Annotated in this window: 49 protein-coding genes and 1 pseudogene (1 of these 50 running past the window's edge); 27 read left to right on the top strand and 23 right to left on the bottom strand. The window is 38.6% G+C overall.

Annotation, left to right across the window (positions count from 1 at the left end; all coding sequences use genetic code 11):
* Positions 1-687 precede the first annotated feature (687 nt).
* Entirely contained in the window at positions 688-1,326 is a 639-nt protein-coding gene (locus tag I3259_RS08225) for a MarC family protein (protein WP_238029176.1), read from the top strand.
* A gap of 283 nt (positions 1,327-1,609) precedes the next feature.
* Here I3259_RS08225 and I3259_RS08230 read toward each other — a convergent pair whose 3' ends face one another.
* Complete coding sequence (locus I3259_RS08230; protein ID WP_238029177.1) at positions 1,610-2,254, bottom strand: murein L,D-transpeptidase catalytic domain family protein; 645 nt, start codon at positions 2,252-2,254, stop codon at positions 1,610-1,612.
* 230 nt (positions 2,255-2,484) lie between these two features.
* Positions 2,485-3,099, bottom strand: coding sequence for a murein L,D-transpeptidase catalytic domain family protein (locus tag I3259_RS08235; protein WP_238029178.1), 615 nt, complete (start codon positions 3,097-3,099; stop codon positions 2,485-2,487).
* A 293-nt stretch (positions 3,100-3,392) separates the two neighbouring features.
* On the opposite strand from I3259_RS08235, the gene fabV reads away from it, so the two are divergent.
* The 3 genes from fabV (at position 3,393) to I3259_RS08250 (ending at position 7,166) form a co-directional block, all read left to right on the top strand.
* Positions 3,393-4,622 (top strand): enoyl-ACP reductase FabV, encoded by a 1,230-nt coding sequence (fabV, locus tag I3259_RS08240; RefSeq protein ID WP_238029179.1) that lies wholly within the window; start codon positions 3,393-3,395, stop codon positions 4,620-4,622.
* 42 nt (positions 4,623-4,664) lie between these two features.
* Positions 4,665-5,591 (top strand): alpha/beta hydrolase, encoded by a 927-nt coding sequence (locus I3259_RS08245; RefSeq protein WP_238029180.1) that lies wholly within the window; start codon positions 4,665-4,667, stop codon positions 5,589-5,591.
* Positions 5,592-5,945: 354 nt separating this feature from the next.
* Positions 5,946-7,166 (top strand): hypothetical protein, encoded by a 1,221-nt coding sequence (locus I3259_RS08250; protein ID WP_238029181.1) that lies wholly within the window; start codon positions 5,946-5,948, stop codon positions 7,164-7,166.
* A 114-nt stretch (positions 7,167-7,280) separates the two neighbouring features.
* Here I3259_RS08250 and I3259_RS08255 read toward each other — a convergent pair whose 3' ends face one another.
* From I3259_RS08255 to I3259_RS08275, 5 genes are all read right to left on the bottom strand, one after another.
* Positions 7,281-7,799 carry a YbaK/EbsC family protein gene (locus I3259_RS08255; protein ID WP_238029182.1) on the bottom strand — a complete coding sequence of 173 codons (519 nt, stop codon included), beginning with the start codon at positions 7,797-7,799 and terminating at the stop codon, positions 7,281-7,283.
* A 161-nt stretch (positions 7,800-7,960) separates the two neighbouring features.
* Positions 7,961-8,440 (bottom strand): methylated-DNA--[protein]-cysteine S-methyltransferase, encoded by a 480-nt coding sequence (locus tag I3259_RS08260; protein ID WP_238029183.1) that lies wholly within the window; start codon positions 8,438-8,440, stop codon positions 7,961-7,963.
* A gap of 142 nt (positions 8,441-8,582) precedes the next feature.
* Positions 8,583-9,506: a M14 family metallocarboxypeptidase gene (locus tag I3259_RS08265; protein WP_238029184.1), complete on the bottom strand. Its 924-nt coding sequence runs from the start codon at positions 9,504-9,506 to the stop codon at positions 8,583-8,585.
* Between the two features lie 141 nt (positions 9,507-9,647).
* Complete coding sequence (locus I3259_RS08270) at positions 9,648-11,498, bottom strand: phospholipase (RefSeq protein WP_238029185.1); 1,851 nt, start codon at positions 11,496-11,498, stop codon at positions 9,648-9,650.
* A 52-nt stretch (positions 11,499-11,550) separates the two neighbouring features.
* Positions 11,551-12,879, bottom strand: a complete 1,329-nt coding sequence (locus I3259_RS08275) for a Tat pathway signal protein (RefSeq protein WP_238029186.1) — start codon at positions 12,877-12,879, stop codon at positions 11,551-11,553.
* 449 nt (positions 12,880-13,328) lie between these two features.
* Between I3259_RS08275 and I3259_RS08280 the strand changes: the two genes are divergently transcribed.
* The 3 genes from I3259_RS08280 to I3259_RS08290 all read left to right on the top strand — a co-directional run bounded on the left by I3259_RS08280 (position 13,329) and on the right by I3259_RS08290 (position 16,360).
* Positions 13,329-13,862 carry a DNA starvation/stationary phase protection protein gene (locus I3259_RS08280; RefSeq protein ID WP_045150005.1) on the top strand — a complete coding sequence of 178 codons (534 nt, stop codon included), beginning with the start codon at positions 13,329-13,331 and terminating at the stop codon, positions 13,860-13,862.
* A 201-nt stretch (positions 13,863-14,063) separates the two neighbouring features.
* Positions 14,064-15,752: an asparagine synthase-related protein gene (locus tag I3259_RS08285; RefSeq protein ID WP_238029187.1), complete on the top strand. Its 1,689-nt coding sequence runs from the start codon at positions 14,064-14,066 to the stop codon at positions 15,750-15,752.
* 65 nt (positions 15,753-15,817) lie between these two features.
* Positions 15,818-16,360: an NUDIX hydrolase gene (locus I3259_RS08290; protein WP_238029188.1), complete on the top strand. Its 543-nt coding sequence runs from the start codon at positions 15,818-15,820 to the stop codon at positions 16,358-16,360.
* A 248-nt stretch (positions 16,361-16,608) separates the two neighbouring features.
* On the opposite strand, the gene I3259_RS08295 is transcribed toward I3259_RS08290, so the two are convergent.
* The gene (locus I3259_RS08295; RefSeq protein ID WP_238029189.1) at positions 16,609-17,331 is read right to left on the bottom strand and encodes a YebC/PmpR family DNA-binding transcriptional regulator; all 723 of its coding nucleotides are present in this window, start codon (positions 17,329-17,331) and stop codon (positions 16,609-16,611) included.
* A gap of 421 nt (positions 17,332-17,752) precedes the next feature.
* On the opposite strand from I3259_RS08295, the gene I3259_RS08300 reads away from it, so the two are divergent.
* The 5 genes and pseudogenes from I3259_RS08300 (at position 17,753) to I3259_RS08320 (ending at position 22,343) form a co-directional block, all read left to right on the top strand.
* Complete coding sequence (locus I3259_RS08300; RefSeq protein ID WP_238029190.1) at positions 17,753-18,481, top strand: IclR family transcriptional regulator; 729 nt, start codon at positions 17,753-17,755, stop codon at positions 18,479-18,481.
* Between the two features lie 34 nt (positions 18,482-18,515).
* Positions 18,516-19,562 carry a formimidoylglutamase gene (locus tag I3259_RS08305; RefSeq protein WP_238029191.1) on the top strand — a complete coding sequence of 349 codons (1,047 nt, stop codon included), beginning with the start codon at positions 18,516-18,518 and terminating at the stop codon, positions 19,560-19,562.
* Between the two features lie 185 nt (positions 19,563-19,747).
* Positions 19,748-20,590, top strand: a complete 843-nt coding sequence (locus I3259_RS08310; protein WP_238029192.1) for a hypothetical protein — start codon at positions 19,748-19,750, stop codon at positions 20,588-20,590.
* Between the two features lie 441 nt (positions 20,591-21,031).
* Positions 21,032-22,064 (top strand): annotated as a pseudogene (locus I3259_RS08315) (ISAs1 family transposase).
* 69 nt (positions 22,065-22,133) lie between these two features.
* Complete coding sequence (locus I3259_RS08320; RefSeq protein ID WP_238029193.1) at positions 22,134-22,343, top strand: hypothetical protein; 210 nt, start codon at positions 22,134-22,136, stop codon at positions 22,341-22,343.
* Between the two features lie 63 nt (positions 22,344-22,406).
* Here I3259_RS08320 and I3259_RS08325 read toward each other — a convergent pair whose 3' ends face one another.
* On the bottom strand, positions 22,407-23,441 hold the full coding sequence (locus I3259_RS08325; protein WP_238029194.1) for a spermidine/putrescine ABC transporter substrate-binding protein: 1,035 nt from the start codon (positions 23,439-23,441) through the stop codon (positions 22,407-22,409).
* A 184-nt stretch (positions 23,442-23,625) separates the two neighbouring features.
* Here I3259_RS08325 and I3259_RS08330 point away from each other — a divergent pair, with 184 nt between their 5' ends.
* On the top strand, positions 23,626-24,906 hold the full coding sequence (locus I3259_RS08330; protein ID WP_238029195.1) for an FAD-binding oxidoreductase: 1,281 nt from the start codon (positions 23,626-23,628) through the stop codon (positions 24,904-24,906).
* A gap of 122 nt (positions 24,907-25,028) precedes the next feature.
* Positions 25,029-25,376, top strand: coding sequence for a RidA family protein (locus tag I3259_RS08335; protein WP_238029196.1), 348 nt, complete (start codon positions 25,029-25,031; stop codon positions 25,374-25,376).
* Positions 25,377-25,475: 99 nt separating this feature from the next.
* Here the strand turns inward: I3259_RS08335 and I3259_RS08340 are convergent, their stop codons facing one another.
* Together I3259_RS08340 and deoD are read right to left on the bottom strand one after the other, a co-directional pair.
* Positions 25,476-26,966, bottom strand: a complete 1,491-nt coding sequence (locus I3259_RS08340; protein WP_238029197.1) for a lactate dehydrogenase — start codon at positions 26,964-26,966, stop codon at positions 25,476-25,478.
* Between the two features lie 298 nt (positions 26,967-27,264).
* Positions 27,265-27,975 (bottom strand): purine-nucleoside phosphorylase, encoded by a 711-nt coding sequence (gene deoD / locus I3259_RS08345; protein ID WP_238029198.1) that lies wholly within the window; start codon positions 27,973-27,975, stop codon positions 27,265-27,267.
* Between the two features lie 294 nt (positions 27,976-28,269).
* Here deoD and I3259_RS08350 point away from each other — a divergent pair, with 294 nt between their 5' ends.
* From I3259_RS08350 to I3259_RS08370, 5 genes are all read left to right on the top strand, one after another.
* The gene (locus I3259_RS08350) at positions 28,270-28,476 is read left to right on the top strand and encodes a DUF3283 family protein (RefSeq protein WP_238029199.1); all 207 of its coding nucleotides are present in this window, start codon (positions 28,270-28,272) and stop codon (positions 28,474-28,476) included.
* 142 nt (positions 28,477-28,618) lie between these two features.
* On the top strand, positions 28,619-29,662 hold the full coding sequence (locus tag I3259_RS08355) for a glycosyltransferase family 4 protein (RefSeq protein WP_238029200.1): 1,044 nt from the start codon (positions 28,619-28,621) through the stop codon (positions 29,660-29,662).
* A 34-nt stretch (positions 29,663-29,696) separates the two neighbouring features.
* The gene (locus I3259_RS08360; protein ID WP_238029201.1) at positions 29,697-30,392 is read left to right on the top strand and encodes an acyltransferase; all 696 of its coding nucleotides are present in this window, start codon (positions 29,697-29,699) and stop codon (positions 30,390-30,392) included.
* Positions 30,389-31,663 carry a glycosyltransferase gene (locus I3259_RS08365; protein ID WP_238029202.1) on the top strand — a complete coding sequence of 425 codons (1,275 nt, stop codon included), beginning with the start codon at positions 30,389-30,391 and terminating at the stop codon, positions 31,661-31,663. The genes I3259_RS08360 and I3259_RS08365 overlap by 4 nt, the downstream gene beginning before the upstream one ends.
* Positions 31,623-32,507, top strand: coding sequence for a phytanoyl-CoA dioxygenase family protein (locus I3259_RS08370; RefSeq protein WP_238029203.1), 885 nt, complete (start codon positions 31,623-31,625; stop codon positions 32,505-32,507). The genes I3259_RS08365 and I3259_RS08370 overlap by 41 nt, the downstream gene beginning before the upstream one ends.
* 3 nt (positions 32,508-32,510) lie before the next feature.
* Here I3259_RS08370 and I3259_RS08375 read toward each other — a convergent pair whose 3' ends face one another.
* Complete coding sequence (locus tag I3259_RS08375; protein ID WP_238029204.1) at positions 32,511-33,005, bottom strand: copper chaperone PCu(A)C; 495 nt, start codon at positions 33,003-33,005, stop codon at positions 32,511-32,513.
* 331 nt (positions 33,006-33,336) lie between these two features.
* On the opposite strand from I3259_RS08375, the gene I3259_RS08380 reads away from it, so the two are divergent.
* On the top strand, positions 33,337-33,681 hold the full coding sequence (locus tag I3259_RS08380) for a hypothetical protein (protein ID WP_238029205.1): 345 nt from the start codon (positions 33,337-33,339) through the stop codon (positions 33,679-33,681).
* Positions 33,682-33,772: 91 nt separating this feature from the next.
* Here the strand turns inward: I3259_RS08380 and I3259_RS08385 are convergent, their stop codons facing one another.
* From I3259_RS08385 to I3259_RS08395, 3 genes are all read right to left on the bottom strand, one after another.
* Positions 33,773-35,167 (bottom strand): YadA-like family protein, encoded by a 1,395-nt coding sequence (locus tag I3259_RS08385; protein WP_238029206.1) that lies wholly within the window; start codon positions 35,165-35,167, stop codon positions 33,773-33,775.
* Between the two features lie 167 nt (positions 35,168-35,334).
* Positions 35,335-35,574: a hypothetical protein gene (locus I3259_RS08390; RefSeq protein ID WP_346015693.1), complete on the bottom strand. Its 240-nt coding sequence runs from the start codon at positions 35,572-35,574 to the stop codon at positions 35,335-35,337.
* Positions 35,575-35,607: 33 nt separating this feature from the next.
* Positions 35,608-35,937, bottom strand: a complete 330-nt coding sequence (locus I3259_RS08395; protein WP_005366349.1) for a multidrug efflux SMR transporter — start codon at positions 35,935-35,937, stop codon at positions 35,608-35,610.
* 186 nt (positions 35,938-36,123) lie between these two features.
* Between I3259_RS08395 and I3259_RS08400 the strand changes: the two genes are divergently transcribed.
* From I3259_RS08400 to I3259_RS08420, 5 genes are all read left to right on the top strand, one after another.
* On the top strand, positions 36,124-37,062 hold the full coding sequence (locus I3259_RS08400; RefSeq protein WP_238029208.1) for a LysR family transcriptional regulator: 939 nt from the start codon (positions 36,124-36,126) through the stop codon (positions 37,060-37,062).
* A 106-nt stretch (positions 37,063-37,168) separates the two neighbouring features.
* Positions 37,169-37,549: an STAS/SEC14 domain-containing protein gene (locus tag I3259_RS08405; RefSeq protein WP_238029209.1), complete on the top strand. Its 381-nt coding sequence runs from the start codon at positions 37,169-37,171 to the stop codon at positions 37,547-37,549.
* A 189-nt stretch (positions 37,550-37,738) separates the two neighbouring features.
* A complete protein-coding gene (locus I3259_RS08410; protein WP_238029210.1) occupies positions 37,739-38,497 on the top strand; it encodes an outer membrane beta-barrel protein in 759 nt (252 codons plus the stop codon).
* Between the two features lie 157 nt (positions 38,498-38,654).
* Positions 38,655-39,533 carry a 6-carboxytetrahydropterin synthase gene (locus I3259_RS08415; RefSeq protein ID WP_238029211.1) on the top strand — a complete coding sequence of 293 codons (879 nt, stop codon included), beginning with the start codon at positions 38,655-38,657 and terminating at the stop codon, positions 39,531-39,533.
* 213 nt (positions 39,534-39,746) lie between these two features.
* A complete protein-coding gene (locus tag I3259_RS08420) occupies positions 39,747-42,122 on the top strand; it encodes an ATP-binding protein (protein WP_238029212.1) in 2,376 nt (791 codons plus the stop codon).
* Positions 42,123-42,229: 107 nt separating this feature from the next.
* On the opposite strand, the gene putP is transcribed toward I3259_RS08420, so the two are convergent.
* From putP to I3259_RS08450, 6 genes are all read right to left on the bottom strand, one after another.
* Entirely contained in the window at positions 42,230-43,717 is a 1,488-nt protein-coding gene (putP, locus tag I3259_RS08425) for a sodium/proline symporter PutP (RefSeq protein WP_238029213.1), read from the bottom strand.
* A gap of 524 nt (positions 43,718-44,241) precedes the next feature.
* Positions 44,242-45,288, bottom strand: coding sequence for a hybrid-cluster NAD(P)-dependent oxidoreductase (locus I3259_RS08430; RefSeq protein WP_238029214.1), 1,047 nt, complete (start codon positions 45,286-45,288; stop codon positions 44,242-44,244).
* A gap of 68 nt (positions 45,289-45,356) precedes the next feature.
* Positions 45,357-47,018: a hydroxylamine reductase gene (gene hcp / locus I3259_RS08435; RefSeq protein ID WP_238029215.1), complete on the bottom strand. Its 1,662-nt coding sequence runs from the start codon at positions 47,016-47,018 to the stop codon at positions 45,357-45,359.
* Positions 47,019-47,207: 189 nt separating this feature from the next.
* Positions 47,208-48,734: a nitric oxide reductase transcriptional regulator NorR gene (gene norR / locus I3259_RS08440; RefSeq protein ID WP_238029216.1), complete on the bottom strand. Its 1,527-nt coding sequence runs from the start codon at positions 48,732-48,734 to the stop codon at positions 47,208-47,210.
* A gap of 599 nt (positions 48,735-49,333) precedes the next feature.
* A complete protein-coding gene (locus tag I3259_RS08445) occupies positions 49,334-53,302 on the bottom strand; it encodes an AsmA family protein (RefSeq protein WP_238029217.1) in 3,969 nt (1,322 codons plus the stop codon).
* Between the two features lie 190 nt (positions 53,303-53,492).
* Positions 53,493-54,302, bottom strand: a complete 810-nt coding sequence (locus I3259_RS08450) for a MurR/RpiR family transcriptional regulator (protein WP_238029218.1) — start codon at positions 54,300-54,302, stop codon at positions 53,493-53,495.
* A gap of 151 nt (positions 54,303-54,453) precedes the next feature.
* On the opposite strand from I3259_RS08450, the gene murQ reads away from it, so the two are divergent.
* Positions 54,454-55,353: an N-acetylmuramic acid 6-phosphate etherase gene (gene murQ / locus I3259_RS08455; RefSeq protein ID WP_238029219.1), complete on the top strand. Its 900-nt coding sequence runs from the start codon at positions 54,454-54,456 to the stop codon at positions 55,351-55,353.
* A gap of 80 nt (positions 55,354-55,433) precedes the next feature.
* Here murQ and mltC read toward each other — a convergent pair whose 3' ends face one another.
* Both mltC and I3259_RS08465 read right to left on the bottom strand, forming a co-directional pair.
* Complete coding sequence (gene mltC, locus I3259_RS08460; RefSeq protein WP_238029220.1) at positions 55,434-56,567, bottom strand: membrane-bound lytic murein transglycosylase MltC; 1,134 nt, start codon at positions 56,565-56,567, stop codon at positions 55,434-55,436.
* A gap of 27 nt (positions 56,568-56,594) precedes the next feature.
* Complete coding sequence (locus I3259_RS08465; RefSeq protein ID WP_238029221.1) at positions 56,595-56,948, bottom strand: hypothetical protein; 354 nt, start codon at positions 56,946-56,948, stop codon at positions 56,595-56,597.
* A gap of 279 nt (positions 56,949-57,227) precedes the next feature.
* Between I3259_RS08465 and I3259_RS08470 the strand changes: the two genes are divergently transcribed.
* Positions 57,228-57,671, top strand: the 5' portion of a protein-coding gene (locus I3259_RS08470; RefSeq protein ID WP_105061512.1) for a TerC family protein. The gene runs 321 nt beyond the window's last position; only the first 444 of its 765 coding nucleotides appear in the window; the start codon lies at positions 57,228-57,230; its stop codon lies beyond the right edge, outside the window.

A 57,671-nucleotide genomic window follows, 5' to 3' on the forward strand; every position in this document is an offset into this window, starting at 1 on the left:
ACGGCGGACTGTTAATCCGTATGTCGCTGGTTCAAGTCCAGCAGGAGGAGCCAAAGAAGAAAGCCCGCAAATAATTGCGGGCTTTTTTGTATCTGCAATTTCAAACAAATCTATAAAGGAATAAGATTATGCTATCACCCAAGGTATGGGCTTAATTCCTATAGGGGGAATAATACGGTCGGCTCTTCCTGAGCAAATCCTTTCAACAACCTACTGAAGCTGTGCCATCCATAGATATGTGGCTACCATCCCTATATCAGCCTACTGAGGTTGTCCCCTCCATGGGGAATTCCGTTGTCTTCAACCGTATAAACATAATAACTATTGCGTGTGATATTTACAGCAGAGAAAAAGCAAAATTTTGAGGGTACACAATATCTTCATCACTGCTTTATATGCAATGAGTTGTTTTTGTCTGCTTTCTACTTCTCTAACCACTAAAAGCTATATAAACGTGATTTAAATCATGTGGTTATATTTATGTTGAGAAGTCTTCTATTAGTTGTTAGTTGTGTTTTTAATTGTGAATTTGAATCATTATTGTTTTGGGTGTGAGTGTGGAATGACTTATTGGTTGATGAATTGTTTATTTTTGTTGCCACTTTGTTTTGCTATTTTATTTATATTAAATATGCTTTACGCATAAATGTATCATTTAATAAAAATTATTATTTATAGAGAGGTAGCATGCATGACTTAATCACAGTCGCCATTACTGTATTTATGGGTTTCTTTGCGATGATGAACCCCTTTGCGAATACGGCAGTATTTGTGGGAATGACCGGTGGAATGTCAGCAAAAAAAACAAGGGCGATAGCATTTAAAGCTCTGGTTACGGCTTTTTGTATCATCACAACGTTTTGTTTTTTAGGTAAAGGGATCTTTAGTGTATTTGGTATTACGCTACCTGCACTGCGTTTGGCAGGGGGGATTTTAGTCTTTCTTGTTGGTTATCACATGCTGCAAGGTAATACATCAGGTATGCATGCAGCAAAGGAAGAAGAAACATCCGATAGTGATGCTGATATTACGATTTCTCCATTGGCTCTACCGTTACTTGCAGGCCCTGGCACGATTGCGACGGCGATGAACTACTCTGCTGCTGGGGGGATGTTTCATATTCTTGTGACGGTTTGTGCCTTTGCTTTACTGTGTGTGATCACGTTTTTTTGCTTTATTTATGGCCCTAAACTAATAGAAAAAATTGGTCAAAGTGGGATCAGTATTATTACGCGCTTAATGGGATTAATTTTAACCGTGATTGGTATGCAGATGGGGATTCAAGGGGTTCATGATGCAATCGTGTTATTCTCTGGCGCTAAGTAAGATTCAGTTATATTTATAAACGAATGTGATGATTTATTAGATTAAGTCCATATATATATTCATATGTATGGACTTGGTTTTATTTAACGAGGTATTGACCTTCCCTTTACTGGAACGTTTATGCTCATTACTCTTATTATTTAACGAATGGATAATGTATGAGTTGTTGTAACAAAGCCCCTAAAGGTGGTGCTTCCTTAGGTTTATTACTGAAATTTATTGGCGTTATTTTCTTATTGCTGCTGGTGGTTGCGTTTTTCAGTAACTAGTACGATAGCGTCGTTTATTTATTATGCCTGTGATTATGGGCGTGAGCATAAATAGAGCCCCCTTCCTTAAGTAGATTGACGATTTCTGGCGTGATCTCTCGTGATATCGCCGGACATCCCCAACTTCGACCTAGCATTCCAATCGCATGAATAACATTAGGCTCTGCATAGCTTGCACCGTGTAATACAATCGCACGTTTTCGCGCATTTGAGTTACTAGGGCTCATTCCATCCAATCGTAAAGAAATACCATACTTACCATAATAAGCTTCACCAACACGGTAAGTACCTAAACTAGTTTGTCTGCTATTTACGGTGTTTGAAAATTGTGTGGCATACAGTTTGCCGCTGTTGATACCGTGAGTGACAAAAGTTCGATGGAGTAGGGCTCTTTTCTCGATATCTATGATTAAAAATCTTTTAGAGTCAGAGGGTTGAGAGTAATCAATGATCGACATTATGGGCTTGTTGGCAACACGTAAATGCTCACGATAAGCATTGAGAAATATATCAAACTCAACGTAATTTTGGAGCTGAGCATGATCGTAAACCTTCCAGGCGTGCGTTGCTCTCATTGCGTTAGCGTAATGACTGCTAAAAATTAAAGCTGCGATAATGAGATATTTGAGTTTTAGACGGAAAAAAAGTGAAAGCATCATAACCCCCTCCCATATTGAACGTGTTTATTTACTCAGTAATGGTATATAGGAAGAGATGTATGAATATTCTGTGCCAATTATCTAAAAGACAAGGCATTGTTTACGTTATTTGGCGTGGGCTTGATTATGGTATGCGATGTTCGAAAATAAGAGATGTCTTAGAAGTTAAAAAAAGAAAACTCGTACTAAAACGAGTTTTCTAAATAGCATTTTGCAAACAATAAAGCGAATTATGATCGCGCATGAGCGTAGATTGAACCGCCTTCTTTTAATAAGTTGACAACTTTTTGGGTTAACTTCATTGGTATTGCTGGACACCCCCAACTGCGTCCGAGCATGCCTAATTTTTTAATAATACTCGGCTCTGCGTATTTTGCGCCATGTAGCACAATAGCGCGTTTTCTGGCATTAGAATTTGATGGACTCATCCCATCAAGGCGTAAAGAAAGCCCATATTTGCCATGATACGCTTCTGCAACACGATAGGTGCCTAAGCTGGTTTGTTTACTGTCAACAATATTAGAAAATTGCGTAGCATAAAGATTGCCGCTATTGATACCGTGTGAAACAAAAGTACGATAAAGCAGCTTTTTTTTATCAGTATCAATAATAAAAAAACGACGATTATTTGAGGGTTGACTGTAATCAATAATAGACATAATCGGTTTATCTGCAACACGAATATGTTCTTTATAGGCCATCATAAAAACATTAAAGTCTAAGTGTTTTTTAAGTTTTGTTTTTTCATAAATTACTTTAGCTTGTTGTTGTAACGAGGTGTCTGCGTGCCCGTTATAACTAAAACTGAGTAGTATGATCATAAAAAAAGTTGTCCATACCTTCATCGTTGCTTCCTGCAAAAATTTTAAGTGTGATTGCCAGTCTGGTATTTGATGGTATTTAAAATAAACTCACGACTATTGATTTTTGGCTCAATAAGGTAATAAAACACTTTTCCTAATAAGTTTTGATGCAAAAGTGAATCATTTTAAGTAATGAAACGTGTAAACTGATTAAATTTTGACTTATTTGTGGTGTAAATATGACGTTATCAGTGAATCATCAGGTTTTATTAATAGCGTGTATGTCATGCTGATCAGTAAACGATGATGTATGAGTTTATAAGAGGAATCGTTCAATGGTGATTCAACCTGAAATTCAAGGCGTTGTGGCACGAACAGCGCACCCTTATGGTTGCCAGCAAGCAGTACAACAGCAGATTGATTATGTTCAGTCTGTTACTCCGATCATACAAGGTCCTCTTCGCGTATTAATTTTAGGAGCGTCATCTGGATTTGGGTTGGCGTCTCGTATTGCGTTAACCTTTGGTGGCGCACAAGCAGAAACTTTAGGTGTCTCTTATGAACGAGGTCCTAGTGAGAAGGGAATAGGCTCTGCGGGTTGGTATAACAATATTTTCTTTAAACAAGCGGCTGAGCAACAAGGCTACCTAGCCAAAAATATTGTGGGTGATGCATTTTCAGATGAAGTGCGTCAGCACGTAGCGCAAACAATACGTGATGAGTTTGGCGGACACATTGATTTAGTGATTTATAGCCTAGCAACAGGTATTCGTCCCGATCCTGAAACGGGTGAGGTGTGGCGTTCATGTTTAAAAACCGTGGGTGAAAACTTTTCTGGTTATAGTGTTGATTTAGAAAACGATGCATTAGTCCCTGCGGAATTAATAGCAGCCAATGACGAGGAAATTTTCGCTACAACAAAAGTGATGGGTGGTGAAGATTGGCAACAATGGATAAACTTTCTGTTATCTGAAAACCTGTTAGCCCCAAAAGCTAAAACTTTGTCTTACTCATATATTGGTCCTGAGTCGACATATCCTATTTATCATCACGGGACGCTTGGTATTGCCAAGCAACATTTACATCAAACCGCGCACGAAATTAATCAACAATTAGCTCAGATGATCAATGGTCAAGCTAACGTAGTGGTGTGCAAAGCATTAGTGACAAAAGCCAGTGTCTTTATACCGACATTTTCGCCCTATATATTGGCGTTATTTAAAGTGATGAAGCAAATGGGAAATCACGAAGGGTGTATTGAACAAATGCAGCGACTTTTTGCACAAAAAATTTATTCAGCGGCTGATACTGAAACAAAACTTCGCAATGATTTAGACGAGCAATCAGATCTGGCTCTGATCAGAATGGATGATTGGGAACTAAAACCTGAAGTACAGTTGCAAGTAGACAAATTAATGGCAGAAATGAATGCTGATAACTTTAGACAGGTTGGCGACTATGCTGGATACAAGTCAGCTTTTTTAGCCCTTAATGGCTTTGGTTTATCATCTGTTGATTATACACAGCCCGTTGATATTGAAGAGTTATTAAAATTAGCGCCCTAATTATTGTAGGGTAACGGTTAATGCCTATATTCAAGGATAAATATGCGCCAATTAACGACTTTATTAGATCAATGGCTTAATAGCTTTAATAAAGTGATAGATGAAACCATTTCCAGTGGTATTCCATTTACTGTACCAACGGTGAGAGAAGGTCTCGCTGCCATTACTCGTGAGCTAGTTACAGAGATTCCCGATATTGCGTTAATTGAAAACCTAACGATTAAAGATAAAGTGCCTATTCGCATTTATCATCCTCAACCAGAGAAGGCACTCCCCGTATTAGTTTTTTTTCATGGTGGTGGGCATATGTCGGGTAGTGTCGAGGTTTACGATCCTATTTGTCGGAAATTAGCACAACATAGTCAGTTTATTGTTGTATCGGTTGAATATCCTCTTGCTCCAGAACACCCTTATCCAGCAGCGATTGATGATGGTTATTTGGTTTTACAATCGCTGTTTCAAACGTTGATCCGTGCTGAGTTAAATTTTGTACCGCAACTTTCTATTGCTGGAGATTCAGCGGGTGGTGCTATTTGTGCCACGTTAGCACGAATGGCACAATTTGATGATGAGGTTGAAATTACAAAGCAAGTACTCATTTACCCAAGCCTTGATTACACTTTAAGTTTTTCATCTGTTAATCAAAACGGTATGGGGTATTTGCTCCAACAGTCTCGTATTGAATGGTATTTCTCAAATTATTTTCAGCATAATGAAGATAGACGTAAGGCATCACCCGTGTGGGGACCTTACAGTATGGCGCTGCCAGAAAGTTTAGTGATCACGGCCGAGTTTTGCCCACTAAAAGATGAAGGTATCGCGTATCTCGAAGCGCTAAAAAAGCAAGGTGTAGAAACGGAGCATATTCATTTTGAGCAAATGATCCATGCGTTCTTAAATATGGAAAACATAGTGAAGAAAGAGTGTGAACAGGCTTATCAAGTAATAGCTTTATTCCTTAATAATTAATTATGAATATATCTGAAAGAGAAAAGCCGTAATATTGAATTACGGCTTGATACTCGAGATAATTGTATTGCTTGCGTTATTCAAAGAACGATTCAAGTAGTGAATATAAGCCACGAAGTAAATCCATTTAATACCTTCCATTGTCAAAAATTATCAACAGCAATCTGTGCGACATGCATCTCTGTTGCTCTTTTCAAGAATAGATTTATTCGCTTTTTAGTCAATATTTGTTAGCGGGAATATCTCCGATAGTGAAGCTTGATCACGATATTTGAAACTTTGCATTAGTGGTAATACTTATCAGTATTTTCCTTCCGCTACACTTAGGAAAATAGTGGAATAAGGAGACGCTAAATGTGGTTGAGTTCGAACTGTAGATATCTGTCTTCTTTGCTTTTTATTGTGACTTTTACGCTATTACTTACCGCTTGTGATGATGATAGCCGCCAAGAGATAGCGCTAAATGCTAAAGGGTATCCTGATCTCAGTAGGGTTGTCGCATACTCTGATACAACACCAAAACAGTACCTTGAGTGCGCCAAAAATTATCGAAACAGCTGTTTAGTCAGCCAATTCCCAGCGATAGGGTTAACGTTCAACACAGCAGTGACATTGACGGATATTGAGCAACGAATCTTTGTTTCTCACCCTTGGATGGCTGAACGATTTTTATCAGCCTTAGCGTTGCTTCCTTCCGAAGTATTGTTTTTATTTCGCTCCGTCGGTGCTATCGTAATTGCTGATGATATTCGCCCTTCTTTTTATAGTGCTAATACCGCAACCATTTATATTGATCCTCGTTACTTATGGCGCAACGAGGAGGAGTGGCTAACTATTATTGCTAAACAAGACTTTCGTGATCAATTTCAGGCTAATGTACAGTTTCTTGCGGTAAGGCAAAGCGTCGATAGTGAGGGAAATTATGCGCCTTGGGTGAGCAATGAGTATGCAGAAAATAATACGATGCGTACTACCGAGCAGTTATTACCCGCTTTATTTAGGCTATTGGTGCATGAATTGGCGCATGCTGTGGATGCTATTCCACCTGCATCCTTAACATCGCTTGATCCTCGTCGGACTATTTATCAAAACATCAGCTCGATCTCCCCGTTAAATCAAGCTCTCTATGATCAGTTTCCACTGCAAGATGACCTTTTGTTTGATGCAGCCAATGTACTGTATGACGGTGCTACGCCAAGCTATGAGGTTAGTACACTCACCGCTTCACAAGTTGGAGCACACTTTGAGGTTGAAGGTGCGAGTGATTTATATGGTTACAGTCATCGAAAAGAAGATATGGCAATGTTATTTCAGTCTTACATGATGTACGAATATTTTGGGCTGCAGGATAGGTTTCTATTTCTTTCACAAAACGATGGTATAGCACTGGGTTGTGGTCGTTATACCGTGGAATGGGGACAAACAGGGCGTATGTTTGATCCTCTAGTCTATGAACGAATGATGTTAGCGGCTGAAGCAATATTGCAGCCAGATCTCCCCGCTAGATCTCCCCCAGAGCTAAAAGCCATGCAGATCCCCACAGGAACATCATGGTGTGAAATGATTAATGAATAGGTACGAAAACGCGAACACTGTTTGTATCTAACAGCATTCGCAAAAATGATTGCGGAAACTAAATGTGGCAGGATGCTTTATTGTATCTAGTTAAAGATTGCATGATGGATGGGGCTACTCCCAATCCCAATAACTACTTTCATGCTGTTGAGTAAATAACATTCTGTAGCCACTAATCGTATGGTGGCTGATGTTGGTCATGACTTTTTGAAATTGCTCTGTGGTGAGGTGAATAAGATTTTCATGATCGCCTGCTTCAAGATAAATGTCGTCGATATCAAACAACATGTCATCGACGATCATATCAAGATGATAAATCTGCCCTAGATTGGGGATCGCGCCGGGGCTACAGTCTTGGAATAGTGCTGACAGTTCATGTTCACCAACTAAACAGTACTGTTTACCCGTAATTTTACTTACCTCATCTAGCATGACACGACGATTTGCGGGTATCACAGCCATAAGGTAATTGTGTTGCTGATCTTTTAATATGACGGATTTAGCCACCTTCATTGTGGGAACATGTGCCGATATTGCAGAATTAAATGATGAGTCGGTAGGACGATGGTGGGTTAGCTTAAATTCAATATTATGATGTGATAAATATTGTTCGACAGAGATTGCTGTGGCCATAATTGCCTCCTAATATCTTCGCCTTGGTTTATTTTAAATATACCAAGATAACGTCGATTCTCTGTTGGTTATACGCTACACATAACAAGAAGTATGGCAGGTATTTACTGTCTTATACGAGTTTATCAATAGAAAAATATGCCCAAAGTGAGTTTGTTCTATTATTTAAACTGTTTTTCTAGTGTCAGTAACTGTTGCTTGATATGACACCCTCCAGCATATCCTCCTAAATTGCCACTTTTAGTGATAACTCGGTGGCAAGGTACAATAACGGATAAGGCATTTTTACCGTTGGCGCTACCGACAGCACGACACGCGTTTGGATTATCAATAGCATTGGCTAATTGTTGATAGTGCCATGTCTGACCATAGGGAATCGTCGTTAATGTTTGCCATACACGCTCTTGAAATTGCGTGCCTTCAAACGATAAAGGTACAGAGAATTGTTTTCTATTACCTGAAAAGTATTCAGCTAATTGGTCCTCACATTGCAGCAAGATAGCATGATCTGGTTTGAATATGGCGTGATGTAAAGAGGGGGTATTATGGCTTTCAAACCAAACTGAAAGCAGGGCATTATCATTTGCCGTGATAGTCATTTGTCCTAATGGGCTATCAATGTATTTGAAAAAGATATCCATATCGCCAGATCCAATAATGGTGTGGATGATGCCACCATTATGAGCAAGATTGGCAAGTTATTCAAATCAGCGAGAAAGTAAGAAAGGTAGGAGAAAACCGCTAACCTAACAGCGATGGCTGCAAGGTTAGCGGAGTAAAGAGTTACTTAGCGTGTTGCTTTAAGTAATCTAATGCGCCCTTAATCGCGGCAACTTGTGCCATGTTACATTCTTCTTCTGTAACACGTGGGCTATCTGGATAAACCTCTGTTGTCGACGTATAAGCAGCGTCTGTCACGCTAGCACATAATCCTAACGCTTTTAGAGGATAGTTAATGACGCCTTCTTGAGTGATTGGCTCACCGATGATATTACCATTGTGATCTGGCGGCGCAATGTGAGTCACATGACGTACTTCATCAATGATGGCTGTTTGGAATGCATCTTGTGGGTTTTCAGTATCACCCACAACGTAGAAACCGTCTGGTACACTGTCTTCAATGTATTCTTTTCCATCTCGTGCTGCTAATGCAGGACGGAACTCAGATTCGTCTGTGTCTGTGGTTTCATGTAAATCAATATGAGCTAAGAATGTTGTTTTCTGTTCTTGGACAAGTCGCATTAAAGCGGCTGATTCTTCGGCAGGACTATTAGGTACAAATGAGCGGTTTGGATCGACAGCATTTGGGTTCCAACGGTTGATGGTTTCATAACCCCAAGGGCTGACACAAGGCGCTACTAGAATATTAAAATCACTACTGTAGTTGCCAACTTCTAACGCCACAAAGGCGAGTGCGCCATGAACACCACTGGTTTCGTAGCCGTGAATACCACCAGTGATTAATACCGTTGGTTTATTCTCATCCCAGTTTCGAGTTTTGATTGAAAAAAGCGGGTATTTATCAGGTTCGTAAGACAACGCACCGTATTGAGTGATATCGAATTTATCTTTTAAGGCATCGATTTTAGTAACGACTTGCTCAAGGTAAGAACGCTTAATGGTTGTTTCTGCTAACCATTGTGCTTTTTCTTCGCTTCCCCACGGTGTTCCAGCTTTACCTATATGGTAGGTAGATGAATTATTCATGGCGGTACCTATTTATAAATTTATTATGAGTATAGGTAGAGAGTATCAGGTGGGGAAATTAAGGTAAATGCTCGTGGGTTATATAAACCTTAGCCATAACGACGGGTTATGGCTAAGTAAATATGCGTATTATGCTACGGGTTAAGGCTGAACTCCGTTATAAGCAAAAGGTGATGAGTATTTCCATAAAGGCTCCCAGTATTCGGTGAGTAATTCATTAACGAATTCACCTTCAATCAGGTTATTGAACTCAGATAGAAAACCAGGATAAAGGTTATCTGAACCAATAATACAAACCTCATCATCCACAATCATGATTTTGGCATGGTTAGCAGGAGCACATTCAACCCTATCATAAACATAACCACTAGCATTAATAGTGGCGTAAAAAGGGTGACCGATCAGACCATTTTGTGGTTTTTCTCGTGTCAGCGTACGTTGCTTTAATGTCGCTGTTTTTCCTTCTTCAGGCAGTTGTGGCCATTTGTAGGTTTCCCCTTCAATAGTTTTATCTTCTGGGATCTGATCGGTATAAACAAAAGGTGCGATATATAAGCGAGACAAAGCCTCTGCTCGTTGACCGTCAATATCATCGAGTAATTTGTCCGTATCGACATCGTGTGTCATGTAATACTCAAGTAATCCAAAGGTTCTGACGGCACCTGAACCAAAGGAATATTGATCTCCTGCAGCGCCAGCGCCAGCATCTAATGCGGAAACCACAATTTGCACTTCAAGTGATTTATTTTTCAACAAGGCTTCAAGGATCCAATGACAAACTGAGTGATCTCGCCAGTCTTTCTTCCATGCACTAATGATGTCTTGCTGAGAAAGTCGAAGCACTTTTTGAGCATTTAAGATCAGGTTCTTTTTCATTAGCTCAGAGCCAATTTTAAAGTCGGTATTTCGGTTCAATCCTGTCCAATATTTGCCCACAATTAAGATACGATCAGCAGGCTTATAGTTTTCGAACTGTTCATAAGTTTGGTATGTCAAACGCTCTGCAAATACATCGGTATTGAGATCTGATAGCGAACGTAAATCAAACGATTGCATAGCAAATACAGGAGGTAGTGATTCAACAGTCGGTGGGGTTGAATCTTCGCCAGATTGAATACCTGTTTGATGCATATCTAAAAGTTGGGTTTGCTTTTCATGCATGTAGTCTTGGACATAACTTAATGCTAGAGGATCACTTGGATACGCAGGATCATCGTCTTGGTTTATCCAACTCATGGAGGCAATATCAAAACACTCTTTCGTTAGTAAATAAGTATCCGCCTCCCACATTTTATTGAGATATAGCTGAGCACCATAGGTTGCATCACCATGAACTACAGCTGAAACATCGTGTACCGGAGGGTAGCTTCTAAACAAATCCATATTGAGGTTATGACCACCAGAAAGTGATTCAACACCGTCAATCGCAATGATTTTTGAATGGTTCCATGTCATTTTTGTGCCGTAACTTGAAACCAGCTCTGGGGGTAATAGTTTCTTTTGTAGTGATTGCTTAGACCCTGCGACACGCTCGTAAAAACGCCCTACAACAAACTCTGGCATCACTTCCCAATAAGCGGAACGCTCTTCAATTAAACGTTTTAGGGCGTCTTTAAAAGCGACAAGGTTCTCTGGCTCATAGATAGGATAAAGTGGTGTTTGACCAAACAAAAAGCGGAACTGGGTAGATTCTGTTCGCCCCATTTTGGTTGATAATGCAGTATCTATTGCACCTAAAATCGGTTTCCCCCAGTCGGGATCGGGGCTATTTAAAGATGATAGATCGCAGCGATAACGCGCTTTCTGGATAATTTCTACAATCGCACGTTCAAATTCTGCTTGGCGCTCATAAGCGCGAGGCATAATTGCGGGACCAAAAGGCATCCCCCAGATGCTAGGTGTATCTAATAGGCGAACATAGTTGTTTTTACTGTCGTAATAAAACAGATCATGTGCCATTAATTCATTTTTTACGTCGTCGATTTTACTCATTTTACTCTCTGCGGGTAACTAACTGTTTTATGTATTTCTGATGGGTTAATGGCTATAAAAATTTCCAATTCACCCAACCTTTACCTTGACGCTCAGTGGTCACAGGGTAAGAGAGTTTGTAGGGTGGATTACCCACTACATCTTCCATGTAGTATGTGTTTGATGGACGGTAGCCATGAATGGAAGAAATACGACGAACATAAGGACGCCCCGTGAGTTGACTGGTACGTGTTTCTCCACCGCCCATAAGATCAAATTCACGGTGGAACATATGTATATGCTGGCGTAGCGCTAATACATCGGTCTCAACGGCGCATGGTGTTGTAAATTGGCTTCCCCATTGCGTTAAGTAACCGCGAGCCATTTTGTAAATTAGCTCAGGCACTGCTGCTACATTGCTATTTAAGTTTTTCGCATCATATCCACCATCAACGGTAGTATTACCAGCAACAGTGCCGTGACGACCACGACATGCATATAACTCATAGCCTTGAGGTTGAGGATAGCTATCATCAGGAGCTAGCGGATCTTTTTGCTGTGCTTCGTTTGCCATAACGCTCCAACTAGGTTCTCGTTTTAGCCAATTAAACCAAGATTGATCGTGAATATGGATCTCGTTATCTTCGCCACGCATGCGACCATTAGGACGAGGAACGACAGCTTGAAAAGCGTGATCGATACTATTGATGTTATTTGACATATCCCAAGCGTAAACACCAACGTAGTTTGCAACGTTAGGTGGTAACTGAGTAAGTAGACCATACCAAGCACCAAAGCCCGGTACAGGATCTATCGCAAAAATATTAATAGATGTGTTACGAACTTTTTCATCACCATAGGCATACAAAAACCATGCAGCAATAATCGCTTCACATGCCCCACGGCTGTGACCAATAAAATTAATGGTTTCTGCTTTACTCGCTGCTGCAATATTTGCTCCATGCAGTGCTAAAGCCGGCATAGAGTGACCTTTAGCTGCTTCAATTAAAGAATGTTGGTCACCATTAATATAATCACTAATATCTGATTTTAATGATTTAGGAATAACAAGAGGACCGTTTACTAATAAAGGCTCACTTGTTTGTGATACTGCCCAATCATTTTCACCACAGCCCCGAACGCTTTTACCGAAGCCATTTAATTCTTTAATAATTCTCACAGGAATGTATCCTGTTGAAGGTAGATAAATATTTTTATCGCTATCTTTTCGTGATACTTCACCTTCATCTCGGCTACAACTTGTACCGCAGAAAGAGACTGTAATAGCTGATGTGTTCTGGTTTAGCGAGAAGCGTGGTAAGGCTGATACCGGTGAACTTAGGAATATCCCTGCTGATCCTAAAAGTCCAGATTTTAGAAAGTTTCGTCTATTTACAAGCATACTAATTATAATAATAGTTATTGTTAATATGACGATTTAAATATAATTAAATATTAAGAATTAAATTTAATTTAGCTATTTAAATTGTCATTTGATTGATGGGGTATAATTTTATTTGAGCGTTCTTTTATTTAAGTTAATTGTTAATATTGGTGAGTAAAATAAATCGATGATGAATATAACGCTTGCTATATTTTAATATAATCTTGTTACTCAAATAAAGGAGATGCATATAAGCATTAAAGTGCGCTATATGCAAACAATTTACCACATAAGGCTGAGAAACGCCGTTCAATTATGCAAGTAGACGTACGAGATGGTTGCTTAGCATACAACATAAAAGATATGCATTATGGTCAATATTAAGTTGCAATAAAGTACTATTGTCACAAAAATCAAAAGGGATATAGTGATTTCGTTGTTACAAATTATCTATTTTGGAGAAGACGATGAGTACTATCTTGAATGAATCACAAATTGAAGATGCAAAACAACACCTTACTCGTCCTCTAGCCACACCTACAGATTTAAGTGTAGACGCGACTAAAGAGATCAGTGGTGCACTAACAGCTATTCTTGCTGATGTTTATGCAATTTATATGAAGACCAAAAACTTCCATTGGCATATGAGTGGCGCACATTTTCGTGATTATCACTTAATGCTTGATGAGCAAAGTGTTCAATTGTTTGCAATGACAGATGATATTGCCGAACGTGTACGTAAAATTGGTGGTAAAACCCTACGTTCTATTGGTGAAATCTCACGTATGCAGCGTATTCTAGATAATGATGCTGATTATGTTGAACCTGCTGATATGCTTGCTGAACTTTGTAGTGATAACAAACAATTAGCAGCAGAACTTCGTGCAGCACATACATTATGTGATGATTGTGGTGATTATTCATCAGTGAGTATGATTGATGATTGGATCGATCAAACTGAACGCCGTGTTTGGTTCCTTTATGAATCATATCGTCATTGATAAGAATAAACATCTATTACGATAGAAAGTGAAGCTTCTCTATACTATAAATAGAGGAGCTTTTTATTTGTAGCAAGATGCATTGATAAATAAAGCATAAAAAGAGAAAACATCAAATAATAATGATGAAACAAAGCGTTATATTTGAAAAAAGTTGGTTTATTTTTTGCAGTTATTCATCTATCACAGTGGGAGAGATGAATGAGTATTGTTGCAGGTGTGATTTCGGAGTCTTGGACTTCAGATTTATTACTCATAAAAAAAGAGATAGCTCAACACTTATCGCGTAATCCGACCGATATAAGACATGAGTATTTCGATAATCATTTGTATTTTTGCCGCGTTGCCATTGATTGTCATCGAGAGTCGAGCTGGGCTGAAAATCATTTACGCTTTTCTATGATTCTTGGGCACACTCTAATCTCTTCTTCATTAACTCAAGATGTTAATACGCTTTTGCAGCAGAACCTCACTAATATCCCACAATTATTGGCTAAGGCTCAAGGTACGTATTGCGTGTTAGATTATAACAAGCAACAGCGTGTATTAACTATTTTTGCTGATAGCTTAGCGATACGCCCACTTTATTATATGAAGTATAAAGGGAGCGTGATTTTTAGTTCCTGTTTACGTTTATTCGATAAATTAAGTGTGACGTTGACAACCAATTTAGCCGGTGCGACGGAATATGCCGTAGTAGGCTATTCACTTGGTAACAAAACCCATTATAACGAAGTGTACTCTATTCAACCGGGAGAAAAATTAACACTAACAAGCTCTACACTTGTTAAAGATCGATATTTCCGTTGGTCAGATATGCCATTTAATTGTATTGATGATGGTGAGGGTTTACTTCAGTTAGATTGTGCATTTAAACAAGCGGTCGATCTGGCAATAGGCAATGATCTTCATGCAATAAGTACACTATCTGGAGGGTTAGATTCTCGTGTCATTGTCGCTGAGTTATTAAAGCGTGGAACAAAATTAGAATGTATGAATTTTTCCTATCAACGCTCGCAAGATGAGGTTTATGCTGAAATTTTCGCACAGCGCCATGATTTTCCGCTGCACATTGTGAATGTTAGTGATACTCAAGAGCAGAGTATTGAGCAGCGTTTAGGACATTATTGGAGAGCAACACAGTATCAATTTTATCAGCAGGTTGAGAGGCCACGGCTGGTTTGGTCGGGTAATGGCGGTAGTGTGTGCATTGGTATGGTGTTTTGTGATGATAATATTCTTGCGGCATGTGCCAGTGGTGATCCTTTCGCTGTGGCAAAAGCGTATTTGAAACATCAACATGCTTATATTCCTAAGCGAATGGTTAAACAAGGTGCGAAATTACAGCAGCAGCTAGAGCAAAACATTGTTGAATGTTTATGTCAGTATTCACACCTACCGCTAGATAAAGCCTTTCAACTCTTTTTATGGGAAAACGATCAACATCAACATATTGCTCCTGCATTAGAAGATATGGATAAATTTCGATTAGATTTTCATTTGCCGTTTTACAGCAAAGCAATGCTGAAAGTCATGTTTGCATTACCTGTTCATTCAGCAGTAAAACATCAACTCTATATGAAGTGGCTCAATCAGTCGTATCCGGAAGCATTACTCACGCCATGGCAAACCTATCCTGGACATTTACCTTGTCCTTTAAAAAACAATCTCTTACCGCCTCTAAGCCAGTGGCAATTGGCGGCTAATGTGAGAAACAAACTTGATCTGCTTAAAATAGGTATCAGTACTTTATTTGATGCGAAAGGTGAGTTTTATAATCGTCATTATCTTGGGGCTAATTGCGTACTGACGGCATTAGGGCTATACCGTGGCGAATCGACATTGAATGTTGTTAAGCGTATGAATCAAGTCCTGAAATCCCCTCATTAGTAATCATCGGCAGAGTTAGCTAAAATACGCAGCCTAGTTATCGACAGTGATGAGTTCTGCGTTATATGCGATTTTTAAAACTATCTGTTCACCCTGATCTTTCCAATATTGACTTTAATACAACGGACTTAGCTATATTTCAACGCGATGCTGCAAGAGCCATTGTATTAAATGGTGAAGATATTTTGATGTTATACACAGAGCGTTATCATGATTACACTTTACCTGGTGGCGGTATTGATGTTGGTGAAGATCAAGTTGAAGGCTTGATCCGTGAATTACAAGAAGAAACCGGTGCCAGAAATATTCGAGATATTAAAGCGTTTGGTCAATATGACGAATATCGCCCGTGGTATAAGCCAGATCATGATGTGGTTTATATGAAATCATACTGTTACATTTGTACTATTGATAAAGAGTTAGGCGCAACTCGCTTTGAAGATTATGAAATTAAAAATGGCATGAAGCCGGTATGGATCAACATTTTTGATGCGATAGCGCACAATGAAGAAACGATGAAACATTCAGATAAAAAGGGAATGTCGATTGAGCGTGAAACTTTTTTATTGAAGTTGATAGCAGAAGAGTTAATAACCGTTAATGTATAAAATGGAGGCATGGAGTCTTAATGATGACCAGTGAAGCCATTTAATAGTACAACTAATCGAAAAAGTACTGAGCTATAGCCTAACGCTGTTTGATCGTGTTTTTACACTTTAGGTTTACAGAAGACGGGAAAGAAGCGATATCAGAATAATAAAAAAGCCTAATCGCTATGCAATTAGGCCTTCTAGAACACATAAATTATCTTAATTTACATGTATTACACCATGGGTGAACCATAGCAAACTAAATATTAGTCAGCCATTTCTGCATTGTGGTAAACGTTTTGTACGTCATCACAATCATTCAATGCATCAAGGAATTTCTCGAACATTGCAATATCGTCACCAGCTAATTCAGTCATTGTCTGTGGAACGAAAGAGATTTCTTCCACATCTAATGTTACTTCTGGCATTGTAGCTGCAATAGCATTTTTGATTTTGAAGAATTCAGTGTGAGGTGCGTAAACAGTGATCACACCGTCTTCACATGTGATGTCAGTAACATCTGCATCTTCCATCATTAGATTCTCAAGAACTGCTTCTTCATCAGTACCTTTGAATTCAAAAACTGCTTGGTGCTCAAACATGTGGCCAACAGTACCTGGACTACCAATTTTTGCATTGTTTTTAACGAATGCTTGGCGAACGTCCATGAAAGTACGGTTGTTGTTGTCTGTTAGACAGTCAACGATAACCATGCAGTTACCAGGACCAAAACCTTCGTAACGTGCTGTTGCGTAATCTTCACCGCCGCCACCTTTAGCCTTATCAATTGCTTTTTCGATAACGTGGCTTGGCACCTGATCTTTCTTCGCTTTTTCGATAAGACGGCGAAGCGCTAGGTTAGCTTCTGGATCAGGGCTACCGTTCTTAGCACAAACGTAGATCTCTTTACCGTACTTTGAGTAAACTTTGATCTTAGCGCCTTGGGTTTTTGCCATAGACAATTTGCGTACTTCGAACTTTCTTCCCATGAGGAATCACTCTCTTTTACTATGTGTGACGGTCAATTTTGCAGGGATTTTACCAGTAACCCCCCCATTATTACTAGCGTGATCTGCTATTTAGCATTAGAAAACCGTATTTTTTCTCACTTGATTGAAGGTGAGAATCTCGGAAAAGTTACATCTTTTTAATTACTGTGATAATGCGTTTATTTTTGATTAACAAATTGAAACGCTATTTATATATTTCCCAAGCAGATAAATATCATAAACTAATAAATCACCTTAATAATAACTCATAAAAATAAAGGTATTTAATTTCATGTTTCTTATATTACGGTAAATTATTGTAGATTATTTCATTAAATTCTCACTGTATAAGAATTTAATTTGCAGCAAGGCTCTTTATTAGTTAAAAGTAATCATCATACAAAAACAAGAAGCCACCAACGTGACAAATTCACTTAGTGCTAATGAAAAGCTGTTGCAAGTGTTAATTCATATCGCAGCTTCTCCTTTACCTCTTCAAGCTCAACAGCTAAGCATAGAAATGAATATGCCTATTAGTAGTCTATACCGATATTTAGCCTTACTAAGGGATTGGAATTTAATTGAAGAAAATCATGGGCATAATACATACAGTGCGGGACCGGCAGCACTGCAATTACAACGTAATTTTCAGATTAATTCACCATTACCAGATGGTGTTCGTCCAATATTAAAACGCTTGCAGCAACAGACTGGCGAGATGTCGGCATACATGGTGCCTGTTGGCTTTAATGCGCTGTGTGTAGACAGTATTGATAGCCCATATGCTTTACGTTGTAGTTATGAAAAAGGGCAGAGCCAACCTCTTATTCGTGGTGCTTCCGCAAAAGTGATTTTGGCGTATTTACCTCTTTCTCGCCAATTGCGTATTTTGAATCATTATGAGATCACCGAGAAAGAGCAATTAGATGCATGGTTAACAGAGCTAGATCTTATTAAACAAGATGGTTTTGCTATTAGTACGTCTGAAATTGACCAAGGTGTTTCTGGTGTAAGTGCGCCAGTTTTCATCGGTAATAAAGTGGCTGGTGCAGTGAGTGTAATGGCACCTGCTGAACGTATAAATAGCCGTAAAAATAAAATTGTTATGTGTGTATTACAGGCTGCTCGCGCTTTACCGCCACAACATTAAATTACAACGTTTTTGATCAAAGGAAGATAAACGTATGTTTGTAGATCATTTAAAAAAATTATTTAAAACTGATGATGGTAAGTCTCACATTCAACATCGAATGCATACGTTAATTTCTCCTTATATTAACCAAAGAGAACAAGGGATTGTTTTACTTGGTGTCATTTCTGATCTCAGTATTGGTTGGAATCGTGGTAGGCAAGGGGCTAAAGAAGGACCTGCAAGTATTCGCCGTATACTTCCTCACACACATTCGCATGCAAAACTACCTTTTTATGATGCTGGCGATATAGAACTGGTTGATGACGATACTGATTTTTCAACATTAAGTGATAAACAAGCGCAAGTCGTACATGACTTACTCCATGCTGGGCATTTTCCTGTAGTGTTAGGGGGCGGGCATGAGATTTCTATTGCAAGTTATCAAGCGTTATCGGATTTTTCCGATGATAAAGCCAAAATACATACTGAATGGCAAGTGGCTAAATCGATACCTGACAATGTTGTTGCTTTATCGGCGACGCAAGAAGATCCAACGATGAGTTATCAGCCTTGCCAAGCACGTGTTGGGATCATTAATTTTGATGCACATTTTGAGTTGCGACCAACCCTATCTGTTCGTTCCGGCTCAGCTTTCCATTCAGCATTATGCTATAGCAAAGAGAAGAACAGAGATTTTCATTACCTTGGTTTAGGTATATGCGATCGTGCTAATTCACAAGCTATGTTTAAATTAGCTGAAGATCTGGGCTGTGAATGGTTGCTTGATAGCCAAATAACGTCACGAAATAAAAAAGCTGTAAAAGCCAAAATCGATAAATATATCGATAGTGTTGATGTTATACAGTTAAGTATTGGGCTCGATGTATTTTCTGCATCTATTGCGCCTGGTGTGAATATGACTCAAATGCAGGGGGTTGGTTTACCTATGGTGGAATGGGCTATTAAATATATTATGGTAAGTGGAAAAGTAAAGTTAGTTGATATAGCAGAGCTCAACCCTGAATATGATTATGCTAATCAAACCGCGAAATTAGCGGCAAAACTAATTCAACTTATATCTAAAAATTTAAACTTATAATTTTATAGAATATAAAAGCGTGATAAATATTTACTTTATAATGATTAAGTGTATATATTGTTTTTTATAAGTGCGAAACAGATCAATAAAAACCAAATAAATATATATAGTGGTAATAATATTTTCCTAGATCTGTAAGATTCACATCGATTTATCGTTCTTTAACAAATTTAAGATGGCTAGGTATGTTATTAAATAAAAAAATATTTTTTTTGATTATTATCATTTTTTCAAAATGTATATTTGCACAAGATATTTCAAATAAAGAAAATTTTGAAGGGTATTCATATTTCACCGTGGGTTCAGAAACTGTCTCATATAAAGAAAAATTTGGTGATATAGAATCTGACGTTGATGTTACAAGTATGATTATTAATACTGGTGGATTATACGTTATAAATAAAATGTTTGATTTTTCAATTGATGCATTAGCAACATTCTCTCCTCAAATAGGAGATGAAATATGGACTAGGGCAGGAAATAACATTCAAAAAAATAAATTTGAATATACTAGAGCATCTACAAATGTTCAGTTACAATATAAATATAAACCGGAGATTAGGTTTTTACTCGGTCCTTCATTTTCGTATCAGGTATATAAACGTTATAATGTAACTGCTTTGGATGAACTTGTTAATGAAATAAATGGTGTCGTTGAGGAAAATACTACAGATTTATTTATTGATGCTGGTATATCTTATGAAAGTAATCCTGTTAGAAATACCCAATGGCGTTATAGTGCAAAAGCATTAATAGGATACTCAGTTTGGAACGAATCGAGAAATACAATTTTTGACGGAGTTAAATTTTCACCTTCTGGTTATCGATATTCTCTTAGTGCTAATGCTTCTTATGAAATATTCACAGGTGTTCACACTGGATTATATGCAGCATATCACTATGATAAACGTAATAAAGATGGTGGGAAAAGGTTTATTGCTAAAAATGGTGATAAATATGATGTTACATTACCTGAGGCTGATACAACTAATATTACAGTCGGGCTTCAAGTAATCTGGAACTTATAATTACCTGATTACCACTGAGATTCAGCAGAAGTTAATAATTTCTCTGGTATCGGTGGTGATTTTGGTTTGTTGGATATATTTAGATCGAAATCGATTTCGAAAATCATAAAGATTGAAGAATATTTTTATCAATTGCTTGATACATCCTTTTTTAGTGGTCAAGTAAACTGTGCACCTTTATAGGTGTTTAAATTAAGCGGCGGCTTCCATCACCATTAGCGATAAATAGTTGTTATAACTATTTATCGCTTAGTGTTGTAATGCTGCAATATATATTTGAGCGTGTTCCTTTCCGCTTCTTCATAATTGTTATAGCACTCTTTGGGCATCCACTCCGTTTTGAAACTTCTAAACAATCGTTCCATTGGGGTATTATCGGGGTGGGATCACACTTTGTTAACTAATGTGATCTAATAGCACTAAATTCTTAAGAACATTGTAATTTTTAATCTTATTGAACACTTATCTGTCGTTGAAGATACACGATTCGATATCAACTAGAAACACGACCTTGTTGACGTTATGTTCCTTGTGATTAGCGGTATCGCATCAGGATGCGAAGGATGTCAAGATATTGAATTATTTGATAAAATAAAGCTATATTGGTTGAGTCAATACAGACCATTCAAGTATTGTATTCCTCTTAGGCGTGCAATGGCCCGAATTTTTCGTTCAGGTGTCGCAGAATCTTTGCTAGAGGTATTAGCCCTCTTGGTTAACGAACAACGCACGAGTCAAAACAAGACGATCATCGCATTCGATGGAAAAGTGCTGTGCGGCTCATACCGAAATGACAAAAACAGCGTTTCAATTTGTCACTGCCGACGATACTGAACGTGGTCTTGTTCTGAGTCAAAAGCTGACTGAAAACAAGAATGGCGAGATCAACGTTGTACGTCAAATGCTTGATGTTATTAATGTGAAAGACAGTGTCATCACCATTGACGCCCTGCATTGTCAGCACGATACGTTGGAAAAAATTGCAGAAAAAAATACTTACGTTGTTGTTTAAGTGAAGAATAATCAGCCCAAATTAAGAGCGGCTGTTGTTGACCAATTTCAAGCTATATTTGATGCAGGTAAAGAAAAAATAATCACCGAAATCAAAGAGAAGTACCATGGTCGCAGCGAAGAACGATACGTATTCCAGTTAAAAGTCAAGTTACCCGAAGAGCTTATTAAAAAATGACCAACGGTGCGAAGCATCATTGCGGTGGAACGGCACCGAGTGATCAATGGTAAAGGTAGCATAGACACCTCACACTACATAAGCTCTATGTCGCCGAATCACAAATTGTTAGGCCACTATATTCATCAATATTGGCGTATTGAAACAGCCAACATTACGTGTTAGATGTTGTTTTTAAAGAGAATAGCTCACGGATAACGCTAGATGCAGTAAAAAATATAGCGTTGTTTAGACGCTTTGTGATGAACATATCAAAGCAACTGTGGTGCGCCAAGCCAAAAATGAAGTTAAAAAACTGGTTGGAACGAAAATTATCGGGCCCGAGTCTTCTTTGGGTTATAAATCAATCAAAGTGTGCTCGCGCCCTGTATTAATGATAAAGGTACTTTAGAGCTAGAGTGGGCAGTCAATGGTGATAGAAAAATTATCACATTAACAGATGTGAATATACGTTATGACGTCGATGATGTAGATTACGTTTCACTTGAGGCTGTTACTCTTGAAATTAATAGTTACGACGAGCAATATTTTAATATGATCACAACAGCTATTGAATTTAAATAATAGCTTTTAGGTGTTCATTAAAGCAAAAGGGCAATAACAAATCGTGTTATTGCCCTTTAATTTTTAACTCTTCAATAATTGCCAGTATTTTTGGTAAATATTGACTGCACTACCAACATCATTAGTAAACTCACCTTTATTTACTTCCTCATCTGTTGGGAAGATCATCGGATCGTTTTGTAATTCTTTTGGTAAGAATGACTTTGCTTGCTTATTTGGTGCAGGGAAACCTAGCTCTTCAACTAATTTTGCTTGATTTTCTGGACGCATAAAGAAATCAATAAACTTAAAGGCTAAATCTTTATTTACACTGCCTTCTGGCACAATAAAGTTATCCATCCACAGAATTGATCCTTCTTTTGGATAAACAAATTTTAGCTCTGGCATTTCTTGTTTTGCTAAATAAGCATTACCGTTCCATTGCATACCGAGCATTGCTTCACCTGTCACATAAGGGACATGTGGTGCGTCTGAGTTATAGACGACTACGTTAGGACGTAAGTCGCGCAGTTTCTCGTATGCTTGTTTAATTTCAGCTTCGTTAGTGCTGTTAATGCTATGGCCCTGTGCTTTTAATGCCATACCAAATACATCACGAACATCGTCTAATAGCATGACTTGACGTTGGAAATCACTATTCCATAAATCGTTCCAGCCAGTTACCTGATCATTTTTGATGCTATCAGAGTTGTAAGAAATGCCAGTTACACCCCAAACGTAAGGCAGTGAGTAATCATTTTTAGGATCAAATTGTTGACCTAATAAACCAGGATAGACATCTTTTAAATGATGTATTTTTGTTTTATCTATCTTGGCTAACATGCCTTCACGTGCCATTTTTTCGATAAAGTACGTTGAAGCAAAAACAACATCATAGCCCTTGTTATCAAGTAGCTTTAATTTGGTGTACATCGCTTCGTTATTATCGAAAGTCGAGTAGTTAACGGTGACATTATATTCTTTCTCAAATGCTTGAATTACATCTGTTGGCATATATTCAGCCCAGTTGTAAATATTAAGCACAGCATCATTTGCCGAAACATTAAATGCTGAAAGTGCGAATGCTAGTGTTGTCACCCCTTTAAAAACTTTTTTCATTTCTATTTCCCTAAATGACCAGGTAAGTCAGTGAGTAGCGGATAATAGAGTTAACATTAAGCATGTCAAAGTTAATTGGTGTGATATATGACCGTTATCACAGTAATAAATTCCTTGTTGTTACATTGATAGCGTGACATTATCCGCGCGATTTTTTCTCTGTTCTTATCTATAGGCAATTGGAATGTCCATGCGTAGTCAATATATTGATAGTTATTACCAAGCAACAATTAATGCATTACCTGAGCAACCAGAACTCGAACAACAGATAGAAGCTGATGTGTGTATTATTGGTGGTGGTATGACAGGTTTGAATGCTGCCATCGAATTACGTCAGAAAGGTTTTTCGGTTGTTGTTCTTGAATCTCAGCGTTTAGCATGGGGGGGATCTGGCCGTAATGGTGGGCAGTGTCTCGTTGGTTACTGTTTGGGGCTACGTGAAGTCGATGAGACCTATGGCCCTGAATGGGGAAAACAGTTATGGGATCTCTCTTGCGAGGCGGTTGATATTACCCGCGAGCGTATTGAAACATTCAACATCGACTGTGATTTTCAACAAGGCTATATCGAACTGGCATTGAAAAAGAGCCAAGAAGAAGAATTAAAATCGTGGTATGACTTAAAACAGACTCGTTATGATTACCCAAGTGCAAGCTGGTGGGAAAAAGATCAAATTCAGCAAGTAGCGCATACCGATCGCTATCTTGGTGGCTTATTTGATTCAAACAGTGCCCACATGCATCCACTGAATTACACCTTAGGTTTAGCCTGTGCTGCAATGTCGCTAGGCGCATCGGTATTTGAAAATACGCCAGCAACGAAGATTGATAAAGGCAATCCACATATTATTCATACGCCAAAAGGTCGTGTAAAAGCCAAACAAGTGCTATTAGCGTGTAATGCCTATTTAGATGGCCTGAACCGTAAAGCTCAAAGTGTAGTCTTGCCAGTTGCTTCATACATTGCTGTGACCGAACAGTTAGGTGATAGTCAGCCTATTTCCAATATGATGGCAATGTCAGACTTAAATAATAGCCTTGATTATTATCGTCCAACCCCTGATGGTCGTATTTTGTTTGGTGGTGTAAACCATCCATTTAATGGTGAATACAGTGATTCAGCGGAGCGCTTACGTCAACGTATGATCACGGTATTCCCACAGTTAAAAGATGTAAAAATGGAATACCACTGGGGTGGCTTATTTGCAGTAACGCGTTCTTACATGCCACAGATTGATCACTTAGGTGATGATATTTATGTTGCTCACGGCTACACAGGGCATGGTGTTGGTTTAACCAATATTGCAGGTAAAGTCATAGCAGAAGCAATGTCTGGTACAGCAGAGCGTTTTGATGTGTTTGCTAAGATCAAGCATGGCTGGATCCCAACACCAGAAGTGCTACGTAAACCGGCATTAGCAATGGCTATTTGGAAAGCACGTTTAGAAGATTCACTTGGACGTTGATTGAAATTTACGTTGTAAAGCGTCATTAATTGCAAAAATATTTTTATTTTTACGTATTAATGACGTTTTTTATGCTAAAAAAGTTACACTAGTAACAGATTCATTAGCGAATAGGAAAAATCATGATTGAACGTTTAGAAACAGGTGCTCGTATGAGCCGTATTGTTAAGCATAATGGTACGATTTACTTATGTGGTCAAGTGTGTGCGGATGCAACGAAAGATATTACAGAGCAAACACAAACTATGTTAGATAAAGTTGAAGCGTTATTGTTACAAGCGGGCAGTGATAAAGAGCATATGTTATCTGCAACGATTTATATTAAAGACATGAGTCTATTTGCTGAGATGAATGCAGTGTGGGATAACTGGGTTCCTGAAGGTCATGCACCTGCACGTGCTTGTGTAGAAGCGAGTATGGCACGTGATGCTTTATTGGTTGAAATCTCAGTAGTTGCTGCTGAAAAGTAACAAATAATTTTGATAGAAGGCACTGAAATTAAAAGTGTTGAACTAGGCTCAATAGACGCTCATCAAGGATGACAATATTGAGCTTTTTTATATCGATTATTAGCTAAGTAACTGCTCTAATGTTATCGGTGAAGAAGCAAGACCTAATCGTTGTGCGGGCGTTAAGCTAAATTTATCTTGGTGACAAAGATTATGCCAAGCACGGTAAATATCAAGTAGTGGTAGCAATCCGGCAGGACGAAGTTTACGCCTTGGCTCGTTGATCAACTGGCTAAATTGATCATGAAAACGGTTTTGGTAAGAGGAAATAGCACGATATGTCGCGTGTTCTAACCATTGTTTATCTTTTGATGTTTCTCCTCCTAGGTGGCATATTCCTTTACTGGTATTATCTAAATGAGTAAAAGCCCACCTATCTTGCCACCAACCCAACAGTACAATATCTACAGTTACAGGTTTATCCCCGTGTTGCCATAAATCGCCTTCAATAACATAAACAGGATCAATCCGTTTGTTTTTGATGTGCTCGATAAAAACAGAGACACAGGCTGAACGAAGCAGGGTTTCTTGAGGCATGAAGACTGCGAGATAATCACTATGTTGAAACATCTGCTTTAAATAGAGATAGTGGCTATACACAGTATACTGAGGGTAGATCAATGTTCCTTTAGCTGGGTAATTAATGATCCTTCCATCTGATAATGGATTTTCCATATTCGAACGAGAAAAAATTTTCCGATAGGTTGTATCGACTTGCGCCAAAATCCCTTGTGGGATAAACGTATCTATGAGCGTTGGGTGTAGTGCTGGCATAGCCATATAACGCGCAGTATCTTGATAAGCATCGTGACGTATTTGTGCTGTTTTAATATTATCTTGGTGGTAGTTGATATGTTGTGCTACGACATAGCCTGATTGTGCTTCTGCACTGGCAACCCATAGTACACCGTTCATACTTTTCTCTTGCAACGCTTTTATATTGGAAGCAAGTTGTACTTTATGTTGGTGCTTAAATAAACGTTCATCAAACAGAGCAAGTTGGCGACGACACCGTGCTGCTATATGGCTCAATTGGTCATAAAACGTCTTTGGATTTATCTCTAAACGACGACAAATATCTCTTACTGGATAACCGGTAAATAATAACCCGAAGAGTTTTTGTTGCAGAGTATGTTTATTATTCGCGCCAGACCAACGATCGACAAATGTTTGTTCACAGGCTTTACAGCGATAGCGTTGTCTATCGCCACTAAAACCAAATGCGTGATACAAATGTCTGTGGGTAAGTGCTGAGAAATGCTTATTTTCACAGGCGCTATTAGTACACTTTGGCAGATCGCCATTTTGTTGTTCTTGGTAACGTGTCGCCTCTTCAACAACATCTTTATTATTTAATAAAGGCGGGAAGGCACCGCATTCACGACATACAAGGGTTGGACGGTTTTTGTTTGCCTGTTGTAGCACATAATGTTGAGGGTTATGCGAACCAAAATTCTTACAACTCAATGTCTTACAGTGATTAAACTGGTGACCATTAAAGGCTAAAGGTAACTGCTCAATGGGGTTTGCTGTTGTAAGAGATGTCGACATAATCAAACCTTATTTTGAGAGATCTTAAAAATGAGTATAAATATATTTTTAAGCTTGTTACTAGGTAGGTGTAGGATTTGTGAGAAGGGGCTGAGTAAATAGCACTCAGCACAGTTAGAGAACAATACGTTTCAATAATATGTTACCTATGATTGTGTAAGACGCCACATTTTACATTATCGAGCTGGTTTCTATTAATTGAAGGTATTGATTAAACTAACATCCCTTTAGTTTTTATCTTTATATAAAAATAAGCGGTCGACATCTCGGGGAAGAATGCCTTCCGCTTATGAGGTATTTATAAAGAAATAGCTGTTTCTAGCGCGATATTCATCATTTCATTAAATGACTTTTGACGATCTTCTGCACTGAGTTTTTCACCACGTTTGATATGATCAGAGACCGTTAAAATAGTCAGCGCTTTTGCACCGAGCTCTGCTGCTACGCCGTAAATTCCAGCCGCCTCCATATCTACACCAAGAATGCCGAGTTTTTCCATTTTATCGAAAAGATCGCTTTCTGGGCTATAGAATAGATCAGCTGAAAAAACATTACCGACACGCACCGGTACGTTCTGTGATCGAGCCTGATTTACTGCTGTTTCTAATAAGTGATAATCCGCAATTGCTGCAAAGTCATGATTTGAAAAACGAATACGGTTTACTTTTGAATCTGTTGAGGCACCCATACCGATGATAACATCCATTAGCTTTACATCATCATGCACAGCGCCACAGCTACCAATACGGATAATATTCTTAACACCAAAGTCTTTGATTAATTCATGAACATAAATAGAGCATGAGGGGATCCCCATTCCATGGCCCATGACAGAAATACGTTGACCTTTATAGGTGCCGGTGTAGCCATACATACTACGTACGTCACAAACACGCTTAACATCATCTAGGTAAGTTTCAGCAATAAACTGAGCACGTAGAGGGTCACCAGGCATTAGCACTGCTTCTGCAAAATCGCCAAACTCTGCGTTAATATGTGGGGTAGCCATATATTGCTCCTAGATTTTAATAATTAACAAAGGTTATTGTTGTGTTTCAATGGAAATAGTTTATGAGAGCAGAATGATTATTCTCGCGATCAATATCACATAATTTAGGCTGTTTTAGATAAAATAGTAAGTTGTTTACCAAATATGTTGAAAAAGAGAGGGGGACCACTTTTTTTAATGGTTAAATACGCAAATCTTATAATAAGAAAACGCAACTGATTATGATGTTTGGCTATTCTGATCACTTATGTTTTTAGGTAAGATAAACCCATATAATTTAAGCGAGAATAATTCATGTATAACCTTACGTTACTGTCTGATGGTGAAAGAACACGTATTGAACTAGATAAGCAGGCAGCTTATACCGTATGGAAAGTAAAAAACGGTAAGGTTGGTTATGAAGCCTTTGCTGAACTCATTAACAATATTGACGATGATGATGAGCGTGATTTCTGTGATAAATCAGTGAGTAAATATAAACATCAAATGGGTGTTAATTAACGATGTAGTGTTATTTCCGTCGGTATTTGGCTACTGTAATGGTAGCCGTTTGTTTTTCTTTCGCGAAATTTCTCTTTTTTAAGAATAGAATAATATATTCTCAGATATGCTTTAAAGACTACCGTTTTATCGTGAGAAAAAGATGAAAAACATAGTCTTAATTTGTGATATTGACGTAAAAAAAGGTAGTAGCTTTTTTGATTTTTTAATTCAGTTACCTGAGCCGAATAGACACTTCATTTTATTAGCACGATCTATTTCAGAAGATGCTTATTCTACTTTAAAATCAAAAGATTACACATATTCTTCTTTTGCTAATTTCATTCAACTGTTTGTTTTACTCTTACGTTATCGTCCACATCTGATTCATTTTCACTTTTATGGTATTGGACATATTTATACATTCATTGCTCGGATGTTTTGTTCCAAAATTGTGCTCACAATGCATAATTCTCCCCCAAGGCATGTTGAGATAACGGGATGGCGTCGATGGAAGCAATCAGTTCTCGGTATTCCTCTTGTTCGTCTTTGTGCCATTTCTCCTTTTATTCTGCAATGGTTACAAACCTTTGTGCCTCAAAATAAAATTATACTGATAAATAATGGTATAAATTTATCTCGATTTAACTTTGAAAAAATGCCGGCTATTACTAATAAATTACGCTGTTTTTATGTCGGAAGTTTAACTCATGAAAAAGGTATTCATTATTTATTGGCTTTATTTTCGCATCCTGATGTAGCGGCAATTGCTCAATTAGATATTTATGGTGATGGAAAGTTAGAGCAGCAAGTAAAACATGCAGCGGAAGGTGAAAAAGCGATTAATTATCATGGTCGTTCAACCCAGATAGAACGAGAACTACGTCACGCGCATGTTGTGTTAATGCCTTCTTGTTGGCAGGAAGCTTTTGGTTATGTTGCGGTGGAAGCGATGGCTGTTGGTCGACCGGTTATTGCTGAATCTATTGGTGGTTTAGCTGAAATTTTTATCGATAAAAAGCAAGGCTGGTATGTCTATTTTGAGCAGACAGATCAGGTACAAAAATTGCTAAAGTTACTTTATAACAAGAATAATTTGTTAGACGAAATCAGTGTTGCAGCTCGAGAAAGAGTAGAACGAGAATACGATCTAACAAGACAAATTTTACAAACTCACGCTATGTATACATCTTTGCTAGAAAGATAAGGGTGTAGTCGATAAGCCGTTAAGGTGGTGATTAATGTTAATAACACATCAAATTCGAGCTTATATCAAACAGCAAGAAACACCATTTAGTCGGTTTTTATATCGGGTTGCAAAATGGTTTGTTCATGGGCAACTTCCTGATTTAGCATGGATTTATCGGCCTATTTATGTTGTTTATCGCCTAGTGAGTTTTGCTTTTCAGCGCCTATTGAATATTTTCTTATATCTTCCTATGTTGCAGGCGCGCTTAGAACACTACAGTCCAGGGTTAAGCTTAGAAAATGGATTTCCATTAATCCAAGGACCAATAAAAATTTATATTGGCAATAATACTTGTTTAAACGGTGCCTTGAGTATTCATGGTCACCCTGATAGTGGTCAATGTGAAATAAGAATTGGTGAGAATTGTTATATTGGTTGGCAAACTGGGATCTCAGTAGGAAAAAAAGTACTAATTGGCGATAACGTTATGATTGCAGGTAGAACAAGTATCAATGCGCATAGCGGACATAGTCCGGGACTAGATAAATATAAGCCACCAATGATGGCTGATTTAGTCATTGAAGATGATGTATGGATCTGTACAGGTGTCAATATTGTAAAGCCAGTCACTATTGGTCGTGGTTCAGTTGTTGCATCAGGATGTGTTGTTACCAAAGATGTGCCACCGAATGTATTGTTTGCAGGTAATCCTGGGAAAGTTATTAGAACGTTAAGGGGAAATGAATGAATATATTTTATTTTAGTTATTTTTCCCCTCCATTATTAAATGTTGGTGCAAACAGAAGTCGACGATTTAGTGAGGCTTTAACATCTTTAGGTCATCGAGTTGTGGTTTTTCGTGAAGCACGACACCATCGATTTGTTGATGTTGATGTTGATGTTGATGTTGATAATACAGGATGTCTTGCAGATATTATTCCTGTATCTTCATGGAATATTGATTGGTGCTGGAAATGGCCAACAATCATCCATAAGCAATGTTATCGGTTAAGGCATCGGCGTTCACCAGAAAGGGACGGTGATATTGCTAAATGTTATTGGTTAATTGATATGCACTGGGGGTGGATATTTCCTTCTCTTTATGATGCATGGAAAAGGAGTAAATCGATAAAACCCGATGTGATTGTTGTTTCTTGTCCTCCTTTTAGTAGTGCTTTAACGGGTATGTTACTTTCGAAATGGCTCAACGTTCCGTTGGTATTAGATTTTCGTGATGCTTGGTCACAAGCCAGTTATTTTGTCGATGAAAGTACCGTTAAATGTGAACAAAAAATGATGTCTCAAGCGAGTGCCTTGATGGTAACGTCCTCGGCTGATTATCATAATTACCAATCTTTATATCCTTTACACTGTATTCGTTATATCCCAAATAGTTATGATCGAGTCCTTGATCATGTTTCCGATAATCATAAGGTGCTAACTCTTGGTTATAGTGGAACTTGGGATGGTTTTAGGCGAAGTGCAGAAGGATTATTTCGCCAATTATCACAGTGTGATTTCCCTATTCGATTTATTAATATTGGTGATGCTCAGCATGAGCTGAGACAGCTCATTGAACAATATCAACTAGTCGATGTCGTTGAATTAATTGATTCTCAACCGAAAGAAAAATTACATGATATTTTATCGCAATGTGATGTGTTATTTATCCAAAAAGGGAGGCCAGATAAAGGTAAAGCTGATACTCATTTAGCGACTAAAGCAATAGATTATGTCGCGAGTGGCAAGCCTATTCTAGCTGAGTTACCTGACGGTGAAACATTAGACTTTTTAAGGCGACATGCCACACAACTTTATGAAGTTTCAACCGATAATCCTATTATTTACTTACAGCAACTAAGTCAGTTGCACCAGTTGTTTGAAAATAACCAATTAACTATCAATAAACCTTCTTCTGATTTTTACTACCAATATGGTCGTGAGAAATTAGCGTCTGATTTTATTCAGGTATTAACGGATGTCACAACTTCTAGATTTGCTGAACGAGTTAAAACATAACGGTGTTGTTGTACTGCCCGAATGCATAACGAAAGAAGAGTTAATGAAAATGCAAGAGAGCTTTCAATCTCAATTGGAACGTCCTGCTTTTAACTCATGGGCAGGCTATGCACAAACGGATAGAAAGCGATTAATGGTTGAACAACTATTAACACTCGATCATCATTTTTGCCAGCTACCATTAATGCCACTAATTAATAGTCTTATTGTTGGATATTTAGGAAACGATATATGTTTGCAAGAAGCGAAAGGATGGCAAAGTTTACCGTTTAAAGACAATTTCCACCCATTACATCGTGATGAGTGGTATTGCACTGAATATTATCAATCAAAGATTATTCCAAGATCGTTAAAATTAGGCTGTTATCTTGATGATGTAGAGTCAGGAGCATTTGCATTTGTCGCTGGTTCTCATCGGCATCAGTACCAGGGGCAAGTTGGGGAATTGTTCCATCAATCAACTGAAGATTATGAATTAACGAAGGTAATTGGTAAGGCTGGAACGTTATTTATATTTGATCCCGAGTGTTTACATCAGCAAAGTTATCCAAATTTGACAGCAAGAAATGCATTGTTCTATCACTTTTTTTCTCCTTCTGTTGTGTTGTCGAAGAATTTTACACAGTGGGGACGTTTTCAACGTTTATTAATAGAATCGAGTTTTTTATCGGGATTAAATCATCAGCAATTATCATTTTTAGGTTGTGCTCGGCAATCTAGCGATGATATTCCTGATGTGCAGCACTTTATGAATTTAAGCAAACCGTTAAATATGGTGGTGCGCTCCTTAAATGAAGCGCACTACTGGTTTGAAAAAGTAAAAGTGAAATTTTTTAATCAATAATGATTAATGGTGGTGAGTCATTTTTTCGTTATTCATATCATCAGGTATAAATGTCGCGGACTCGACATTAACGTTAACGGTTATATTTCCTGCATGCTTAAATTGCAGTGTCAAAGGGAAAGACTCACCAAGTTTTGGTACTTGTTTTAAATCGAAAAACATAATGTGGAAGCTACTCGGTTGTAATTGAGTGATGCCATCTGCTTTTACATCGATACTTTCTATTTGGCGCATTTTCATCATACCATCTTGGTGTAAATGAGTATGTAACTCAGTCTTTCCAGCTATTGGAGAACGAGCAGCAATAAGCTGATCATTCTTCGTACTATGATTATTGATTGTTAAAAATGCAGCAGCAACAGAGGAGCTTTCCGGTACTTCTTTTGACCATGCAGAGCTAACTTCAATCTCAGCTTGTTTGTTGTTTGCTGCAATCGAGGTTGATGCCAATAATACAGAAACAATAAATAGCGTTGTTTGCAAAAGTGTATTTTTCATATGCAAGTCCTTTGTATTGATGAAAATACTATTAGTAATCAATGATATGATAGGAACCATATCAATCTATCATTGCAGAGTATTGGACACTAAAAGTATCGTTACAGTATTGCAAGTATGCATAGATATTGTCGAATAGTAATAAAAACCAATTATATGAATATCACAGTTAATCGTTATTAAATAACGTATTTATTGCATAAAAACATCGTATGTAACGATAAAATATCTGATAGTAAATGAAAGTTACATCATTATTTATCGACTGGGTATGCTTATTAGGCTGTTATTTAGTATCATTAGCGTAGTAATTGATTGAATGGTGAACAAAGTGAAAACAACAGATTTTTCGACAGTAGATGATGATAACGGTGATGTTATGCTTTCAATGCGTGCTGAACAACGTCCCCAGTCTATAAAAAAATCGTCGTTAACCAACTCATCCAGTAAATCTGGTGTAGCAACAAGATCTAAGCGTTTAACTGATTGTCCTGCTTGCGAAGGTACTGTATCTCGTCGCGCGCATTTTTGTCCTCATTGTGGAGAACCTGACCCTTCTCGACATATGCAACGTTCACAGTGGGTATCTCGAGTGATTTGGACTGCAATCATTGCGGCGGGTTGTTGGTATGCGTATGTAGAGTTATTCCCTTGGGTTATGGAGCGAATGAAGTAATCCACTTAGTATAAAAAAACCGACAAGAATGTCGGTTTTTTTATACGTAGCGTTTGAATAACTAAGTTCATAATGAGGGAAATAGTTCCAATTAGTTAAAACCAAATGTCATACCTGCAGCAACACCCATATTATGATTAGAGTTATATGATGTATCTAGCGTCATAATAGTATCAGATGAAGTATTAATTTTAGCTGCTAATGCAATAGCGTCTTGATCACCATAGTAACCAAGCCCCATACCAATATTATATTTACGGTTTGGTTTTACTGTAATGGCTGCCATTGCCATAGCAGACGCAACCCCCGCATCTTCTCTATGTTTTAAACCTTCTAATTTGTCATTAAAAGTGGTTGATAGCTGATTAACGCGTTGATCTGTATAGTTATTAGCACTCTGCAATGTTTGCTGCGACTTTTCATCTGTATACTGTTTCGAACGGTTGTAATATTCGAGCACATGGGTATTGGTGTAGTTCACTGACTCTTGATGTAAGTGACTAATATTATATGCGTTTGTATGAATTCCTGTGCTATTTATAGCAATATTGTGATCGTTATTAACGATAGCTGTTTTGTTGTTATTAACACTGGTTGTATTTTGTCTTATATTACTGCTGTTATCTGCTATTTCTGTTTTATTGGTAGTAATGGCTTCGCTATTGTTAGTAATATGATTAGCATTATCACTAATACTTGTTTTGTTCTTTGTAATTGATTGTGTATTTTGGTGGATATTAACTATATTGGTTTTTATATCATTAGCATTGTGATTAATGTCATTGGTGTTATTGCTAATATTTTCGCTATTGTGGCTTATTTCACCTTGTAAGGTGTCTTTTGCCTTAGTTAATTGGCTAACATTGACGGCATCTGTAGCATTAATACCAGCGGTAACATTAGTAAGACGACGTGTCAGATCTGTTTCTGTTACTTGTACTTTCCCGTTAACTACGTTCTGCTTGTAAATTTTACCACCAAAACTTACTGTGTTTTTTTCTTCTGCTTTGCTGTTACTACCAATTGCAATACTGTTATTTGTCGCATAAGCCTTAGTGCCGATAGCAAGCCCATTATTCGCATAAGCTTGAGTACCAATAGCAACGCCATGATTGAGTGAGTTAGAGCTGGTACCAATAGCCTCTGAACTATCTTTTGCATGACTATAATCACCAACGGCTAGAGAGTAATTACCAACATCGACAGCAGAACCTAGTCCAACATTATGAGATCCCGTAATCGTTGGCCCTGTACCAACAACTGTATTTTGATACTGATTATTTGCTAATGATGAATTGGTTGATTGATCAATAATAATATTGGTATTACTACTCGAATGATTAGTACTCGTATCATTTTTTAAAATAGGTTGAGTTATATTCTGATGTAGTTCTGCATATTCTCTATTATTGTCAATTGCAGCATGAACATTACAAGCTATCAGTAATGGTGATATGTAAAATAGTCGCATTATTGGTCGATTCATTATTTTTTTAACCCAGCCATGAACGTTTACTGAACAGTAGCGCCAAAAAAATGGCAGGTAAATGTGAGATGCTGCAATAATAGAAATCAACAATAGAGTTATAAAAAAGTAATTATGAGAACATCGTCACTAATATTTTTATTAGTGACGATTTAGGAAAGGAATTATTAATGTGTTTTTTGCATGCCGCGAGTTTGATTCATTGTTCTAGAGCCTGAAGTACCGTAGGTATTAATGTCGTATCGATTTGGCGAGTATCCGATTCGAGATCGGTAACGGCGATCAAGCTCTGATAAATTAATACCGTAGTTTTGATTTAATTGTTTAATAACAACATTGATCTCTTTTTGAGAACTATTTTTATTACGTAAGTAGTAGTATAAATTTTCTGCACGTTGTTGGTTCATCATAACCTCTCATAATGGCTATATATGGGATGCTTAGTGGTGGTGAGAAACACCCGCTAAATTAATTACAGCAACACCTACTGCAATAATCGCCATCCCAATCCATACTTTAATATCGATGTGTTGTTTATAAATAACACTTGAAAGTACTGTAACAAGAGCGATAGCAAGACCTGTCCACGATGCATGGACAACACCTACTGGAATATTTTTCATTGCTTGAGCTAGAAACAGAAAGGCTGTGATATGGCCGAGAATAACAACGGCACTAGGTAGTGGATTGGTAAAACTATCTGTCGCTTTTAATGCAACATGTGATGTAGCTTCAGCTAAAACACCTAATAAAAGAAATAACCAACTCACAATCACACTCCAATCTAATTCGTAAATGAGTCTGTATTATAATTATTTCATTTGTGATGATAATTGCATCAATATGGAAATTACTTTTACCACTAAGTAATAATCATTGTTCTTATAGGAATTATGACGGTATAGGTAGGTTCTGCAGTAAACTATTAAGGACTTAAAAATAGATAGGTAATTGTAGTGCTTCAAGATCGCGCCGGACGAATGACAATATTTCACACTCTTGTAAAAAGTGGCAATTTCACTATTGCTGCGCATAAACTCGGGGTATCAACATCGCATGTGAGTAAACAGCTGGGTTTATTAGAAGCAGAGTTGCAGGTGAAGTTAGTGCAGCGAACAACACGGAGCTTTACTTTAACTGATGAAGGTATTGAATATGCTAAATATTGTGAGCAGTTAGTCTCAGCGGTTTTAGATGCTGATGCGATGATGGCAAATATACGCGATGAAGTCTCAGGTACTTTACGTTTAGGCTTATCTCAATCTTTTGGCACCATGCATATTATTCCTGCAATAGAGCATCTTCGCCGACAATTCCCAGATCTTCATGTTGAAGTGAGCTTATTTGATCATCGTGCAAATATGGTAGAAGAAGGACTGGATTTATGGATCACCAATATTGAAAATATTCCTGAAGGTTATGTAGCACAACGGCTGGCTGATACGCGTTTTATTGTTGCGGCATCTCCTGAATACCTTATTCACCACCCAGCACCTAATCATCCTAGTGATTTGCAGGAGCATAACTGCTTGGTGTATCAAAATAGGCAGGTAAATCACGGTACCTGGTCATTTATACGCGATCAAGAAGGTTTATGTGTCACGGTGTCTGGAAACTATCGGGTTGATTTAGCAGAAGCGGTTCGTGATGCATGTGTGTCAGGTTGGGGGATTGCGTATCTGGCAACTTATCTTTTAACGGATGAGTTTAAAACAGGCAAGCTTATTCAATTGCTCAATGATTGGGAAGCCAATCAAGGAATGCATTTTTATGCGGTGTACCCAAGCCGTAAACATTTGCCTAAAAAGATCGTCGCTGCAATTAGTTTTTTTAAGCAATATATTGGTGAAACGCCATACTGGGATAAAAATCTCTCGAATTATGTCAACCTGTAACCATGCAGAGTAATCTTGCACCATTGTCACTATCGTAAAATTGGTTCTGTTATAAAGTCTTATCAAAATAACAATAACGTTAAATACTGATCGAGGAGATAATGAAATGACAAACTCTCATGGCATTAAAATCGAAATTGATAACAACGGTGATGAATTTTTCGTTGAGTTAAAAGCAACAGGTAAATTAACTCATCAAGATTATCAGCTAATTACGCCTGAAATTGATGATGCGTTAGCCGCTGTCGATAAACCCATTGTCGATGTGTATTTTGACGGTACTGAGTGCGATGGCTGGGATATACATGCGGCTTGGGATGATTTAAAACTCGGCTTAAAGCATGGTAAGCAATTTCGCAAAGTAGCGTTATATGGCAATAAGCATTGGCAAGAACTTGGCGCAAAAGTGGGTAATTGGTTTTTATCCGGTGAAGTACGTTATTTTGATAACTCAATCGATGCATTAAATTGGTTGAAAGAAGAATAATTGCAGCAAAATATTGTAAGTGGTGCGTAGAATATTGGCACCACTTATTACTTTGTTAATTTCATAACAAGATCGAGTTTTGTTTTCGTTTCAGTATATAATCACACCACTATTGGAATGATTATAAGTTTTAGCCCTTCGTAGGCTTAACGCTTAAATACACTGAAACAGGATGAAACAGATCGGTTTATGAATAAGACATTGCTTGCTAGCGTATTACTTAGTGCTCTTTTCTCTTCAACAACTTTTGCCGCAGAAGAATTATCAACAGAAAATTCAGCTTATACACCGAGTGAGCCGCTAGTTTTAGAGCCTGTGGTTGCCACACCTGAAAATGGCTTGTCGGCAATTGAAGATGAAGTGCCAAAATTTGATGACACAATGCACTATTTCGTGGGGCTAACAGGTGGAATGGCTGACATGAGTTTTTCTCTCATTCATGCAACGTCTGCAGCTGATAAGTTGTCATTCTCTTCTCCTGACGCAAGCGGTTTTGCTGGCGCTGATATTGGTTTTTATACTGCTGGCGGTAAAGGACGAATTTACTACAGCTATCAGAAAATGAGTGGTGAATCTGAGTTTGATAATAAAAAGATCGCCGATACTGACGTAACTCTTCATTTATTAAGTGCTGATTATATATTCCTAGCAGATAAAGCGATTAACCCATTTGTGGGTGCGCATGTGGGTTATATGACATCTGAAACAACCAGCGAAAAATACGGTTCTTATAAACAATCGAACCCTGTGCTTGGTGTTCAAGCGGGTGTTGCTTGGCGAATTTCCGACCATTTCACGACAGAAATTGGTGCCCGTCACACCGCAAGCCAACGTAAAGAGCAAACTGATTGGGCTGGTTCAAAAGGTGAGGATATCGTATATCCAAATACTCAATCTGATCTAAAGAGTATTACAACGTTCTACATGTCAGCGAACTATCGTTTCTAGATCTTTTTAATGACTGATATTAATGAGAGCAGTGATGATAATCATCACTGCTTTTTTATATCCAAGTGTTTACTGATTTTGCTTGTTTACTCATTGCGTCAGCAGCGTATAATGCATTCCCCTAGAAACGACAACCATTATCAATAAGGACTTCACTTTGAAGCTATTTGTCAGAGATCTCACTGTAATTGATGCGTCATACCTATGTACCGATCGCGGTATGGTTGGCGAAAGTTGGATTCTTGATGTGGTGATGTCGGGCGAGTTAAATGAAATGAGCATGGTGCTTGATTTCAGTCGTGTTAAGAAACAGATCAAACAATTAGTTGATCAATATGTCGATCACCGTTTAATTGTGCCTGCTAAATCTCCAGCAATTCACACTGCCGCGACTATAACGGGCTATACGACTGTCGATCTTCTGCGTGAAGACAAAAATATTCACTTACATTGTCCAGAGCAAGCATTCTGCTTTATTGATGCAGAGACAGTGACGATTGAAAGTGTGACTGAGCATGTTTATCAAGTACTTAAAGACAATCTACCTGAGAATGTGCAAGGTCTTGAAGTAGTACTTCGCCACGAAGTCATTCAAGGTGCTTTTTATCATTACAGCCACGGTTTGAAAAAACATGATGGTAACTGTCAACGCATTGCACACGGTCACCGTTCTCCGATTGAGCTCATTGTTAATGGCGAGCGTAATGCTGAATTAGAGAAGCAATGGGCGAAGCGTTGGCAAGATATTTACTTAGGCTCAGAAGAAGATGTATGCAGTGTTAGCGAACTGAATTTAAGTGAGTGTGCTAAATCGGTATCGGACGAAACCCATTATGGTTTCCGCTACACCGCACCACAAGGTGAATTTGAACTGGCCATTGCTCGTTCAGAAACAGAAATGTTGGCTACTGATACCACTGTTGAATTACTTGCTAACTATATTGCTGAAAAGGTTAAACCAAGTTTATCTGCTGCTGATTGCCTTGATGTTGTTGCCTACGAAGGGGTAGGTAAAGGAGCAATGGCAACGTTGTAATCGCGTTACATTACGCAATATAAAAGAAGCCTAACTTGCTGAGTATTACTATATTAAACGTGATACTAGCGATGTTAGGCTTTTTTGTGCCTAAATTTTCAGCGCTAAACATTAAAAAATGAGACTAACGCCACTTTTTGTAGCTTAACTCTCTAAAAAATCAATATTTTATTAGTAGACTGAAGGTAGACGTCGTAACGAGAGGGATCGATTATGTCAGTTAAACCTCTAACCAGTGACAAGCTGTATCGCGTATCAGCGCTAAACGAATTGAGTGATGAGTGTAAGTCAACCAAACACCTTACACCATTAGATGAAATAGTAGGACAAGAGCGAGCACAACAAGCGGTTGAGTTTGCGATGTCGATTAAGGAAAAAGGTTACAATATCTATGCGATAGGTCGTAATGGATTAGGTAAACGCACCATGGTGATGCGTTACTTAAATCGTCACGATCCTAATGGTAACGCCAATACATTGTATGACTGGTGTTATGTTTCGAACTTTGATGATACCCGTTGCCCTAAGGTGCTAAAGCTACCTGCAGGTCAAGGAAGTGCATTTAAAAAAGATATTGAACAGCTCATGAAACGCTTAGTGAAAGCATTTCCAATGGCATTTGATAATGAGCTTTATATTAGCCGAGCTGAAAAGTTAAAAACACAATTAGCGCAGAAACAAGAAAATGCGTTAATGACAATGAAAAAAGGCGCAGAAGAGCGAGGTGTTGGCTTAACTATTACTACTCAAGGTGATTATCAGCTGGTGGCGATGAATGGTGAAGAGCCGCATACCGAAGATTCATTTGCCGAATTAAGTGATAAAGAACAACAAACGTTTGAAGAAACGATCAATGATCTTGAAGTTGAGCTACGTGGTATTGTTCGTCAGTTAACGGAATGGGAAGAAAAGTACTCGGATAAGCAGCAAAAGCTTGATGAGGATATTGCCAAAGATGTGACTGCACATTGTATTAAAGATCTGAAAGCGAAATACAGTAAGCTGCCTGAGATTAAAGCTTACTTATCAGCAATGTATAACGACATTCTAGAAAATATTGATATTTTCTTAGAAGAAAGTGAAGAGCAAGTCGCATTAGCTTATGCATCTTTAGACAAGAAAATGCCACGTCGCTACCAAATCAATGTACTTGTTCATCAAGATGTTGAGCGTAAGTTTCCTGTTGAGGTTGAAGAGAGTCCAAACTACCACTCCATTTTTGGTTATGTTGAAAATGCAACTTTCAAAGGAACCGTCTTTACTGATTTCTCTTTGATCCGTGCTGGTAGTTTACATCGCGCTAATGGTGGCGTGTTAATGATGGATGCGGTAAAAGTTTTAGAGCGCCCTTATGTTTGGGATGGTTTAAAACGTGCACTGCGTGCGCAAAAGTTGAATTTAAGTTCACTTGAGCGTGAAGTGACGTTGTCTGGCACCATTTCATTAGAGCCTGAGCCGATCCCATTGAATGTAAAATTGATTTTGTTTGGTGATTATCAAACCTATCAGTTACTACAAAACTACGATCCAGAGTTTAAAGAGCTATTTCGTGTCACGGCAGATTTTGAAGATGATATGCCGCGAACAGATACCTCTGAAGAGCAATATGCTCGCTTTATTGCCAGCATCGTTCATGATGGCGATATGCTCCATTGTGATCGGAAAGCGATTGCAAGGATCATTGAATACAGCTCACGCCAAGCAGATGATCAGCATAAGCTGTCATTACATTCTGCTGATATTGCGAATTTACTGCGTGAGACTAATTACGTTGCGAAATCATCTAACGCTACCATGATCCGCAGTAGTCATGTTGAGCAAGCATTACAAAATCAAGAGCAGCGTGTGAGTCGGTTAAAAGATCACGTAATGCAAAGCTTTGTAACAGGAACTACTCTCATAGATGTTGATCACCAAGCTATTGGACAGGTCAATGCATTATCTGTGATAGCAACGTCTGATTATCGATTTGGGGCACCAAGCCGAATAACCGCAACGACAGCGTACGGTAGCGGTGAGGTGTTTGATATTGAACGTAGTGCAGAGTTGGGTGGAAGTATTCACTCGAAAGGTGTGATGATTCTCTCGGCATATCTAGCATCCGTATTTGGTAAAACAGCGAAGATCCCATTAACAACACACCTCACTTTTGAGCAATCTTACGGTGGCGTGGATGGAGACAGTGCTTCAATGGCTGAAGTGTGTGCGATTGTTTCGGCTTTCTCTGGTTTACCGCTACGTCAGGATATCGCCATTACTGGTTCGATGAACCAATTTGGTGAAGCGCAGCCGATTGGCGGGGTGAATGAGAAGATTGAAGGTTTCTTTGATGTGTGTGCGATCAAAGGAAGAACCGCTAATCAAGGGGTGATCATTCCACAATCTAACGTACATAACTTAATGTTACGCAAAGATATTGTAGAAGCAGTAGAAAAAGGTGAGTTCCATATTTGGGCGATTGATCATGTTTCTCAAGCCATTGAGATCTTCACCGGTAAACAAACGGGGACGGATGCAGAGCAAGGCATATATCCAAATGATACTGTCTTTGGTATTGCGCAAACTAAGCTAAATGCATTAAGGCGATAATGACCTTATCTCTTGTTTCCGCTTATAAATATTAAATAAAAGCCGCATATATTGACTCTGTTGAGTTGAATATATGCGGTTTTTTTATCGCGAAAAATTCCTTTTGATTATTTCAGTGGTTCTAATTTGAGTTTTTCACAATGTTCATTCACTTCATCGAAATGACGAAGTGTCTTTTCACTCGGTTGTTCACCTTTAAGGCTGACAATAACCAGTGCAGCTGATGACAAAATAAAGGCAGGTATGATTTCATAGACGCTAAATAAGGTTGAGTTCGGCCAAGCAGCATGTGCAGCTATCCAAGCAATAACGACTCCTGCACCTACAACCATACATGCGATAGCACCGTGGGCGCTACAACGACGCCAAAATAGCGAGAATAATACAACAGGTCCAAACGCAGCACCCATGCCAGCCCAAGCGTGTCCAACAATAGATAAAATCGTGCTTTGTGGGTTACTCGCAAAAATCATCGCAACTAAAGATACCGCCACTACAGATAAACGTCCAAGGACAACTTGTGATTTCTCGCTCAGTTTGATGTCGAAAAAGTGAGTGATATCTTCAGTTATCGCACTTGACGAGGCTAATAACTGAGCCGCAACAGAACTCATTACGGCAGACAATACAGCGGCAATAAGGATTGCAGCGATCCATGTTGGGAATAAGCCTTTCGCAAGCTCTAAGAATATCATTTCATTATCAAAGTGATGAGCAGCGCCTGAATAGTACATTGCGCCAGTAATACCAACTGCAAATGCGCCCACTAAAGAGACAATCATCCAACTCATACAAATTTTACGAGCAATGCTCATACCTTTGACATCCCCAATTGCCATAAAGCGAACAAGAATGTGTGGTTGCCCAAAGTAACCTAATCCCCATGCCAGTAATGAGAACACGCCAATAGCGCTCGTATTTTCACTAATAACGGAAAAGTAATGGGTCGGTAATATATCAGGTGCAATGGCTGGATCCAGGTTATACCAAGTTACGATTGGCGTAATGATAAGCGCAAAGAGCATCAGTGAACCTTGGAAAAAATCAACCCAGTTAACGGCTAAGAATCCACCTATCGCGGTATAAACCATTAAGAATATGGCTCCAATCCAAACAGCGGTAGTGTAAGGAATATCAAATAAAGTTTGAATTAAGAAAGCACCACTAACAAAACCCGCAGCAGCATAAAGAGTAAAGAATGTGAGTATAACGACAGCAGTCATAAAGCGAAGGGTGCGGTTACCACTACCAAATCGCGTGTCAAAATAAGAGGGAATAGTTATCGCATCGCCGACGTTTTCGGTATAAATACGTAACTTTCTTGCGACAAAGCGCCAGTTTAACCATGCGCCAATGGTTAAACCAATAGGTAACCAAATTTGATCTAAGCCTGAAACAAAAACTGCACCGGGAAGGCCGAGTAATAGCCAACCACTCATATCTGATGCACCAGCACCGAGTGCAGTCACACCTGGGCTTAAACTACGGCCACCAAGTACATAATCTGAATTACCTTCCGTCTTTCTTGCTGCGAAAATACCTATAGCAAAAATAATGCAAAAATAGATCGCGAGAACGACATAATAAGTAAACATTGAATTTCCTGTATTGCTTTACCTGTAAAGCCAGCCAATTAATTGGTTTGGGTGTTAGGAGTACAAGTACATTTATTTTTTGTTTTATTTAGATAGCTCAGAAATAATTATTTCATAGTTTTCGAATCTGACTAACCCGTATAGGCACTGTAATAAAGTGCTTCATTCCAAATAAAACATGAAGATTGTTCTGCTCAATAAAATACGGGTAAAAAATCTGTTATACAAATAAATAACGGTAAATTGATTGAAAAACGAACAATTTTGTGAAAGATTTTATAAAAGTATGTGTAAATGTGTATGGATTTAATGCGAAGGGATGATGGTTGCAATTACTGCATAGCTATTATACTGACTATTTAGTTGTTGCATTGATTATAAATAAACAAATAAGGTTAAATTTATTTATATCATTACTCTATATATTAAAGTTATAAAATAACAAAACGATAATTTTAATAAAGATTAAAGTTATTCATCTCATTTAAATATATGCCTGTGGTTTTATTTCCACAGGCATGTTCTTATGTAAAACTAACTTCAGCATTCGCAATAATTGTAGAAGAGCAAGCAAGAATATAGCCTTGTTCGATTTCTTCTGTTGTTAGTGTCTCAGTACTTGTTGATATAGTACTATTTGGCGTTGTTTTACATTTACAAGAACCACAAATCCCACTTCGACAAGCCACAATCAAAGGTAACCCTTGTGCTTCTAACGTTGCAGCAATATTACTCCCTTTTGGCACGACGATAGCTTTGTTAAAACTCGGAACACTGAGTGTTACGTCTTGCTGAATATCGTTATCTTGCGTTGTTGCTGTTTCATTATTTTGATTTGGCGTAAAGCTTTCAGAATGAAATTGGGTCATGTCAAAGCCAAGTTCAATTAAATAGCTTTTTACATCTTCCATAAATTGATTAGGACCGCATAAATATACGCTACGTTCTAATAAATCAGGAGCAAGATTTAATAGCCATTCTTTGTTTAGTCGACCTTGTGCGTAGTTGGTTTCTTGCTTGTCTTTTAATAATAACTGTAATGAAAAAAGCGGATACTTATCGGCAAACTGCTCAAGTTGATTAAAAAAGATGGTTTGCTGTGGTGATTTAGCTGCATGGATAAAAGTAACGTCAAACTTACTATCGTGAGTTAACCATGTTTTAGCCATTGAGTAGACAGGTGTGATACCGCATCCAGCACTGATCAATAAAGCTTTTTTATTTTTTGGTGGGTGGTCAATACAGTTAAAATCCCCCGTAGGCGTTAAAATATCAAGCGCATCACCAATGGCAAGGTGATCAATAATAAAGTTCGATACAGTACCACCATCAACACGCTTAATCGTTAGTTGTAGGAAGGAAACATGAGGTATGGAGCTGATAGAATAGGCTCTGAATTCTTTTTTACCATTTATCATTACACCAAGATTAACAAATTGCCCAGGTTTAAAATCAAAGGTTATTGTCGTATTTTTAGTGGCTAATTTTATGCTGACGGTATCGTCTGTTTCCTGCCATTTATCAATACAAATTAATGATATGGGATGGGTGTTTGTCCAGTTAGCTAACATATATAAGCTCTTATAAGATAAAAAACTCCCCTCATTTAGATATGTATCAATGAGGGGAGATAAAAATGTTATGCGTTAAGGATCGTTTTTAGATCGTTTTCAACGGTTGTGATTGGGCGCATATCAAATTTATCTTGGATAATTGCAAGTAGGTTATCGGTCAAAAAGGCAGGGGCGGTTGGGCCGGTATAAATTCCTTTAACACCTAGTGCAAATAACGTTAGTAAGATCACAATGGCTTTTTGTTCAAACCAAGACAATACCAGCGTGAGTGGTAGCTCATTGATGCCACAGTCAAACTCTTTAGCCAATGCCAAAGCAAGTTGAATAGCAGAATAAGCATCATTGCATTGGCCAACATCAAGCAGGCGAGGAATACCATTAATGTCACCAAATTGGTTTTTATTGAAGCGGTATTTGCCACATGCAAGCGTTAGAATTACCGAGTCTTCAGGCGCTTGAGTAGTAAAATCGGTATAGTAACTGCGTTCCGACTTATCGCCGTCACAACCACCAACAAGGAAAAAGTGACTAATATTACCTTTTTTTACTTCATCAATCACAGCAGGCGCTGCACTCATAAGCGCATTGCGGCCAAAACCAATTGTGATCATGTGTTCGATTTCATTATGTTTGAAGCCTTCTAATGCGAGTGCACAATCAATCACTTGGCTAAAATCATCACCGTCAATATGCTCAACGCCAGGCCAACCAACAATACTACGGGTAAATAAACGATCAGCATATTGACCGACATTAGGGTTAAGTAAGCAGTTTGACGTCATCACAATAGCACCAGGGAAGTTCGCAAACTCTTTTTGCTGATTTTGCCAAGCACTACCGAAGTTACCGACTAAATGCGGATATTTTTTTAGTTCTGGGTAACTATGAGCTGGTAGCATTTCACCGTTTGTATAAACGTTAATACCTTTACCTTCTGTTTGCTGAAGGATTTTTTCTAAATCATGTAAATCATGACCAGAAACTAAAATACATTTACCTTGTACAGGTTTTACGTTTACTTGTGTGGGCTCAGGGTGACCAAAGGTTATTGTTTCGCCTGTATCGAGCATTTCCATGATGGCGTAATTCATCAAGCCAATACGCATTGAACAATCTAATAATTGATTAAGATCGGTAGGATCAGTACCTAACCACGCCATGATTTGATGGTATTCTGCGTAAACATCATCATTGGTTTGCCCTAAAACACGTGCATGCTCTAAATATGCCGCTGCACCTTTTAAGCCATACAAGCACAATAAACGAAGGCCAATCACATCTTCATGTAGGGTATCGTGACCACGGTTAACGGCAACTTGCGGAGCAATAGCCAGAATTTCAGCCGCTGATAGTGGTAATTCAAATTGAGCAACAGCGGGTAATACAGGTAAAGCTTCTGCTTGTAATGTTGAAGCTGTGATAACAAGATCTTTTAATTGAGCCTTATAACTTTGCGCTTGCTCTGCAAGTTCAATGACACGGGCAGGATCAAAGTTAACATTCGTTAGTGTGGCGAAAAATGCACGTGGTGCCCATTGATTAATTTCATCATTAATAATGTCAAAACGTTTAGCCAACTCTGCCCAATAAGATACCCCCTGTAGGGTATAAACAAGTACATCTTGTAGATCTGAAACTTCTGCTGTTTTACCACACATACCAGCGGCAAATGCGCAGCCTTTTACCTGTGGGGTTTGAATCGTTTGTTCACATTGAATACAGAACATGGAAAGTCTCCAGCATTAGTTTATATAGTTATAAATGACAAGATTGTCGTATTACTAATACTGATAGCACTAACTGTGCCATGTTTAAGTTACTGAATTTAAATGGAAAATTTTATAGTTTCACGTTGTTGATGTAATAAAAACATCGATCACTGTTGTTGTTATTACATCAGATAACATTAGGTTTGATTAATGAATATTAAATTTTTTACCCATCCGGTAAAGATTGCCTCGATCCATTTGCAAGAATTGTGCGGTTTTTGACCAGTTTTTATCCATTTTGTCATAACTATAGCTGATCAGATGCTTTTGATAATTTTCAACTAATTCACGCATCGGTTGTGATTGTTGTGGGAAAAGTGATGATGTGTTTTTTACATCATCGATTGTGGCGGTGTTATCAAAATAGTGCTCTGTGATTGTTTGCTCACCATGTTGAATTGCTCGTAATGCCGCACGCGTTAAGCTGTGTTCTAATTCTCGAATATTACCCGGCCATAATTGTTTCTCAAGTAGAGCAAGTGTTTTAGGGTGAATATGGAGATTGGGTACATTAAATTGTTGGCGTACTTTTTCTAATAAATAGCCTGCAAGCACAGGAATGTCGCTCAGTCGCTGGCGCAGTGGTGGGACAAATATTGGGAATACATTAAGACGATGGTACAAATCCGCTCTAAAATTACCGTTTTCTATTTCTTGCTCTAAATGACGATTAGTAGCGGCAATAATACGAACATCAACATGATGATGACGATCACTCCCGACACGTTGTACATCACCTTGCTGTAATACGCGAAGTAATTTTGCTTGTAGCGAAAGTGGTAATTCACCTATTTCATCTAAAAAAAGCGTACCACCATCAGCAAGTTCAAATTTGCCAGCTCGATGGCTATTCGCGCCTGTAAATGCGCCTTTGACATGTCCAAATAACTCACTCTCTGCGAGGTTTTCTGGTAGTGCGGCACAATTTACATAGATCATAGCTTTATCTGCACGATGGGACTGAGCATGAATCGCGTGTGCGACAAGCTCTTTACCCGTGCCTGTTTCACCACTGATCAATACAGCATAATTGGATTGGGCAACCGTTGATATATTGGTTTTTAGCGCATCCATCTCAGGGCTAAATCCAATCATCTCATTGTGTTGAGATCGTGCTTGTTGGATCAAGGTTTCATTGAGTGACTTTTGTTTCTTATTCTGTAATTTCAGCGCATTGAATTGGGCAATATTACGGACAGTTGCAGCAGCAAGAGCGGCAAATGTTTCTATCGCAAGATTATCGATATCATCAAACGCACCCACTGCCAAAGAATCTAAGCTCAAAACCCCTACTAATTGTTCATCAACATACAAACTACAGCCTAAGCAGTCGTGAACATTTATTTCTGTACCAACATTAATTAATAAGCCATCAAACGGATCGGGGAGGGGGGAGTCAGCGTCAAAGCGTACAGGTGTTTTACTTGCCATAATTTTAGCTAAGCGAGGGTGAGAGCTGGGTAAAAAACGTCGCCCTAATACGGCAGACGATAACCCTTTAACGGCGACAGGGGTGAGAAAACCTTGTTGATCAAGAACAAATAGAGCGCAAGCATCACAAGGAAAGACTTGTTCTACACCATCAATTAAAGATTGGTAATGATGATCACTGGCCAGTCGGTTACTAAGGTTAAGAGCAATATTCAGCAGTGCGGCGTCGATATTTGATTGCATAAATAGAATATCTATATGTTGTTAGTATTTGTTGTTTTTATTACAACAAAAGAAATGCTTTGAAGACTTAATCTAGGACAATAAATCAACTGTAAGGTGTATAAAATATGTATGTTTAGTAGAGGGTAACGATAGAAAAACGTCAAAAAAATAACGATATTGCACCGATAGTGATTGATTGGTGGCGTAGGTGTTGAATGGAAATCATAGTTTGGGTTGTTAGTAGGAATAAAATCTACTTAGCACTTATTTTTAAAAAAGCAATTTATTATAATCTAATCATCTTACTAATTATAAATATTATCGAGTTTTTCATGATCCGTGCTTATGCTTACTTATCTAAAAAGCATCCATTGATACATAAGTTTAATATCTTATTTGTTCTATCTGTTTTCATTTTATGCACTTATCAATTACTCGAAAATAGTAAGATTGAATACTCGCTAGGGTTTGTATTGATCCTGTTTCCTCTTTTTGTATTTGCTAAAGCCTCAACTTATAAAAGCAAGTATTTAAGTGATAGATAGCAATGTTTTGTAGTGAGTAAAGAAAAAGACCCAGTATGGATACTGGGTCTTTTTTATTGTAACAACGAATACTTATTTTTGTTGCCAAATGCGTTCACATTCAGCCGAGCCATTCGCTGCGATGGGCTTTTCAAATAGCCACTGCAATGGTGCGACGACAGGGCTAGTAGTAAAGCGCACTGATGTTTTTAAAATAGCGGACAGTGGTACATTAAAGTTGAATTTATCAAAGGTACCATGAACATCAACCGGTGTTTGTAAGCTGAAAATCTGAGCTTTTTTCGATTTTGGTGATAAATACAGATTAAAGTCACGATTTTTATAACTTGCATTAAAAGCACCATGTACTTGAATACGGGAAGTATCAAGCAATAAATCACGTTGCGTCATGTTGCCATTTTTGACATTAAAGCCACCGGCTACGCAATTTAATACGGAATGATCTTTAGTAACAAACTTTGGTAATACAGCATCAGCTAAACTTACTGCCCATAAATCAATTAAGTTTGCTTGGAAAGCTTTAGGCCAAGCAGCAAAACCGATAAAACCGTTAGCATTATTCATTAGGCTATCTGGTGTATTTGCTAGACTATTAAGATTAAATTCAAAGCTGATCTTACCGTTCATATCGGTTTTTGGATCGATTCGACGAGCAATAATACCGTAGTCAAAGTTCTTCACTAATCCATTAAGATGGATATCAAACAGCTCTTTTTGTGCTTTAACCGAACCTTTAATATCAATATTTCCGCCCGGTAATTTGATGTGCAGCGGGTTTAAACTCAGTAAACCGTTATGTAATGTCCAGTCTAGTTTTCCTGCGCCTAACCAGTCTTTACCTGAGCGTACTTCACCGACATTGAGTTTGAAATTAGCATTCAGCTTATTTAAACCTTCAGGGCTAAGAACAGGTACAGGTTTATCGACTGTTTTTGCTGGCGTTGTTTTTTCTTTGCTGTCTTTAGGTAGCCATGCTTGCCAATTTTTAACTTTAAAATCGTTAATTTGAATGAACGGCGCGCGAAGATCTAATGATACGGTTGGGCGATCTTGGCCTTTCATTGGTGGTAAGAAATCACCTTTACCTTGTAATTTACTGCTCCCTACTTGAACCAGCATATTACGCAAATGGTAGCCGACTTTATCGGTTGAAAGGGATGCAGCAACCGTCACTGGACCATACGGTGGTAGCTCAAGACCGGTAAACGCATTAAAGCGATCTAAGTTAGGCGTTGTTGCCTTAAAGGTTAAATTCAACTTTTGTGGATTAATGGGTAGCGATACATTAGATTCGGCATTGAGTGCAATATCACCGACATTAGCCGTTAAGGTAACAGGTACCGATTTACCCCCATCATTGGCTTGTTTCAGTGATACAGAATCAATCTCAATGTTAACGGGCTTATTTGCAGCTTGGCCAGAGATAATCAAGTGAGTTGCGGTATCGGGACCTGTAATAAACTTACCCTGACGAAGTGCGACATCAAAGGCTTTGCCTGTGTAAGTATCTGCAACACGCAGTTTACCGCCGTTTAGTTGTGCTTCGACTTTAGCCTGTTCCATTAACTCAAGCACAGTACGACCTGATAACGACAAAGATAATTTAGCGCTATCGAGTGTCATACCAAGATCATTGGTCACATTGAACTGTTTTAAGATTTGACCAATATTCGGCTTATCTACCCCTAGATGGAGTTGAGATTGGATAGCGTTATTATTGATATCCAGTGAAATATCACCTTGGTAAAAACTTCCCGCATAGCGAGCACTAAAAGGGGCGGGTTTTAATTTACCGTCACGTAACAGACCACTAAATTGGGTGTCATCAATTTGTTGATTTGCCCAAAGCATTTTTTTGATGCCAAGTTTTACATCAGCATCGGCAATCACGACTTTATTACTAAGTAACGGCATATCAAGGTTCACACCTTGAGTTGGTACTGTTTGCTCTACGGTTGGCACTTTTTCGCGATCAACAAATTGTCCTAGCTGATTGAAATTTAGGGTATCAAATTGCGCATTAAGGGTTAAAAATGACGTTTTAGTATTTTGCTTCCATTTAAAATCGACCTTACCTTGGCTTTGCATTAACGCCATCGTGGGGATATTTAATGTTAGCCAATCACCGGTATTGGTTAGCTTTCCTTTGAAATCGATTTTGCCATGCATAGATGCACGTGTACCCAGCCATGGACTTAGTTTGCCTGCATCTTTACTGTGTACGGTTAGGTTTAACCAACTGCCTTTTTGCCAATTGGTTTTTACAAATTCGCCTTGTGCTTTTATGTCAACAACAGGGCTGGAAAAGTGCAGTGATGGCATCCAATTACGGTGGTTAATAATATCGGATAGTGTGCCTGCTTTCGCTGTGATCTTAACGGGAATATCCATGATCTGACCTTGGATATCAGAGCTAAATGGCTGCTCCATACCAGAGGTTAATAATGCTTTATCAATGGCAAAAGACGCTTTGGCTCCCCAGTCAATATGCGCTTTATCGATATCGAGCGAGAGCTGGCTATTATCAATCCACTCTTGAAGCTTTGTGCCTTGGGTCGTCAGCTGTAGCTGAGCCTTATCAAGATGCCCTTTTGCATCTGGGATCCCTGAAATCCAACCTGCCATTTCACCTAATTGCGAGTCTTGAGCGCCTAATTTCACATCAACGGTTGATGTCCATTGGGTGGCATCAATATCAGCCGTGCCACGAAATGGCACATCAGCAATATTGGCAGTCATTGGGGCGTGAAGTTTACCTTTATCGCCTTCCACTTTAAGCGAGATATTATTAACAGGAGTACCTAAGCCTTTGATCTCATCGACGGATAGATCAAGATGGGTTTCTGTTTTAACAAGCCATTGATCCAGTGCTTTTTGTAGGGGCGATTGTTGAGGTGCTGCCGCTGCATAACCAACACCGTACATAACCGGAGGCTGGGGTTGTAACCATGGGCGCAGATCGATTAACGGAATATTTAGCTTACCGTTAATATGATTAAGATCTTTGGCGTTTTGAGCCAATGAAATATCAAGAAAACCTTTAGCAGACGTGATAGGGCTTGTTAGCGCGATATCAGCCAGTGAAATGCCTTTGCTAGACGCAGTAATTTGGGTTGTTAGTGACATTGGTGCGGCATGGCGCAAATCAATATCAAGCAGGGATTCAAGTTGCGCGGTATCAACCCAATCAAGTTTTACGTTGGCTTTTGACGGCGTATTACTGTGGAATGGATGAATGTCTGCATCAATATTGAGTTTCGCCCCAGCAAAGCTGCCTGTAGCATCTAACTTTCCTTGCTGCTCATTAATCAGTGATTCTAAATCACCCGCCAGTGAAACATCATAGTCGTTCCCCATGGCATTACCTTTCGCTTGTAATAGCCATTTATCAGGTTTGGTTAACGCTAATTGATCTAAATATACGTTGGCATACTGTCCGGTATGTTGATCTAAATAATCAACCGATACTTTTTCCGCTCGAATATTGTTGCTCAGTGCCAATTTAAACGGCGTTGATTGAGTGATCTCTTTCGGTTTTTCACTCGCTTGCTCGGCAAACTCCCAGTTTGCTTTCCCTTGATTATCTTTTGACAGGTGTAATGAGATGTCTTTGAGATCCAGATAGTCGATCTTTAGGGTATGAGATAGAAGAGGTAAAACAGAGATTTTTGCACCGATGTAGCCTGATTTCAGCATCGGTTCCCATTTCATTGCTTCAGTATTAGCAACGGTGACATCGCTTAACTCAATTTCAGGGCTAAATGATAGGGTCAGTGACATATCACCACCAATGGTTGTTTCACGATCTAAAGTAGAACTTAACCATTGGTTGATATCATGTCGGTGGTTAGCTAAATCGATCTTAACCCCATAAGCGAGTACACCCGTTGCGGCAATGATAGGGGTTAGTATGGCAATAGAAGTCCACTTCGCCACTTTTTTTAGTTTGTTTTTTTTAGGCTTTTGTATCGAAGGCTGAGCCGCATTATCCTTTTTTTCAGGGGATGAAGCCGTCTCAGCTGGAATGCGTGATTGCGTCATGATTGGTCAGATTTTCTCTAATGAAGGCGTGCAGCATGCTGGCATCGTGCGAAAAATCGATTTTTAATCGGTACTGCAGATTGCTGGCGAAGATATACTGCCAAAATAATATAGTCAGACAGTATATCAAAAACAGGGTTCCCTTTATTGCGCCTTTAAAGGTAACAAAAAGTAAATTCAGTGGTTTTAGTTATTGTTGTAAGGCTATGCAAATGATGTCGGTCAGGGTTTGTTGTGCTGCAAGGTGTAAATTGAAATGCTGATTCGCAATGCTATGCAGTGGTGGTTCACAAATTACATTGAGCTTCATATCAGCAAGAGAGTTAAGCAGTAAATCTTCGGGTGTGCTTATTACAATAATACCAGCGCCACGAAGCTTAGCGGCATGGGCTGTAAGTTGTAAAATGGGTTGTTCACTGTTATTGCTGATCACAAAAAGCACGTCTTGCTCTGTTAGTGTGTTGGCGATGGTACTTTGCAGCGCATGATCTTTACTGTGAATAACAGGCAAACCTAAGGCTAGCAATTTATCATTAAAATCACGGGTGATGATGGCATTTGCTCCTAGCCCGACGAGTTGAATCCGTTGGGCTTGGCTTAATCTCGCTGCAATATCGGTCAGTAATTGAGTATCGATAGCTTTGGTTGTATCAATAATAGCATTGGCTTTTTGCTGTGCTATTTTACTTAAGCTACTCGCAAGCGTGTTATTGGGTTCTGGTTGAGTCGATAATTGATTCAGCACATTGCCGCCGATGGTATTGTGCCTTGCTAATTCTTCACTGATCGCCATTTTAAAGGCAGGGAACCCCTTAAAACCAATACGCTGAGTAAATTTTACAATACTCGATTGACTAACATTGGCAGCTTTCGCAAGCTCTTGTGATGACAGCGAAACCACTAATTCAGGTTGTGCTAAAACCAAGGTCGCAATCTTTTGACCATTAGGAGAGAATTGTGATTGTAGGTTAGCAATTTTATCAAGTGCGGTCATAGTCATAACTGTTCGAGCATTTGTCTTGATAATAGCCTGAAAAACACCGAGTTACCGTGATATTTATAGCGTTATGTTAATCGCGAGCAAGAAGCTAGAGCCTGATACGCTTGTTGATTATGATTAATAAAGAATGAATAAAACTAGGATGAAAACCTTGAAGATTGATCTTACCCAACTCGTCACTGAAAGTCGCAATACAGCAAGCCAAAATATCGATATGTTATCCACGGTTGATATGCTGAAAGTGATCAACAATGAAGATAAAAAAGTCGCGTTAGCGGTTGAACAAGTATTACCTGAAATCGCGGTTGTCGTTGATGCGATTGCAGCGGCTTTTCAACAAGGTGGACGTTTAATTTACGTTGGCGCAGGTACATCCGGTCGATTAGGTATTTTAGATGCCAGTGAGTGTCCGCCAACTTATGGTAGTAAGCCAGAGCAGGTAGTTGGTTTAATTGCTGGTGGACATAAAGCGATTTTAAAAGCGGTAGAAAACGCAGAAGACAATCGTGAAATGGGCGCACAAGATTTGATTGATCTTAACTTTAATTCAAAAGATGTTTTAGTTGGTATTGCAGCCAGCGGACGTACCCCTTATGTGATAGGTGCGATGGAATATGCCAAATCACAAAATGCGATGGTCGCGTCCATTAGTTGTAATCCACAAAGCCCAATGGCTGCACTGGCAGATGTAGCTATCACGCCAGTGGTTGGGGCTGAAGTTGTAACGGGTTCATCGCGTATGAAAGCAGGTACTGCGCAAAAGTTAGTGCTAAATATGCTGACAACAGGGGCGATGATCCGTGTTGGTAAAGTGTATGGCAATTTAATGGTGGATGTTGAAGCGACCAACGCCAAATTGGTTGAACGCCAGAAAAACATTGTGATGCAAGCAACTGAATGTAGCCGTGATGAAGCTGAACACGCATTAACTGCCTGTGATGGTCATTGTAAAACCGCGATTGTCATGATTTTAGCTGGTGTTGATGCTCAAACCGCCGCAGACTTATTAGCGAAAAATAACGGATTTACTCGCCAAGCGATCCAAGCCTAATGATACAAAACACAAAGCCCTATCTCGATGGTCGATGATAGGGCTTTGTTTTATACCCAAGTGACTTGGGTATATATAGATCATAGTGACTGAAATTCTTTTTGGAAGTTCAGTACTTTTTCTAAGTATCGTCGCGCTTCAAGCTTTGGATGTTTATTGGTTAATGCCCAATAAGCTTGATCCGGTTGTAATTGATTCAGCTTATCCATAGCGCGTTTTCTATCTGTATCAAATGTTGATAATAATCCGCCAGTACCGCCATTGTAGGCTGAAATCATACTGTAATGTTTAGTTGTAGGATTCCGCACTTCTTTTAAATAACGATTTTTAAGAATATAAAAATAAGCCGTACCCGTATCGATATTGTTTGCTGGATCAAACAGGTAGTCTTTGGTTGGTATCCCCGGTTTGTTCTTCACCAGCTTAAATACATCAGCCCCCGCTGTTTTCGGGATCACTTGCATCAAACCGTAAGCGCCTGCATGACTAACAGCAAACGGGTTAAAACTACTTTCTGTTTTTACAATCGCATAGATAAGTTCTTCAGAAATACCGTATTGTTTTGATGCGCGTTTTATAATGTCAGCATATTGGTATTCGCGTTGTTCAAGGTGATCGCTAACCATATCTATTTCAACAAAATAAGCATTTCCACGTTTTAATGGTTTCATTTTCAGCTTATTTTCAATTAGATAATCCGCAAAGCGCCCAGCACGCCAAGGCCATTGAATATCTTGGTTATCTTGATCTTTAACTTGCCCAAGTAAGAAAGGCTTACCGTTTAATGGAATCGATTTGTCACTGAATAAATCCACTTGGGATGGATCGGCTGGCATTAGCAAGGTTTCTTCAATCGCTTTTTTCAGTGTGACTTCTGGTGCGTATTGAGCAACAGTTGAAACGTAAATTTTACCGTTATCAAAATCAATGTGCGCGCGCGTACGATAACCATCAAAGTATTTCACATAACGGTGTTTGCCTGCCTGAAGGAATTCGTCATCGCCCCATTGCTTTTTCACTTGCACACCAAGATAAGCCAATAATGCCTGCATGGCTTGCTCATTATTCACATTACCTGTGTTTATATTTCCACCATTGATATTCCCGTTATGGTTGGGATAAGTGGGCTTGCAGTTATAGAGACATTCAACTTGGTTTGATGAACACCCTGCGGCAAGTAAACAGGTTGTAATAATGAGCAATGCTTTTTTCATGGTTATCCTTACCACAGATTTCCGTGATTAATGGGTATTGGTGGCATCACGGATAGCTTTATTAAGATCAGACGTTAAATTATCGACAAATTTGCGTTTGCGTTGTTCTGCACGTTGTTTGCGTTCACGTGCTTGTTGATCGACATAGTTATTCCAACGATTTTCTACATAGTCATCATCTTTCATGTTGTTCCATGCATTTTCGAGGCGCTCTCGTTTCTCTTTTCTTTCTCGGATCTGACGTTTCGACTGTTGAATGCTGTTTTGCAGCTTTTGTAAGCCATTATCCACTGAATTTAGCGTGTCGACTAGATCTTTGGCCTGAACAGATGTTGAAAAAATGCTTATGAATGCAATCAATAAAAAGGATTTGTGTTTCATTATCTTTCTTTGTTTGACTAAAAGTAAAACTATAAGTTTACATTTTGAGAGAGAGGTTTCAATATTATTCTTGCAGTGTATTTTTTCATTCTAATCAATAGCAAGCATGGATGAATTGTGTGGTAGGTGTTGCTTACATCTTGTTACATAATCTTAATTGTTATTGGCAACGGTTATGGTTGAATAGCGCTACTTTAATTTTAAGAGGTATAAAATACATATGGACGACCCCACGAGTTGTTCTCTTTTCCTAAACTCCTTTGTTAAGGAGTCTATTCAATGCTAGATCTTTTCCTTCAACCTGAAGCAATGATGATATTTGCGACCTTATTTGCCTTAGAAGTGGTATTAGGTGTCGATAATATTGTGTTTATTTCAGTACTATGTGAGCGATTACCAGAACATCAACGAAAATTAGCCCGTAACCTAGGTATTGCACTAGCTGTTGCTGCGCGTATTGGTCTTGTGTTCTCAATCAGTTGGGTAATGTCATTAACTCAACCGTTATTCTCTATTGCTGACTCTCCGTTCTCTGGTCGTGATTTGATCATGATTGGTGGTGGTGCATTCTTATTAGCGAAAAGCTTAAAAGAATTGTGGATGTGTTTCTCTGGTGCTCATCACCAAGAAGCCAGCAAAGTGCGAGCAGGTATTGCTTTAGTCTTGCTGCAAATCGTTGCGGTTGATGCGGTGTTCTCTATGGACTCAGTAATCACAGCGGTT

Source organism: Photobacterium sp. Ph5 (assembly GCF_022129445.1).
Lineage (GTDB): Bacteria > Pseudomonadota > Gammaproteobacteria > Enterobacterales > Vibrionaceae > Photobacterium.

What these genes read in the sequence shown, in the direction of transcription:
- I3259_RS08225 (WP_238029176.1), top strand. Translation starts at nt 688, where the DNA reads ATGCATGACTTAATCACAGTCGCCATTACTGTATTTATGGGTTTCTTT.
- I3259_RS08230 (WP_238029177.1), bottom strand. Translation starts at nt 2,254, where the DNA reads ATGATGCTTTCACTTTTTTTCCGTCTAAAACTCAAATATCTCATTATC.
- I3259_RS08235 (WP_238029178.1), bottom strand. Translation starts at nt 3,099, where the DNA reads ATGAAGGTATGGACAACTTTTTTTATGATCATACTACTCAGTTTTAGT.
- fabV (WP_238029179.1), top strand. Translation starts at nt 3,393, where the DNA reads ATGGTGATTCAACCTGAAATTCAAGGCGTTGTGGCACGAACAGCGCAC.
- I3259_RS08245 (WP_238029180.1), top strand. Translation starts at nt 4,665, where the DNA reads ATGCGCCAATTAACGACTTTATTAGATCAATGGCTTAATAGCTTTAAT.
- I3259_RS08250 (WP_238029181.1), top strand. Translation starts at nt 5,946, where the DNA reads ATGTGGTTGAGTTCGAACTGTAGATATCTGTCTTCTTTGCTTTTTATT.
- I3259_RS08255 (WP_238029182.1), bottom strand. Translation starts at nt 7,799, where the DNA reads ATGGCCACAGCAATCTCTGTCGAACAATATTTATCACATCATAATATT.
- I3259_RS08260 (WP_238029183.1), bottom strand. Translation starts at nt 8,440, where the DNA reads ATGGATATCTTTTTCAAATACATTGATAGCCCATTAGGACAAATGACT.
- I3259_RS08265 (WP_238029184.1), bottom strand. Translation starts at nt 9,506, where the DNA reads ATGAATAATTCATCTACCTACCATATAGGTAAAGCTGGAACACCGTGG.
- I3259_RS08270 (WP_238029185.1), bottom strand. Translation starts at nt 11,498, where the DNA reads ATGAGTAAAATCGACGACGTAAAAAATGAATTAATGGCACATGATCTG.
- I3259_RS08275 (WP_238029186.1), bottom strand. Translation starts at nt 12,879, where the DNA reads ATGCTTGTAAATAGACGAAACTTTCTAAAATCTGGACTTTTAGGATCA.
- I3259_RS08280 (WP_045150005.1), top strand. Translation starts at nt 13,329, where the DNA reads ATGAGTACTATCTTGAATGAATCACAAATTGAAGATGCAAAACAACAC.
- I3259_RS08285 (WP_238029187.1), top strand. Translation starts at nt 14,064, where the DNA reads ATGAGTATTGTTGCAGGTGTGATTTCGGAGTCTTGGACTTCAGATTTA.
- I3259_RS08290 (WP_238029188.1), top strand. Translation starts at nt 15,818, where the DNA reads ATGCGATTTTTAAAACTATCTGTTCACCCTGATCTTTCCAATATTGAC.
- I3259_RS08295 (WP_238029189.1), bottom strand. Translation starts at nt 17,331, where the DNA reads ATGGGAAGAAAGTTCGAAGTACGCAAATTGTCTATGGCAAAAACCCAA.
- I3259_RS08305 (WP_238029191.1), top strand. Translation starts at nt 18,516, where the DNA reads ATGTTTGTAGATCATTTAAAAAAATTATTTAAAACTGATGATGGTAAG.
- I3259_RS08310 (WP_238029192.1), top strand. Translation starts at nt 19,748, where the DNA reads ATGTTATTAAATAAAAAAATATTTTTTTTGATTATTATCATTTTTTCA.
- I3259_RS08325 (WP_238029194.1), bottom strand. Translation starts at nt 23,441, where the DNA reads ATGAAAAAAGTTTTTAAAGGGGTGACAACACTAGCATTCGCACTTTCA.
- I3259_RS08330 (WP_238029195.1), top strand. Translation starts at nt 23,626, where the DNA reads ATGTCCATGCGTAGTCAATATATTGATAGTTATTACCAAGCAACAATT.
- I3259_RS08335 (WP_238029196.1), top strand. Translation starts at nt 25,029, where the DNA reads ATGATTGAACGTTTAGAAACAGGTGCTCGTATGAGCCGTATTGTTAAG.
- I3259_RS08340 (WP_238029197.1), bottom strand. Translation starts at nt 26,966, where the DNA reads ATGTCGACATCTCTTACAACAGCAAACCCCATTGAGCAGTTACCTTTA.
- deoD (WP_238029198.1), bottom strand. Translation starts at nt 27,975, where the DNA reads ATGGCTACCCCACATATTAACGCAGAGTTTGGCGATTTTGCAGAAGCA.
- I3259_RS08350 (WP_238029199.1), top strand. Translation starts at nt 28,270, where the DNA reads ATGTATAACCTTACGTTACTGTCTGATGGTGAAAGAACACGTATTGAA.
- I3259_RS08355 (WP_238029200.1), top strand. Translation starts at nt 28,619, where the DNA reads ATGAAAAACATAGTCTTAATTTGTGATATTGACGTAAAAAAAGGTAGT.
- I3259_RS08360 (WP_238029201.1), top strand. Translation starts at nt 29,697, where the DNA reads ATGTTAATAACACATCAAATTCGAGCTTATATCAAACAGCAAGAAACA.
- I3259_RS08365 (WP_238029202.1), top strand. Translation starts at nt 30,389, where the DNA reads ATGAATATATTTTATTTTAGTTATTTTTCCCCTCCATTATTAAATGTT.
- I3259_RS08370 (WP_238029203.1), top strand. Translation starts at nt 31,623, where the DNA reads ATGTCACAACTTCTAGATTTGCTGAACGAGTTAAAACATAACGGTGTT.
- I3259_RS08375 (WP_238029204.1), bottom strand. Translation starts at nt 33,005, where the DNA reads ATGAAAAATACACTTTTGCAAACAACGCTATTTATTGTTTCTGTATTA.
- I3259_RS08385 (WP_238029206.1), bottom strand. Translation starts at nt 35,167, where the DNA reads ATGAATCGACCAATAATGCGACTATTTTACATATCACCATTACTGATA.
- I3259_RS08390 (WP_346015693.1), bottom strand. Translation starts at nt 35,574, where the DNA reads ATGAACCAACAACGTGCAGAAAATTTATACTACTACTTACGTAATAAA.
- I3259_RS08405 (WP_238029209.1), top strand. Translation starts at nt 37,169, where the DNA reads ATGACAAACTCTCATGGCATTAAAATCGAAATTGATAACAACGGTGAT.
- I3259_RS08410 (WP_238029210.1), top strand. Translation starts at nt 37,739, where the DNA reads ATGAATAAGACATTGCTTGCTAGCGTATTACTTAGTGCTCTTTTCTCT.
- I3259_RS08420 (WP_238029212.1), top strand. Translation starts at nt 39,747, where the DNA reads ATGTCAGTTAAACCTCTAACCAGTGACAAGCTGTATCGCGTATCAGCG.
- putP (WP_238029213.1), bottom strand. Translation starts at nt 43,717, where the DNA reads ATGTTTACTTATTATGTCGTTCTCGCGATCTATTTTTGCATTATTTTT.
- I3259_RS08430 (WP_238029214.1), bottom strand. Translation starts at nt 45,288, where the DNA reads ATGTTAGCTAACTGGACAAACACCCATCCCATATCATTAATTTGTATT.
- hcp (WP_238029215.1), bottom strand. Translation starts at nt 47,018, where the DNA reads ATGTTCTGTATTCAATGTGAACAAACGATTCAAACCCCACAGGTAAAA.
- norR (WP_238029216.1), bottom strand. Translation starts at nt 48,734, where the DNA reads ATGCAATCAAATATCGACGCCGCACTGCTGAATATTGCTCTTAACCTT.
- I3259_RS08445 (WP_238029217.1), bottom strand. Translation starts at nt 53,302, where the DNA reads ATGACGCAATCACGCATTCCAGCTGAGACGGCTTCATCCCCTGAAAAA.
- I3259_RS08450 (WP_238029218.1), bottom strand. Translation starts at nt 54,302, where the DNA reads ATGACTATGACCGCACTTGATAAAATTGCTAACCTACAATCACAATTC.
- mltC (WP_238029220.1), bottom strand. Translation starts at nt 56,567, where the DNA reads ATGAAAAAAGCATTGCTCATTATTACAACCTGTTTACTTGCCGCAGGG.
- I3259_RS08465 (WP_238029221.1), bottom strand. Translation starts at nt 56,948, where the DNA reads ATGAAACACAAATCCTTTTTATTGATTGCATTCATAAGCATTTTTTCA.